General features: G+C 48.2%; 52 protein-coding genes and 1 riboswitch (2 of these 53 cut by a window edge). Of the genes, 16 read left to right on the forward strand and 36 right to left on the reverse strand.

Translation table 11 applies throughout. The features are described 5' to 3' along the window. Positions 1-1,323, reverse strand: the 5' portion of a protein-coding gene (gene argH, locus RIC29_01715; protein ID MEQ8733613.1) for an argininosuccinate lyase. The gene continues 72 nt to the left of window position 1, outside the view; only the first 1,323 of its 1,395 coding nucleotides appear in the window; its start codon is at positions 1,321-1,323; its stop codon lies beyond the left edge, outside the window. Positions 1,324-1,366: 43 nt separating this feature from the next. Here argH and RIC29_01720 point away from each other — a divergent pair, with 43 nt between their 5' ends. Then, positions 1,367-1,930, forward strand: coding sequence for a TlpA disulfide reductase family protein (locus RIC29_01720; GenBank protein ID MEQ8733614.1), 564 nt, complete (start codon positions 1,367-1,369; stop codon positions 1,928-1,930). Here the strand turns inward: RIC29_01720 and RIC29_01725 are convergent. The 6 genes from RIC29_01725 to RIC29_01750 form a co-directional block, all read right to left on the reverse strand. Then, positions 1,927-2,607, reverse strand: coding sequence for a phosphatase PAP2 family protein (locus RIC29_01725; GenBank protein MEQ8733615.1), 681 nt, complete (start codon positions 2,605-2,607; stop codon positions 1,927-1,929). The two genes, RIC29_01720 and RIC29_01725, sit on opposite strands and share 4 nt — an antisense overlap. Continuing rightward, positions 2,607-4,235, reverse strand: a complete 1,629-nt coding sequence (locus RIC29_01730) for a glycosyltransferase family 39 protein (GenBank protein ID MEQ8733616.1) — start codon at positions 4,233-4,235, stop codon at positions 2,607-2,609. Before RIC29_01730 ends, RIC29_01725 begins: the two co-directional genes overlap by 1 nt. A gap of 109 nt (positions 4,236-4,344) precedes the next feature. Continuing rightward, complete coding sequence (locus RIC29_01735; GenBank protein ID MEQ8733617.1) at positions 4,345-5,286, reverse strand: 3-hydroxybutyryl-CoA dehydrogenase; 942 nt, start codon at positions 5,284-5,286, stop codon at positions 4,345-4,347. 26 nt (positions 5,287-5,312) lie between these two features. Next, on the reverse strand, positions 5,313-6,242 hold the full coding sequence (locus RIC29_01740) for an FAD-binding protein (protein ID MEQ8733618.1): 930 nt from the start codon (positions 6,240-6,242) through the stop codon (positions 5,313-5,315). After that, complete coding sequence (locus RIC29_01745; protein ID MEQ8733619.1) at positions 6,239-6,991, reverse strand: electron transfer flavoprotein subunit beta/FixA family protein; 753 nt, start codon at positions 6,989-6,991, stop codon at positions 6,239-6,241. The genes RIC29_01740 and RIC29_01745 overlap by 4 nt, the downstream gene beginning before the upstream one ends. Positions 6,992-7,217: 226 nt before the next feature. Further along, the gene (locus RIC29_01750; GenBank protein MEQ8733620.1) at positions 7,218-7,799 is read right to left on the reverse strand and encodes a cob(I)yrinic acid a,c-diamide adenosyltransferase; all 582 of its coding nucleotides are present in this window, start codon (positions 7,797-7,799) and stop codon (positions 7,218-7,220) included. Between the two features lie 123 nt (positions 7,800-7,922). On the opposite strand from RIC29_01750, the gene lptG reads away from it, so the two are divergent. The 8 genes from lptG to RIC29_01790 all read left to right on the forward strand — a co-directional run bounded on the left by lptG (position 7,923) and on the right by RIC29_01790 (position 15,081). Further along, the gene (gene lptG / locus RIC29_01755; GenBank protein ID MEQ8733621.1) at positions 7,923-9,029 is read left to right on the forward strand and encodes an LPS export ABC transporter permease LptG; all 1,107 of its coding nucleotides are present in this window, start codon (positions 7,923-7,925) and stop codon (positions 9,027-9,029) included. 5 nt (positions 9,030-9,034) lie between these two features. Next, entirely contained in the window at positions 9,035-10,549 is a 1,515-nt protein-coding gene (locus tag RIC29_01760) for a glycosyltransferase family 39 protein (protein MEQ8733622.1), read from the forward strand. Next, positions 10,546-11,244: a phosphatase PAP2 family protein gene (locus RIC29_01765; protein ID MEQ8733623.1), complete on the forward strand. Its 699-nt coding sequence runs from the start codon at positions 10,546-10,548 to the stop codon at positions 11,242-11,244. The genes RIC29_01760 and RIC29_01765 overlap by 4 nt, the downstream gene beginning before the upstream one ends. 106 nt (positions 11,245-11,350) lie before the next feature. Further along, positions 11,351-11,683 carry a hypothetical protein gene (locus RIC29_01770; protein ID MEQ8733624.1) on the forward strand — a complete coding sequence of 111 codons (333 nt, stop codon included), beginning with the start codon at positions 11,351-11,353 and terminating at the stop codon, positions 11,681-11,683. Between the two features lie 102 nt (positions 11,684-11,785). Beyond that, positions 11,786-12,583, forward strand: a complete 798-nt coding sequence (locus RIC29_01775) for an alpha/beta fold hydrolase (protein ID MEQ8733625.1) — start codon at positions 11,786-11,788, stop codon at positions 12,581-12,583. 37 nt (positions 12,584-12,620) lie between these two features. Further along, positions 12,621-13,409 carry an alpha/beta hydrolase gene (locus tag RIC29_01780; GenBank protein MEQ8733626.1) on the forward strand — a complete coding sequence of 263 codons (789 nt, stop codon included), beginning with the start codon at positions 12,621-12,623 and terminating at the stop codon, positions 13,407-13,409. Positions 13,410-13,483: 74 nt separating this feature from the next. After that, positions 13,484-14,560, forward strand: a complete 1,077-nt coding sequence (locus RIC29_01785) for a type III polyketide synthase (GenBank protein ID MEQ8733627.1) — start codon at positions 13,484-13,486, stop codon at positions 14,558-14,560. A gap of 11 nt (positions 14,561-14,571) precedes the next feature. Beyond that, the gene (locus tag RIC29_01790; GenBank protein ID MEQ8733628.1) at positions 14,572-15,081 is read left to right on the forward strand and encodes an isoprenylcysteine carboxylmethyltransferase family protein; all 510 of its coding nucleotides are present in this window, start codon (positions 14,572-14,574) and stop codon (positions 15,079-15,081) included. 16 nt (positions 15,082-15,097) lie between these two features. On the opposite strand, the gene RIC29_01795 is transcribed toward RIC29_01790, so the two are convergent. Beyond that, positions 15,098-15,688, reverse strand: coding sequence for a RecX family transcriptional regulator (locus tag RIC29_01795; GenBank protein ID MEQ8733629.1), 591 nt, complete (start codon positions 15,686-15,688; stop codon positions 15,098-15,100). A gap of 143 nt (positions 15,689-15,831) precedes the next feature. Between RIC29_01795 and RIC29_01800 the strand changes: the two genes are divergently transcribed. The 4 genes from RIC29_01800 to RIC29_01815 all read left to right on the forward strand — a co-directional run bounded on the left by RIC29_01800 (position 15,832) and on the right by RIC29_01815 (position 19,832). Next, positions 15,832-16,572 carry an ABC transporter permease gene (locus RIC29_01800; protein ID MEQ8733630.1) on the forward strand — a complete coding sequence of 247 codons (741 nt, stop codon included), beginning with the start codon at positions 15,832-15,834 and terminating at the stop codon, positions 16,570-16,572. Positions 16,573-16,779: 207 nt separating this feature from the next. Next, positions 16,780-17,955 carry an aspartate aminotransferase family protein gene (locus RIC29_01805; protein ID MEQ8733631.1) on the forward strand — a complete coding sequence of 392 codons (1,176 nt, stop codon included), beginning with the start codon at positions 16,780-16,782 and terminating at the stop codon, positions 17,953-17,955. A gap of 13 nt (positions 17,956-17,968) precedes the next feature. Next, on the forward strand, positions 17,969-18,868 hold the full coding sequence (gene argF, locus RIC29_01810) for an ornithine carbamoyltransferase (GenBank protein ID MEQ8733632.1): 900 nt from the start codon (positions 17,969-17,971) through the stop codon (positions 18,866-18,868). 10 nt (positions 18,869-18,878) lie between these two features. Further along, positions 18,879-19,832 (forward strand): Hsp33 family molecular chaperone HslO, encoded by a 954-nt coding sequence (locus RIC29_01815; GenBank protein MEQ8733633.1) that lies wholly within the window; start codon positions 18,879-18,881, stop codon positions 19,830-19,832. 87 nt (positions 19,833-19,919) lie between these two features. On the opposite strand, the gene RIC29_01820 is transcribed toward RIC29_01815, so the two are convergent. The 4 genes from RIC29_01820 to metZ form a co-directional block, all read right to left on the reverse strand. Continuing rightward, the gene (locus RIC29_01820; GenBank protein MEQ8733634.1) at positions 19,920-21,380 is read right to left on the reverse strand and encodes a TrkH family potassium uptake protein; all 1,461 of its coding nucleotides are present in this window, start codon (positions 21,378-21,380) and stop codon (positions 19,920-19,922) included. A 139-nt stretch (positions 21,381-21,519) separates the two neighbouring features. Beyond that, on the reverse strand, positions 21,520-22,155 hold the full coding sequence (folE, locus tag RIC29_01825) for a GTP cyclohydrolase I FolE (protein MEQ8733635.1): 636 nt from the start codon (positions 22,153-22,155) through the stop codon (positions 21,520-21,522). 99 nt (positions 22,156-22,254) lie between these two features. Then, entirely contained in the window at positions 22,255-22,647 is a 393-nt protein-coding gene (apaG, locus tag RIC29_01830; GenBank protein ID MEQ8733636.1) for a Co2+/Mg2+ efflux protein ApaG, read from the reverse strand. A gap of 57 nt (positions 22,648-22,704) precedes the next feature. Then, entirely contained in the window at positions 22,705-23,898 is a 1,194-nt protein-coding gene (metZ, locus tag RIC29_01835) for an O-succinylhomoserine sulfhydrylase (GenBank protein MEQ8733637.1), read from the reverse strand. A 45-nt stretch (positions 23,899-23,943) separates the two neighbouring features. Further along, positions 23,944-24,021: riboswitch (SAM riboswitch) on the reverse strand. Positions 24,022-24,211: 190 nt separating this feature from the next. Between metZ and RIC29_01840 the strand changes: the two genes are divergently transcribed. Continuing rightward, the gene (locus RIC29_01840) at positions 24,212-24,868 is read left to right on the forward strand and encodes a tetratricopeptide repeat protein (protein ID MEQ8733638.1); all 657 of its coding nucleotides are present in this window, start codon (positions 24,212-24,214) and stop codon (positions 24,866-24,868) included. Between the two features lie 357 nt (positions 24,869-25,225). Here the strand turns inward: RIC29_01840 and RIC29_01845 are convergent, their stop codons facing one another. From RIC29_01845 to RIC29_01950, 22 genes are all read right to left on the reverse strand, one after another. Beyond that, complete coding sequence (locus RIC29_01845) at positions 25,226-25,789, reverse strand: tetratricopeptide repeat protein (protein ID MEQ8733639.1); 564 nt, start codon at positions 25,787-25,789, stop codon at positions 25,226-25,228. 227 nt (positions 25,790-26,016) lie between these two features. Further along, positions 26,017-28,059, reverse strand: coding sequence for a secretin N-terminal domain-containing protein (locus RIC29_01850; GenBank protein ID MEQ8733640.1), 2,043 nt, complete (start codon positions 28,057-28,059; stop codon positions 26,017-26,019). Continuing rightward, the gene (locus RIC29_01855; GenBank protein MEQ8733641.1) at positions 28,059-28,574 is read right to left on the reverse strand and encodes a hypothetical protein; all 516 of its coding nucleotides are present in this window, start codon (positions 28,572-28,574) and stop codon (positions 28,059-28,061) included. The genes RIC29_01850 and RIC29_01855 overlap by 1 nt, the downstream gene beginning before the upstream one ends. Beyond that, on the reverse strand, positions 28,571-29,200 hold the full coding sequence (locus tag RIC29_01860; protein ID MEQ8733642.1) for a hypothetical protein: 630 nt from the start codon (positions 29,198-29,200) through the stop codon (positions 28,571-28,573). The genes RIC29_01855 and RIC29_01860 overlap by 4 nt, the downstream gene beginning before the upstream one ends. Continuing rightward, positions 29,193-30,143, reverse strand: a complete 951-nt coding sequence (locus RIC29_01865) for a hypothetical protein (protein MEQ8733643.1) — start codon at positions 30,141-30,143, stop codon at positions 29,193-29,195. Before RIC29_01865 ends, RIC29_01860 begins: the two co-directional genes overlap by 8 nt. 58 nt (positions 30,144-30,201) lie before the next feature. Further along, positions 30,202-31,275: a type II secretion system protein GspK gene (locus RIC29_01870; GenBank protein MEQ8733644.1), complete on the reverse strand. Its 1,074-nt coding sequence runs from the start codon at positions 31,273-31,275 to the stop codon at positions 30,202-30,204. 142 nt (positions 31,276-31,417) lie between these two features. Beyond that, positions 31,418-33,352, reverse strand: coding sequence for a tetratricopeptide repeat protein (locus RIC29_01875; GenBank protein ID MEQ8733645.1), 1,935 nt, complete (start codon positions 33,350-33,352; stop codon positions 31,418-31,420). After that, positions 33,349-33,981, reverse strand: coding sequence for a type II secretion system protein (locus tag RIC29_01880; GenBank protein MEQ8733646.1), 633 nt, complete (start codon positions 33,979-33,981; stop codon positions 33,349-33,351). Before RIC29_01880 ends, RIC29_01875 begins: the two co-directional genes overlap by 4 nt. Then, on the reverse strand, positions 33,978-34,430 hold the full coding sequence (locus tag RIC29_01885) for a type II secretion system protein (GenBank protein MEQ8733647.1): 453 nt from the start codon (positions 34,428-34,430) through the stop codon (positions 33,978-33,980). The genes RIC29_01880 and RIC29_01885 overlap by 4 nt, the downstream gene beginning before the upstream one ends. Continuing rightward, the gene (locus RIC29_01890; GenBank protein MEQ8733648.1) at positions 34,427-34,903 is read right to left on the reverse strand and encodes a type II secretion system protein; all 477 of its coding nucleotides are present in this window, start codon (positions 34,901-34,903) and stop codon (positions 34,427-34,429) included. Before RIC29_01890 ends, RIC29_01885 begins: the two co-directional genes overlap by 4 nt. Before the next feature lie 4 nt (positions 34,904-34,907). Further along, positions 34,908-35,375, reverse strand: coding sequence for a type II secretion system major pseudopilin GspG (gene gspG / locus RIC29_01895; GenBank protein MEQ8733649.1), 468 nt, complete (start codon positions 35,373-35,375; stop codon positions 34,908-34,910). Positions 35,376-35,387: 12 nt separating this feature from the next. Further along, positions 35,388-36,506, reverse strand: a complete 1,119-nt coding sequence (locus tag RIC29_01900) for a type II secretion system F family protein (GenBank protein MEQ8733650.1) — start codon at positions 36,504-36,506, stop codon at positions 35,388-35,390. A 289-nt stretch (positions 36,507-36,795) separates the two neighbouring features. After that, positions 36,796-38,235: a hypothetical protein gene (locus tag RIC29_01905; GenBank protein MEQ8733651.1), complete on the reverse strand. Its 1,440-nt coding sequence runs from the start codon at positions 38,233-38,235 to the stop codon at positions 36,796-36,798. Positions 38,236-38,398: 163 nt separating this feature from the next. Further along, positions 38,399-40,138 carry a tetratricopeptide repeat protein gene (locus RIC29_01910; GenBank protein ID MEQ8733652.1) on the reverse strand — a complete coding sequence of 580 codons (1,740 nt, stop codon included), beginning with the start codon at positions 40,136-40,138 and terminating at the stop codon, positions 38,399-38,401. Then, entirely contained in the window at positions 40,135-42,189 is a 2,055-nt protein-coding gene (locus tag RIC29_01915; protein MEQ8733653.1) for a tetratricopeptide repeat protein, read from the reverse strand. Before RIC29_01915 ends, RIC29_01910 begins: the two co-directional genes overlap by 4 nt. Continuing rightward, complete coding sequence (locus RIC29_01920; protein ID MEQ8733654.1) at positions 42,186-43,853, reverse strand: tetratricopeptide repeat protein; 1,668 nt, start codon at positions 43,851-43,853, stop codon at positions 42,186-42,188. Before RIC29_01920 ends, RIC29_01915 begins: the two co-directional genes overlap by 4 nt. Before the next feature lie 71 nt (positions 43,854-43,924). Beyond that, positions 43,925-44,599 (reverse strand): hypothetical protein, encoded by a 675-nt coding sequence (locus tag RIC29_01925; protein MEQ8733655.1) that lies wholly within the window; start codon positions 44,597-44,599, stop codon positions 43,925-43,927. 80 nt (positions 44,600-44,679) lie between these two features. Beyond that, the gene (locus RIC29_01930; protein MEQ8733656.1) at positions 44,680-46,227 is read right to left on the reverse strand and encodes a tetratricopeptide repeat protein; all 1,548 of its coding nucleotides are present in this window, start codon (positions 46,225-46,227) and stop codon (positions 44,680-44,682) included. Between the two features lie 59 nt (positions 46,228-46,286). Then, positions 46,287-47,909, reverse strand: coding sequence for a tetratricopeptide repeat protein (locus RIC29_01935; GenBank protein MEQ8733657.1), 1,623 nt, complete (start codon positions 47,907-47,909; stop codon positions 46,287-46,289). A gap of 76 nt (positions 47,910-47,985) precedes the next feature. Then, a complete protein-coding gene (locus tag RIC29_01940) occupies positions 47,986-50,004 on the reverse strand; it encodes a tetratricopeptide repeat protein (GenBank protein MEQ8733658.1) in 2,019 nt (672 codons plus the stop codon). 55 nt (positions 50,005-50,059) lie between these two features. Further along, complete coding sequence (locus RIC29_01945; protein ID MEQ8733659.1) at positions 50,060-51,793, reverse strand: ATPase, T2SS/T4P/T4SS family; 1,734 nt, start codon at positions 51,791-51,793, stop codon at positions 50,060-50,062. Positions 51,794-51,805: 12 nt separating this feature from the next. Then, positions 51,806-52,132 carry a hypothetical protein gene (locus RIC29_01950; protein MEQ8733660.1) on the reverse strand — a complete coding sequence of 109 codons (327 nt, stop codon included), beginning with the start codon at positions 52,130-52,132 and terminating at the stop codon, positions 51,806-51,808. A gap of 259 nt (positions 52,133-52,391) precedes the next feature. Between RIC29_01950 and RIC29_01955 the strand changes: the two genes are divergently transcribed. Beyond that, positions 52,392-53,402 carry an SGNH/GDSL hydrolase family protein gene (locus RIC29_01955; protein MEQ8733661.1) on the forward strand — a complete coding sequence of 337 codons (1,011 nt, stop codon included), beginning with the start codon at positions 52,392-52,394 and terminating at the stop codon, positions 53,400-53,402. Continuing rightward, positions 53,399-54,403, forward strand: coding sequence for an SGNH/GDSL hydrolase family protein (locus tag RIC29_01960; GenBank protein ID MEQ8733662.1), 1,005 nt, complete (start codon positions 53,399-53,401; stop codon positions 54,401-54,403). The genes RIC29_01955 and RIC29_01960 overlap by 4 nt, the downstream gene beginning before the upstream one ends. Here RIC29_01960 and RIC29_01965 read toward each other — a convergent pair. Then, positions 54,396-56,141 (reverse strand): tetratricopeptide repeat protein, encoded by a 1,746-nt coding sequence (locus tag RIC29_01965; GenBank protein MEQ8733663.1) that lies wholly within the window; start codon positions 56,139-56,141, stop codon positions 54,396-54,398. The genes RIC29_01960 and RIC29_01965 overlap by 8 nt on opposite strands. Continuing rightward, on the reverse strand, positions 56,138-57,671 hold the 3' portion of the coding sequence (locus tag RIC29_01970; protein ID MEQ8733664.1) for a hypothetical protein. The gene runs 68 nt beyond the window's last position; only the last 1,534 of its 1,602 coding nucleotides appear in the window; the start codon falls outside the window, past its right edge; its stop codon occupies positions 56,138-56,140. Before RIC29_01970 ends, RIC29_01965 begins: the two co-directional genes overlap by 4 nt.

The following is a 57,671-nucleotide window of genomic DNA, read 5'->3' on the forward strand; positions in this document are numbered from 1 at the left end:
ACCGCCATAACTTGTTCGGCTGTTGACCGATGATTCTACGGATAAAATCCCAAGCGCATCTGCTGTCAGCCGTTCATCAACGGCAGCCAAATCCTCTGCCGTGAGGTCTTCCAGGTCACATTGTTTCGTCTCAGCGACTTTTACGACTTCGCCAGCAATGTGATGTGAGTCTCTGAAGGCAACGTCTTTCTCTCTGACCAACCAATCGGCAAGGTCTGTCGCGGTTGTATATCCGGCTCCTGCGGCCAGCCGCATGGCGTCTTCGTTGACGCGTATATCACCGATCATGCCTGTGGTGGCAGCGACACAAAGTTCCAAAGTATCGAACGTGTCGAAAACGGGTTCTTTATCTTCCTGCATATCTTTCGAATAGGTCAGCGGCAGCCCTTTGACGACCATCAGCAGGCCGTTCATGGCGCCAACCACTCGCCCGACTTTGCCGCGCACCAACTCCGCCGCATCCGGATTACGTTTTTGCGGCATCATTGAGCTGCCAGTCGAGAAAGCATCCGTAAAGGACACAAATCTAAACTGAGCACTGGCCCAGATGACCAATTCTTCAGCCAGTCGTGAAAGGTGTACAGACAGGATCGACGCTGTTGAAAGAAATTCGAGGGCGAAGTCTCTGTCTGATACAGCGTCCAGAGAGTTGGCCATGGGGCGTGCGAAATCGAGATCTTTGGCGGTGCGCTCTCTATCAAGCGGAAAAGAGGTTCCCGCCAGCGCGCCAGCACCAAGCGGACACTCGTTTAGCCGCCTTCTGGCGTCCTGGAAGCGGCCTCTGTCGCGCCCGATCATTTCAACATACGCCAGCAAATGATGACCAAAGGTGACGGGCTGAGCGGCCTGCAGATGCGTAAAGCCAGGCATGATCGTTTCGGCATGGGCTTCTGCTTTATCAATCAGAGCCGTCTGGAGACCTTTGAGTTGATCATCTAAAGTATCGATGGCTGACCGAACCCAAAGCCTGAAATCGGTCGCAACTTGGTCGTTCCTAGAGCGCGCTGTATGTAGGCGCCCGGCTGGCTCACCTATCAGCTGGCTCAGTCGGGCTTCGATATTCATGTGAATGTCTTCTAAGGAGCGCTTGAACGTGAAGCTTCCGTCGCTTATGTCTTTTTCAATCTTCAGAAGTCCGTCCATAATGGCGTTGCCATCTTCTTTGGACAGGATGCCTTGGGCAACAAGCATCGCGCAGTGCGCGCGGGAGCCCCTGATGTCCTGCTTGGCAAGGCGCTGATCGAAGTCGATCGACGCATTAATTGCTTCCATTATGTCAGACGGACCGCCGGAGAACCGACCGCCCCAAATCTGGCTGGTCATGAGTCACCTCTTGCCATACGTGGCAGTTTAGAAGGACGAGTAAATGCCGAAGGTCTCTAAAGTTTCGGTGCACAGCATCGCCGCACTTGCGCTAATGGCGGTGCTTACCATCGTGTCTGCGCCTATGTCCAGAGCCGCGGAGTCGGGAATTGACAAGTTAAAATGGCATGAGGAGCCGCTAGCCGCCCCTGAGACCGCTTTTCAAGACGGCAATGGCACAGATATTCGTCTCTCAGACTTCGTTGGGAAGGTCTTGGTGGTGAATTTGTGGGCGACATGGTGTGCGCCGTGTATTCGCGAAATGCCGACTCTTGATACTCTGGAAGCTGACTTAGGTGGTGATGGGTTTCATGTGATTGCCTTATCCCAGGACCGTGAGGGGGCCCGAGTTGCTCAGCCGTTTATTGAAAAAAACGGTTGGTCAAACCTGGATCTTTATGTGTCTGACGGCAGCACGTTTGCTCGTGAAGCTCAGGTCCGGGGGTTACCAACGACCCTTATTATTGGATCCGACGGTCGCGAAGTTGCCAGATTAGAGGGAACGGCTGAATGGGATGCTCCTGAGTTCAGAGCTCTTTTTGTTCAAATGATGAGCCCAAAAGACTAGTGCTGATTTAACTGGATCGACTGACCATTTCGTTCAAACCAGCGTCGCAGCAACACGGCGACCGCCACGCTAATGAATCCACTCATGATCACATCGCTTACGAAATGCACAGCGGTCAAAAAACGGCTCATGCTGACGGTAAGGGCGACTGCTATATAAGCAGGCGTGTAGCGCGGAGTCAGAAAAGACAATGCGACCATGGCAGACCAGATGGATTGCGCATGGCCCGATGGAAAGCTGGCCATTTTCAGAGCAACCCCAAATGGCTCAAACCCGAAGATGTTGTCATTGAACAAGTAGCGTGGCCGATACCGACCCGTAATGAGCTTCAGGGCATTAATCACGACTGCGGCAGTTGCCATTGAAATGATCATAAAGCCCCACGATCTGGCATGTCTCTTGAGTGTTAAAACGGTTTCGGCGTTCTTAGCGCTGCGGGCTAAGACGAGACAGGCCGCTATACCAATGAAGGCGATGCTAAACCAGATTGCACTGTTGGCGGCTTCAGTGATGTCACCCATAAGAGTATGGATGCTTCTGTCTAATTGTTCTTCAAAGTACCACGCTAAGGGCTTGTCCCAAAAGAGGATGAAAGGCAGCGACACTGCCGTGACCCACAAAAACCAGAATCCCAAGCGTTTCAGGTCAGGGGATAAAAGTTTAAGTGCTGAACTCATTACGGTACTGCTAAGTCGGTGCTGCGAATAATTAAAAGCGTTTCTGATCTGCCTTTTGAATAGTTGTAGCCAGCTATGCTGTCTAGGGGAACAAGCTCTCTTTGATTTGCGAATAAAGCTTCGGTCATCAGGTCGCGTTGAGAGCTCGAAATGACGGCTAGGGCGTCTTGCCTATTTGTAAGTTGATCAGCCGCACTGTCGACGTTCGTGATAATTGTGTTGGTGCCAAGCAAAAATACAGCCGAAGGCTCTTGAAAGTGAGTCAGCACGACAGGATCGCGGCTGCCGTGGCGGTGCTGTGCAATCACCTTTGCAATGCGCGGACTTAAAGCAAGGTCAGTTAAGTTAGGCAGAATGCCACCAAACAGCAGACCGCTGGTGACAATTGCGGTAACAGGCACAAGAAGAAGCTTTTCGGTTTTATGACTCCACAAGGCATATAGAATACTCAGCAGACAGGCTGCAAAGACCACTGTAATGGCGATTGAGCCCGAATAAGTCGCCGACGCCCATAGGCAGCCGCCAACGAGGAGGACCGTCACAATCGCCCAGAGTGCAGATCCCCAGCGCGCTGTCTTGGTCGTGCTGTTGGACATTGCCCCAGCGACGGCCAGGGCAAGTGCGGGCACGATGGGCAGGATGTAATGCGGGAGTTTGGTCGGCACCAGTTCAAACATCAGCCAGGTCGCTCCGGCCCAGGCGAGAGCGAAACGGATAGCCGGCGTATGGCGCTGTCGCCACGCTAAAACCAGTCCTGGAAGAATAATCAAGGATGCGGGCCAAAGCGTTATGGGCGACAAAAGTAAATGCATACCTGGGAATGCGCCGTGTCCCTCTGAGCCGCCAATGAGCTTCGGGAAGAAGTCTTCGGATAGAGACGTTAGGATAACGTTCCCATCTCCACTCATTGACGCAGCAATTGTCCAAGGCAGAATGAATGTCGCCGCGAATAAAAAACCAAATAGTGGGTGTGTGTTGCGGAGCCATCTGAAATTTTTATCAGCTGCGGACAACGCAAGGGCTGTGGCTAGCACAATCGCTACGATCACTGGGCCTTTAATCAGCAGTCCTGCGCCGATGCCGCCCCATAGCAAAAAGAATGCACTTATTCTTGGTCTGCATTCGATTGTCGCCTGATAATACTGCGCTAGCCCCATATGCGCGAGGACAACTGTGAGCAGAAGGGTGGCGTCTGTCTTGGCGAGATGCGCTTCAACGATCATGAGTAAAGTGCAAGCGGTTAGGCTGGCTGCGATCAGCCCGGCCCGCATTCCATTAGGACCCTTAAAGAGTTTGCATCCGAGCAAGAATACACAGATCACGGCGAGCCAAGACGAGATGGCAGACGGGACTCTATACATCCACGCTGTATTCTGTTGCGTCTCTGCAAAAATCTTCACCGATGCATATTGTAGCCAGTGAATGCCCACTGGTTTTTTAGTGCGAGGCTCCTCCTGGAAACGGATGTTGATCAGATCGCCAGTTTCCAACATCTGCTTTGTTGCCTGCATAAAGCGGGCTTCGTCTCTGTCTGTCGGAGGCACAGTGGAAATGCCGGGCAGAAACAAGGCCAAGCACAGCGCTGTCAGCAGAATATAAGGCCGTATGCCTAACGTTAAGTCCTGCACAGGTTGCCTGATCCCCTAGCTAAAATATCGGTCTAAAAACAAGAACGGCCTCCGTTGGAGCGGAGACCGTTCATAGTAAGCATGTACGCTTAGATATGCTGCATTTGAATTAGCGGGTTGGCACAGGCTCGTCGCCGGAATAATCGTAGAAGCCTTTGCCCGATTTACGGCCCAGCCAGCCTGCTTCAACGTATTTGACCAGAAGCGGGCAGGGGCGGTATTTAGAGTCAGCCAGCCCCTCATATAGGACAGACATAATCGACAGGCAGGTGTCGAGGCCAATAAAGTCAGCCAGTTCCAACGGGCCCATCGGATGGTTGGCCCCGAGCTTCATGGCTGTGTCGATGGCTGATACGGAACCAACACCCTCATACAAGGTGTAAATTCCTTCGTTAATCATAGGGATAAGAATGCGGTTAACGATAAAGGCCGGGAAGTCTTCAGATGAAACAGTCTGCTTGCCCAGTCTCTCTGCTACTCCGCGCACTGTTGAGAAGGTGTCTTCTGCTGTTGCAATGCCGCGAATAAGTTCGACCAGTTTCATCACTGGAACCGGGTTCATGAAGTGAAGGCCCATAAACCGTTCTGGACGATCAGTACCTGCGCCCAGTCTTGTGATTGAAATTGAAGACGTGTTCGAGCAGAGGATTGCATCACTTTTCAAAATCGGACAGATGTCTTTGAAGATTTTGTGTTTAACGTCTTCTCGCTCTGTTGCGGCTTCGATAACCAAATCAGCATCGGCCATGAATTCCAATGCTGAACCCGTTGTGATTTTGGCCAGCGCATCTTTTTTGGCTTCTTCAGTGACGCGACCTTTTGCTACTTGACGGGAGATATTATTATCTATGCCTGACAGCGCGTTCTTAAGTTGGTCTTCGCTGATATCAAAGACTTTAACATTGTACCCAGCCAGTGCGCTGACGTGTGCAATGCCGCTTCCCATTTGGCCAGCACCGATAATGCCAATGGTTTTGATTTCGTAATCAGATTTGGACACTCTGCTTTCATCCTTTCTGGCCTGCGAAGCACGGCCGCTATCATCGTTCATCTTGTTTTCCTTCAGAGGAGCTTAAATTAGAGAGCGTCAGAGAGTTGGGGAACCACATCGAACAAATCGCCTACCAGTCCATAGTCGGCGATCTGGAAAATGGGCGCTTCCTCGTCTTTGTTGATTGCGACAATAACTTTACTGTCTTTCATCCCGGCAAGGTGCTGGATCGCGCCAGAAATGCCGATGGCAATGTAGAGGTCAGGTGCGACAATTTTTCCGGTCTGACCAACCTGATAATCGTTGGGGACATATCCGGCATCTACAGCAGCCCGTGAGGCACCTACAGCAGCGCCAAGTTTGTCTGCAAGTGTTTCGATAATTGCGAAGTTCTCTGAACTACCGACGCCGCGGCCGCCGGAAATAACTATTCCTGCTGAGGTCAACTCAGGCCGCTCTGATTTCGATAATTCCTGACCTACAAATGTCGAAATTTTTGGGTCTTCTGCCGCTGAAACGCTTTCAATAGCTGCGGAGCCGCCTTCTGCCGCCGCTTTGTCGAAGGTTGAGCCGCGCACAGTAATCAGGACAGTTTTGTCTTTACTTTGTACGGTGGCCATTGCGTTGCCAGCGTAGATTGGGCGAATAAAGGTATCTGCTGAAACGACGGCTGAGATATCTGAGACCTGTGCAACGTCCAGCAGCGCAGAAACGCGTGGCATAAAATTTTTACCAAACGTTGTGGCCGGCGCCAGAATATGACTGTAATCGCCAGCCACACTTTTTACTAAGGCTGCCACAGGTTCGCCAAGTTGATGCTCGTATTGGGCATCATCAGCCACCTTGATTGCGCTTACGCCTGCAATCTTGGCCGCTTGCTCTGCAACCGCAGCGCAGTTTGATCCTGCAATCAGAATATGAATATCGCCACCGATCTGATTTGCGGCTGTTATTGTGGTCAGCGTTGAAGGTTTGAGGTCTTTGTTATCGTGTTCAGCTATGACAAGGCTGGTCATGAGATCACCTTCGCTTCGTTGCGGAGTTTGTCGACAAGCTCTGCGACATCGGCAACTTTAACGCCGCCAGATCGTTTTGCAGGCTCTTCCACTTTTAACGATATGATGCGTGGGGTTGTATCCACGCCCAGGTCTTCTGGCGTGATTGTATCGATAGGCTTTTTCTTGGCCTTCATGATGTTCGGAAGTGATGCATAGCGGGGTTCATTGAGGCGCAAGTCGGTCGTCACGACACACGGCATTGTGAGAGCGACGGTTTCCAATCCACCATCAACCTCTCGGGTGACTGTGGCCGTGCCGTCAGACAGTTCCACTTTTGACGCAAAAGTTCCTTGTGGCCATCCCAATAACGCAGCCAGCATTTGGCCAGTCTGATTGGCGTCATCGTCGATCGCCTGTTTCCCCACCACGACAAGATCAGGGCTTTCTTTCTCGACCAAAGCCTTGAGCAGTTTTGCGACCGCGAGCGGCTGCAATTCATCATCGGTGTGAACCAAAATCCCCCGATCTGCCCCCATGGCAAGCGCCGTGCGAATGGTTTCCTGACACTGTTGAACGCCCATACTAACGGCAACAATTTCTTCAACCGTTCCGGCTTCCTTGAGGCGAACGGCTTCTTCGACAGCAATCTCGTCAAAAGGGTTCATAGACATTTTGACGTTGGCGAGTTCAACGCCTGAATTATCCGCTTTAACGCGAACTTTGACGTTGTAATCGACCACTCGTTTGACGGCGACCAGGACCTTCATATTTTCGGTTCCGTTTATAATGGCGAAAAATTAAGCACCTTAGCGGCTAGTGTGGCTTTTTTAGCCACACTAGCCGCCCAAAAAGGGATAAAGACCTAATCCTTTGGCTGGGGTTAGTCAACGCCCAATTGTTGCATTGCAGCATGCTTTTAAAGGCTTAAAACCTAACAATTATAGAATTTTAAGCCTGCTTTATCGCGATATCGGCACCCTTGCAGGACTCAGTTCAACGTTCACCGCCCGGTCGCCAGAGAATGTCTCCACCTTCCGCCAGATTGACGACCCGTGCCATGACGAAAAGGAGGTCAGATAAGCGGTTTATGTACTTCATGGCAGCGGTATTTACGTGTTCTTCTGCCGCTAGAGCCGTCATCATGCGTTCTGTACGTCGCACGACCGTACGGGCGTGATGAAGGTGAGCCGCTGAGACTGTTCCGCTTGGCAATACAAAGGAGGTCAAAGGCGACAGAGATTCGTTGAGGTCATCAATATCAGTTTCTAAAGCCTCAATCTGGGCTTGAGTGATGCGTAAACATGTGCCGGGTTCTTCACCATCTTGTTCCGGAACACATAAGTCTGCGCCTAGATCGAACAGATCGTTTTGAATACGCAACAAGGTCGCAGCAATTTTAGGGTTTGAGCTACTTTTGTTGAGTTCGCTTAAAGCTATGCCTATCACCGCATTCGCTTCGTCAACGTCCCCATAGGCGGAGACACGCAACGCATGTTTTGGAAGGCGTGACCCATCCCCAATGCCTGTTTCACCCTCATCGCCGGTTCGCGTATAAATTTTATTGAGTTTGACCATCAGATTGACCCGATTTGGTTTGCCAAGGCCCGTGCGCGAGGTATGGGTTTTCTCACCCGTTCACGGGACATGAGATTTAACGTATGGTGAAGATATGTTCCTTTCGAAGATAGGCCAACACTCTTGAATAGGCTCTACCCCACTTTATCACTCTATATTGGCTGGCAGTTCATTGTCGCATTTGCGAGTGTGCTGCTGGTGGTGATGGGCTTGATCATGTTGTTTGACCTTATTGAGTTGGTGAGACGGTCTGTGACCGCTGAAGACTTGGGGTTGGGCATGCTGGTCGGGTTGGCGGCCCTGAAACTCCCGCATACGCTTCAGGATGTTCTGCCATTTGCTGTGATGATTGGTATGATGTTCGCCCTGTTTAGATTGGCGCGCAATTCCGAGTTGGTTGTCATGCGATCTGCCGGTGTTTCGGTTTGGCAGTTTTTAGCGCCTACTTTGTTTCTTGTTGCGGCAATGGGTGTTTTCAACCTCATGGTCGTTAATCCGTTTTCTGCAAGTTTGTATCAAACCTATGAGCAGCTTAAGGATGAGTTATTTTTTAAACGTTCCAACACTCTTAATATTGGTGTGGGAGGGTTATGGCTGAGAGAAAGTTCAGATGATAAGCAAGCGGTGGTGCATGCCCGCAGTGTTCGCCAAGACGGGAGCGTTCTATTCATCACCGAGGTGAGCCTTTTTGAACTGGACAAGACGGATCGCTTCGTGCGCCGGTTTGAGGCAAAAAAAGGTCAGCTGCTTGAGGGTTTTTTCAGGTTAGACGAAGTCTGGGAGAGTGCCCCGGGCGTTAGTTCTGTCTTTCATACAGAACTCTTCCTCCCCACGACCATTTCTATTGATCAAGTTCAGGAGAGTTTCGCGGCGCCGGAAACAATGTCTTTTTGGGAGTTGCCCCAGTTTATCAAGTTTTCTGAAGATGCCGGATTTGCTACCCGTCCGCATCGTTTGTATTGGCATTCTCTTTTAGCATCCCCCTTTATGTTCTGCGCCATGATTCTGGTTGCTTCAGCCTTCTACTTAACCACAAACAATCGTCTTGGGGGGTGGACGCGTCGCGGGCTTGCAGGCTTGGGCGCAGGGTTCATGTTGTATTTTTTTTCTAGACTTACCTATGCGCTGGGATTGTCAGCCATTTTACCGCTTCCATTGGCGGCATGGGCACCCACAGCTGTTGCCGCTCTCCTTGGTACAACCTATTTGTTTCACCGCGAAGACGGCTAACGCCTATGACACCACAGCCAACAGCGGATGAAAATCATCCGACTTGGGCAACAATCGCGTTTGCGGTTGTTCTTGCCGTCACGTTGTTTCGCGTGCTTGTCATTTTTTCCTCTTCCATCCCTCTCTTTTTTGACGAGGCCCAATATTGGACTTGGGCTCAGGACCTTGCGTTTGGGTATTTTTCTAAACCCCCAGTGATTGCCTGGGCAATTGCGGGGACGACTGCTGTGTGTGGAGACGGAGAGGGTTGCATAAGAATGGCGGCCCCTGTGGTGCATGGCGCAACGGCTATGGTTGTGTTTGCGATTGGTCAGGCGTTGTACTCCGGTCGGTCGGGGTTTTGGGCAGCGGTGACCTACGTAACGCTTCCTGGTGTTAGCCTGTCGGCTGTCATCATCTCGACAGACGTCTTTCTGTTGTTTTTGTGGTCTTTGGCCTTCTTGGCTTTTATCAAAGCTGAAGTGTCTAATTCTTGGAAATGGTGGCTGTTGCTCGGAGTGGCGCTCGGCTTCGGACTTCTTAGCAAGTACGCCATGGTCTTCTTTTTTCTGAGTTTTGTTGTCCTTGCCATTATCCGCAAGCCCTATTCGCAAAAGGAGGTGGGCGTGTTCTGGAGGCGGCCTGTTTTTTGGACGGCAGCTGCAATCGGACTTCTCATTTACGCCCCGAATCTATGGTGGAATTGGTCTAATGGATTTCCCAGTTATCTGCACACGGGAGAGAACATCAACATTGGGGAAGATCTTGTTAATCCTCTTAAAGCCTTAGAGTTTCTGGCTAGCCAGCTTGGTGTGTTTGGGCCAATACTATTCGTGGCTTTTATCGTGCTGGTTTTGCGTTTGGTTATGAAGACGCGGTCTGGTCATGAAATCTCCGACTCCCAAAGGCTTCTGTTGGCGTTTTCTCTGCCCGTTATAACTTTAATCGTTGTCGAGGCATTTTTAACCCGCGCACATGCCAACTGGGCAGCGACTGCGTATATTGCAGCTACCGTGTTTGTGGTGGGTGAACTACTACACGTGCGAAAATTAAATCTGCTCAAGGGGTCTTTAGCACTGCACGTGCTGGCCGCGGCGGCATTCTATAACTTTGATTTAATTGTACGGGCTTTGGATATCTCTATTACACCTGATCTTGATCCAGCACGGCGCATGCGGGGGTGGGATCATGCAGGGGATTGGGTTGAGGGATTGCGCCGTGACCACCCAGAAGTAACTCTGTTGTTTGATGACCGAAAGGTTATGTCTGAACTCCTTTACTACGTTCAACCTCATCCGTTCGATTCTGTGATGTGGAATCCGAAAAATCAAAAGAACAATCATTACGAAATGACGACACGTATTGATGATTCTGTCGGCCAGAATTTTCTTTACATTATTCGACATGATCAGCCTGATTATGCAGCGACGTCATTTTCTGAGTCGCAGTTGATCGCGACGTTTAGATCCCGGGCTTATTCTGGTGATGTGTTGCGGTTAAACGCTTATCTCCTAAGTGATTTCCAAGGCTATGACAGATGACTGTTCCCGGCTTCAGTAAGGTTTGGGCGCATCCGTGGAAAACAGCTGTTGCCATGGCAGCTTTGCTGATTTTGTTTCCTATGATCGATATCTGGGCGAGCAGTTTGTTTTTTGATACTGCGACTTCCTTATGGGTTAAGCGAACCAATCTCATGCAGTTTGCGCGCAGTGGTGTTCCCCCCCTTATTATAGGCGCGCTATTGTTCAGTATTGCCTTGTGGACCGCTGGGCGGGCTTTAAAGCAATATATCTGGAGCCTAACAGGTCGAAAAATACTCTATCTTATTTTGACGCTGGCCTTGGGGCCGGGACTTATCGTTGAAAGTGTACTCAAAGTGTATGTCGGGCGGGCCCGTCCACGCGATATCATGGCTTTTGGTGGTCAAGATGTGTTTACACCAGCGCTATGGTTGTCTGATGCTTGCACGCGGAACTGTTCTTTCGTGTCTGGGCATGCGGCACTCGCTTTTTGGACAACGGCATTCGCCTTTCTAGTTCCTAAAGAAAGTCGGGCCGTTGTGTTTGTATCAGGTTTGGCTCTTGGGGCGCTGATGGGGATAACACGTATGGCTGAAGGAGCTCATTTTCTAAGTGATGTTGTATTTAGCGGCATAATTGTTGTTGGACTCAATATATGGCTCGCACATCGATTACTGCTTAAATCTGAAGAGGTAGAGGTGAAAAGTGGCGCTTAAGGGGCTGGTCACAAAACTCTCTGGTAAGCTCGCTGAGACTTTGACCCTAAAGTCAGCGAGAGAAACATGGTTGCCGAGTGGAGGCTCCTTTCCAAGACTCCTGCATATGGATCACGACGCAATTCAAGCCATGCCAGAGGGCGGGGGCCTGCTAGCATTTTGGCATGGAGGTGTTCGGCCACAGTGGGTTTTTGTCGGACACACAAAAGACCTGCGAAATACGCTGCTTCAAGCGCAATCACACCCTGATCTTATTTTATATGACCGTAATGAAGGTCTTTGGGTGTCCTGGGCGGTCTGCGACGCCGAAGATCGGCCAGCCGCCGTTATCTATCTCAACAATGAGCTTGAGCCTGCGTTGGGACCGCAGGCTATTGCAGGGGCAGGGGCAATCCCTGAAGATCAGGCACCTAAACCATTTCCATTACCTGTGGATTGAGTCTCTTGATTTCTAGCTGCGTAAAAATTTGCACATCCGCAAAACGAACACCATACCATTATTTTTATTTGGACAACTCAATCTGGCGCGTATGCTGACTTCATGAAGAAATATTACATTGATGGGCCTATGGGCCAAGTTCATGTGCGGGAATTTGGTGATCACCAGGCTCAGCCAATTGTGTTGCTGCATCAGACAGCGTGGTCATCTTTGCAGTTCAAGAATGCGATGCCGTATCTCGTGGAGCATGGTTTGAGGTGTATTGCCGTCGATACGCCGGGATTTGGCATGTCCGATGGACCGGATACACCACCAACAGTGCAGGATTACGCAGAGTCTTTGGCTGTGACGCTCGACGCTCTCAACATCGAGCAAACAATTATGTTGGGCCATCACACTGGCGCATCTATCGCGACAGCTTATGCGATCAATCATCCAGACAAGCTGGTGAAGCTGCTGTTGCATGGTGTACCAATCTATTCTGAAGAAGCCCGCGCTGAACGTCTCGCAAAGCCGCACTTTGATCAGACACCACGTGACGATGGAAGTCATTTGACAGACCGCTGGGCGTTGGCAAATTCAGTCTCAGGTGGTTCAGCAACGCCGGAGGCTATTCATTGGTCGCTGGTGCAGTTCTTTTGGGCTGGGCCTAAAGAGTGGTTCGGGCATCATGCCGCTTTTAAATATGACATGGAAAAAGATTATAAGTCTCTTGAGGTGCCGACTGTGGTTCTCTCCAATTCAGGCGATGTTCTCCATAAGAAAATGCCGTATTTGAGAGAGTTAAGACCCGATTTTAGGTACACCGAGATTGAAGGCGGTACATTTCATATCATTTTCGAAGAGGCCGAGCGTTGGTCGCGCTGGGTGGCTGAGCATGCGTTAGAGGGTAACGTATGACTGTTTATAAGTGCTGGTCTGCCAAGGAATTGTCTCTGTGAGGCCGCGTCGTGCCTACACCAATGGTCCGACTGGGCAGATTCACTATCAGGTGATAGGGGAAGGTGTTCCGCTTCTTTTGTCTCATCAATCACCGAGTTCTTCCAATATGTTTAACAAGGCGTATCCGTTTCTGGCAGCGCATGGCATTTGCGCTATTGGCATTGATACGCCAGGGTTCGGATGCTCTGATGTTCCTGCAAAGCGGCCTTCCGTTCAAGACTATGCAACTGCGTTTGCACCCGTTCTTGAGGCTCTTGGATTACAGTCAGCGCATGTATTGGGACATCACACGGGTGCAGCGAATGTGTGTGAGTTCGCCTATCAAAATCCGAAAAAGGTTAAGTCTGTTATTCTTAACGGCCCACCGGTCTTCAGCCAAGAGGAGCGAGAGTCACGTGTAAATGCCCCTGGTCCGATGACGATAGAAGCAGACGGGAGTCATCTGAAAAAGAGATGGAACGCACGCATGGCCGCGACCGAAGGATGGAGCGACCTCGAGGCTATGCATCGTAATGTTTTGCAGACGCTGTGGGCGGGGGAAACGTTCTGGTATGGTCATAAAGCGGCGTACGAGTATGACATCACAGAAGCTTTTATGGGGCTCAAAACGCCGACTCTGATTCTCACCAATACAGGGGATGACATTTATCACCTAAGTTGCCGTGCGAGAGACCTGAGGCCAGATATGGCTTTTATGGAGTTAGAGGGCGGCACCCATGATATTGTGGATGAACAGCCTGAGGCCTGGTCTAAAGCTGTGGCTGATTTCATCAAAGTTGCGTGAACAGCGGTTCTAAAAGACTCTTTTCACCCGAAAATGCATTCATAGCGCGTTGGCTCTGCTAGCCTGCAATGATTATGAGCACTTCATTTGCAACTCAGATCTATGCCGTCGGCACGGCCTACCCCCCTTACGTTATGCGTCAGGCAGAAGTACAAGCACAGGCCGCTAGGATTTTTGGTGAAGAGCCAGACTATTTTCGCAGAATGGCATCTGCCTATGGCAATGCTGGCGTTGAAACACGTCACTCTTGCGTTCCATTAGATTGGTATTTGGAATCTCATGGGTGGCCTGAGCGCACACAGCTCTACGAAGAAAATGCCACAACCTTATTGCAGGACGCAGGGCAGTCTTGCCTTAATCAGGCCGGTGTGGAGTCAAGTAATGTTGCGGCGACTGTGGTTGTGTCGAGCACCGGCGTTGTAACGCCAAGTTTAGATGTATTGATTCAGGAACCCTTGGGGTTGTTACCCAATACACAACGGCTTCCTATTTTTGGTTTAGGGTGCGCTGGCGGGGTGATCGGTCTCTCCAGGGCCGCTGCAGTGTCTCAAAGCCTTCCAGATCAATGGGTGCTTTTTCTTTGCGTGGAACTCTGTGGGCTGACGTTTCGCTCATCTGATCTTAGCAAAGCCAATTTTATCGGCACCGCAATCTTTGGCGACGGTGCCGCAGCGGTTTTGATTCGTACCGCGAGCTCGAGTCTAGACTCCGGAGTAGAACCAAAAGCTGAACTTCAAGGTTGGGCAGAGCACACATGGCCAAATACACGCGATGTTATGGGTTGGCGCGTTGAGGATGATGGTTTGGGAGTTGTGTTTTCACGCACCATTCCAAATCTTGTTAGTCAGAAGTTGCGGCCAGTTACGGATCATTTTCTGTCGAAATATGATCTCGATTTATCGGGCCTGGCAGGTGTGCTGTGTCATCCGGGCGGCGATAAAGTTTTGAGTGCCTTAGAGCACGCGTTTGATTTGGACCCGCAAGCACTCCAGCACGCTCGGGCTATTCTTAAAGCATACGGGAATATGTCTGCGGTTACGGTACTGGCGGTGCTCAAGCGCGCTTTAGACTCACAGGATAGGGGCCGACATATGATGACAGCTCTCGGCCCAGGCTTTACCGCCGCCTTTGCCCTGCTTAATTTGTACTGAGGCCGCACGCGATGGAGTGGGCAAGTTACTTAGTTTTAGCACTGGTTACAGCGCAACGCATCGGGGAGCTTTTTCTAGACCGATCTAATACGGCCGCATTGCTATTGCAGGGGGGCGAGGAGCATGGTGAGGAACACTATAAGTTTTTTCTCATACTCCATTCTGCCTGGTTGGTGAGTTTACTGATTTGGGTTGTTTTGACCGGCGCTGAACCAAACTGGGTTCTGTTAGGCTTATATATCGTGTTGCAGGCTGGCCGATTATGGGTGCTGCGGACGCTCGGGCGCTATTGGACTACACGCATTATTACTGTGTCTTCTTCCCCTCTTGTTATGTCTGGTCCCTATCGTTTCGTGCGTCATCCGAATTACGTGGTTGTTGTGTGTGAAATTGCCCTCCTGCCTCTCGTGTTCGACGGGTGGGAAATCGCCTTGGTATTCTCTGTTCTTAATGCTGCGCTGTTGCGTGTTCGTATACGTGCCGAAGATTCTGTTTTAGCAAGCCGCAAAAATAAAGCCTGATAAAGCTGCAGCGTTCCTATTCCATTTTGTCTTCATCAGTCGCATCAACAATTTTACGTGCCACGTCATAACGAAAACCGGCTCTTCCAAGTGCAGCGAGTTCTTTCTGTTTTTGCTCAGATGAGGGGGTCGTTGTCCGGTAAGGACCAAATCTTCGTCGTAGGGCATAAGCACGGGCCGCTTCCATATCCGGGTCTACGATGCTCTCAGATGCGATATCCAAAGCCCGTTTTATTGTCTCGTTGTCGAGACCTTTTGAGGAAAGATAAGCCTGTATTTTTCTCGGAGATTGCCCACGGCGTATTAAAGTCAACGTCTTGGCATTGGCGTATTCTTGATCGTCGATTGCGCCCGATCTTACTAAGGCATCGACGACTTCATTAATCCAGGTTTTCGCTTCCTCGAGGTTGGTATCATGATGGCGCGCGGCCTTCAGGGCTCGCCGATACAAAACGCGGCGTAAATTCTCAGCGTTGGTAGCGAACCGCTCCAGATGATAGAGGGCGATATTGCGCAACCGATCTTTAGTGATGTGACGCGGGACCTTACGTTCCGGTTTTCCGCTCTTTTCTTTGCTGTTGCCAGATTGATCCGCGTTTTTCGGCATGCACGGCCCCTTGATATCTTTAGTTGTGGAGCCTAAACCAACCGGTATCAAGAGGCACGAGGTGAGACGTGGCAGATATAACGAAAAACAGGCAATTCTCGATTCCCCTTCCGCGCGATGTAGGTGCGGTAAACTGGCGTGGCATGTGGGAACTCTACATGAAGGAGGTGCGGCGCTTTACCAAAGTCGCGACTCAAACAATTGCCGCCCCTATGGTCACTACTCTTTTATTTCTGATTATTTTTACGTTTGCTTTTGATCGCCCGCCAGTAGCCGGTGTGCCTTTTAACGATTTTCTGGTCCCAGGCCTAGTTATGATGGCCATTGTTCAAAATGCGTTTGCCAATACGTCATCATCCATTTTGGTTGCCAAAGTACAGGGCAATATCGTTGATGTCTTGATGCCACCGCTCAGTGCTATTGAGTTGACGGTCGCTTGGACACTTGGCGCTGTGACCCGCGGCCTTGTAGTTGGATTATCAGCGCTTTTTGCGATGGCCTTTTTTGCTGAGGTTCATGTTCACAGTCCATTTTTGATTGTCTACCATGCGTTGATGGGGGCCACGTTTATGGCGTGCGCAGGTATCATCGGTGCAGTCTGGGCCGATAAATTTGATCATATGGCTGCGGTGACCAACTTCATCATTACGCCGCTGACTTTTCTGTCTGGTACCTTTTATACCATTGACCGGTTGCCTGAGGGGCTTCGCTTCATCTGCCAATACAATCCGTTTTTTTATGCCATTGATGGCTTCCGGTACGGCTTCTTGGGGCAGGACTCAACCCAAGTCGGGCTTGGTATTGCAGTTACGGGGCTCACGGCTTTTGCCACCTTGACTGGGACTTATATGATCTTAAAGAGCGGCTACAAGCTGAAAGCCTAAATTTGCGGTTATCGGTATTTATGGCTCAAAGATTGACAACATAGGGTCTGCGACGATAAAACCGCAGAAATAGGGCGGTCTGAGGGTCGCCCTTCTGTTTTTCACGGGTTTGAAACGTGATCAATGGGCCATCGTTAAATGTTTGTGCCCCGCGGACCGATCAGTGCGCGGGGTGCTGTGTTTTAAACTTTATGTAAGGACCGTGTCATGTCGCCGCCGGCCGTAATGTCCACTTATGCAAGAACCGATCTCATGTTTGAGAGGGGAGAGGGCTCCTGGCTCATTGCATCTGACGGTCGACGCTTTCTCGATTTTAACAGTGGTATCGCGGTCAATGCACTAGGTCATGCACACCCACATTTGGTTGCAGCCTTGCAGGAACAGGCCGGAAAATTTTGGCACTGCTCAAATCTCTACCGGATTGATGGCCAAGAAAAGTTGGCTGCTCGTTTGGTCGGCCTGTCTTTTGCCGACACGGCGTTCTTCTGCAACTCTGGGGCTGAGGCTCTCGAGTGTGCGATCAAGATAGCCCGGCGACATCATCAGGCCGGCGGTGAACCGAACAGATATCGTGTGATTACAGCGAACAATGCTTTTCATGGCCGGACCCTAGCCACGATTGCTGCTGGCGGGCAAGCAAAGCATCTTGATGGTTTCGGACCGGTGATAGATGCATTTGACCACATTCCTTTTGGTAATTTGAACGAAGCCCGGGCTGCCGTGACTGCTGAAACGGCAGCGGTTTTGGTTGAGCCTATACAAGGAGAAGGCGGCTTGGCGGTTGCTACAGATGAATATCTGGCTGGGTTGCGCGCAATGGCCGATGAGTTTGGGTTGCTGCTGATCTATGATGAAGTGCAATGCGGCATGGGCCGCACAGGTGATTTGTTCGCCTACCAAAAATCGGGGATTGCACCAGACATTATGACGCTGGCCAAGGCACTTGGTGGTGGTTTCCCCGTTGGAGCCTGTTTAGCCACGGCTGATGCGGCAAAATATATGGCACCAGGAACCCATGGATCTACTTTTGGCGGAAATCCATTGGCTATGGCCGCAGCAAATGCGGTTCTGGATGTAATGACTGAGCCTGGCTTTTTGAGCCATGTATCAGAAGCGTCGCAGAAGTTGTTGTCCGGCCTGAACAATCTCATCACTGATTATCCAAGTGTTTTTGAAGAGGTTCGAGGGCGCGGCTTAATGCTGGGTCTAAAGTGCTGCGTTCCTAATAGTGATGTTGTGAACAGGCTTCTTGAGGAACACATGTTGACCGTTGTTGCGGGAGATAATGTTGTGCGCTTATTGCCTCCGTTAACCGTTTCTTTTGAGGAGATAGACTTGGCGTTGGCTAAGTTAACTTCTGCTGCTCAAGATTTGGCGACATAATATGGGCCAAGAAATGAAGCATTTTCTCGACTTAGATGTGATCGATAAGGAAACCCTTCGTCAGATTCTAAATCTTGGTACGTCTTTGAGACAAGATTTAATGAAGGGTAAGCAAACCAAGTCTCTCGCCGGTAAGACTCTTGCCATGATGTTTGAGAAACCATCCACCCGCACGCGTGTATCTTTTGAAGTGGGTATGCGGCAGCTTGGCGGAGAAGTCGTTGTGCTCCCGCAATCCGAAACCCAATTTGGTCACGGAGAGTCAATTGCCGACACAGCCCGCGTTTTATCGAGATTCGTAGATGCAATTATGTTGCGGACCGACGATCCGGCTAAGTTGGCTGAGTTGGCGCACCACGCAACCGTTCCTGTTATTAATGGCTTAACTGACTTGACCCATCCTTGCCAGCTCATGGCTGATGTGATGACCATTGAGCAACACCGAGGCCCCATCGCGGATCAAGTTGTGGCATGGACGGGGGATGGCAATAATGTTTCTAACAGTTTCATCCAGGCAGCAGCGCAGTTCGGCTTTAAGCTTCGGCTCGCTTGTCCAGACAGTCTAATGCCTGAGCGGACTATACTGAAATGGGCTTTAGAAGCTGGTGCGGATGTGCAAGTTACGGATGATCCAACAGAAGCTGTAGACCAGGCTGATTGTGTTGTGACCGATACCTGGGTGTCTATGCACGATGAGGCGGATGGTCGTGTTGAGGCTTTAACACCGTATCGTGTGACGCCTGATCTGATGAATCTCGCTAAATCGGATGCTATATTTATGCACTGTTTACCGGCCCATCGAGGAGACGAAGTCCTTGATGACGTGATTGACGGACGCTGGTCTGTTGTGTGGGATGAAGCCGAGAATCGGATGCACGCCCAAAAAGGTATCCTGATGTGGTGCCTTGGGTGAGGGCTTTTCTATGACTGCGGGCCTCTCCACAAGCCGACCAGGAGTTAGCCAGCCATTTCTGCTCTATGACGGTGCAGTTCGAGGCAGGCTGGTAAGGCTCAATGGCGTAGCTGAAACAATTCTAAAAGCTCACGACTATCCAGATGCGGTGCTAAAAATCTTGGGTGAAGCGATGGCTGCATCCGCAGCTCTCGCTGATGGATTGAAGTTTAATGGTTCCTTTACGCTCCAAGTCCAAGGGAACGGACCAATTCATACCTTGGTCACAGACATTACCAGCGAAAGAGCCATGCGAGGGTGTGCAAAATTTCATGCCGATCAAATGCCTACTGAAAACGTGCAAGAGGGTGAACAACCTTCGCTTCTGCATCTTATGGGAACAGGGCACATCGCTTTTACGGTAGACCAGGGCCCGGATACTGATCGTTATCAAGGCATTATAGAACTCGCTGGGAGTTCTATAGGAGACTGTGTGCATCAATATTTTCAACAGTCGGAGCAGCTTGAAACCGCCATTAAGATTGTTGCAGGCCGCTCTAACCCGGGCGATCAATCGTCCGCTTGGCAAGTATCTGCCATACTCGTTCAGCGTATGCCATCAGAAGGCGGTAAAGCTCCCACAGAAGCTGAAGAAGATGCATGGAGAACCGCTGTTATTCTGCTGAGTAGTGTCTCAGAACAAGAATTGCTCAGTTCAACTTTGTCAGAAGAAGACGTTTTAGCCCGCTTATTTGGCACGGTCGGGGGCCGTATACTAGATCCGCGTCCCCTTACGGTTGGCTGTCGTTGCACCCGTGATAGATCGGCAAAAATCCTGGCGTCATTTCCTATGGATGAGATTATGTCTATGTCGGAAAATGGAAAGATATCGATGACGTGCGAGTTCTGTGAGATCGATTTCGATTTTTCCGAGCAAGAACTGCGTGCTGTAGCAGAAAATGCTGCTGCGGATTCTGAAACTTAATTACTTAGCCAACCTCATTACCGTTTTTTCTGTTAAATTTGTTCTGAACGATTTGGACCCAGATTAGGTGCGAATAGGGTGGCTAAATTAACCGCGCCAAAACCGTGGTAAAACAAGAACCAAGACCGTGTAGAGTTCTAAACGTCCAAGCAACATGCCGAGTGCGAGCAACCATTTTGCTGCATCAGGTAAGGTGGCATACGTACCCGCTGGACCAATAATAGGTCCTAGTCCGGGGCCTACATTTGAGACCGCGCTGGCCGCGCCAGATATTGCTGTAATGAAATCAAGACCAAGGGCCGCGAGAGCCACACCAAGGACGCAGACGGTCAGGGCATACAAATAGAAGAACCCCATAACCGATGCCGCAACGGATTCGTCAATTGATCTGCCGTTATAGTAGGGCGTAAACACACCGTGTGGTTCCAAAAGCTGTCGTAATTGGACACGCGCCACTTCGAAAAGCACTTGAAAACGGAATACCTTGATGCCGCAGGTCGTCGAGCCAGCACAACCCCCAATAAACATAAGCATAAATAGGACAACCAAGACAAAGCCCCCCCAAAGGCTGAAGTCAGCTGTGGCGAAGCCTGTGCCAGTAATAACGGAAACAGTGTTAAATGCTGCAAACCGCAACGCAAGAACGGGCTCGTAGGTGTCTGTGATGACAAGATAAACCGTTACAAGCCCAACAAAAGTGATAACTGTGCTGATAAACCACCTGACTTGGCTGTCGTTCCACAATGCACTGCTGCGACCACGGATCACCTGAACATACAGTAGAAAGGGAATGCCGCCGACAACCATTCCTATAATCGCTAATGCATCAATTAATCCACTATCAAAGTAGCCCATAGAGGCGTCATGATTAGAATATCCGCCTGTCGCGATGGTCGTCATGGCATGTACTGTTGCGTCTAATGTGCCCATGCCTGCAAGCCAGTAAAACAGCGCCCACAAAGCAGTTAGAAAAACAAAGACGATAACCAGAGCTGCAGCAACTTGCGTGGCACGAGGTAATACTTTTTCTTGCGCCTCGAACCCCTCTACTTTGAACATTTGCATGCCGCCGACCTTCAACATAGGCAGTATGGTCAGCGCCATAATAATAATCCCAAGGCCGCCCAACCATTGAAGAATGCCGCGCCATAACAAAAGACCCGGAGGTGCAGCGTCTAAATTGGTAATTACAGTTGCGCCAGTCGTGGTGATACCCGACATAGCTTCAAAAAAGGCATCGGTGAAGTTCAACCGATAATCAGAAATCATAAATGGTAGAGAGGCAAAAGCAGGTAAGACAATCCAAGACAATGTCGTTAATAAAAACGCTTGTCGCAAGGTAAGAGTAACCTCGCCTGTTCGCGTTGTCATAACAGTCGCTGTGCCGACAAAAAGAGTGAAGGCACCGGCTGTTGCGAAAGCTGTCCAGTCTGGGTTGCCAATGCTGAGATCAACGATCGCAGGAATTCCCATTCCCAACGCGAGAATAATGAGAAGCAGCCCGATGACAAGAAATACAGGCCGAAAGTCTATAACGATGTACGTCATGGCAGCTCAGCCCCGATTATCTGCCGTATTGAAATACAGCAAGCTGACGTTTATCAGCAATTCAGAGCATAGAGGAGGTGAAACGAACTCAAAAGCCCTCAGCGCTAAACAGCGCGTCAAATATTGAAGTGTACAGCGCTTACTTCCCTATAAAAGCAAGGAACTCTCTTCGGGTCGATGCATCGTCGCGGAATGCTCCGAGCATAGTGCTTGTCACCATTGTTACATCAGGTTTGTGAACGCCTCGAGTACTCATACATTCATGGTTACCTTCGATGACAACGGCGACACCTTTAGGAGTAAGGACGTCGTTGATTGTGTTTGCAATTTGTGCCGTCATCTTTTCTTGGATTTGCAAGCGTTTTGCATACGCATCAACGACACGCGCAAGTTTTGAAATACCGACGACTTTATTGTCTGGCAAATACGCGACGTGAGCTTTTCCAATGATAGGAACCATGTGGTGCTCGCAATGAGATTCGTAATCGATACCAGTGAGGACGACCATTTCATCGTAGCCCTCTGTCTCTTCAAAAGTTGTTCGCAAAATTGCCTCTGGATCTTGCCAGTATCCCGCAAAAAACTCTTCATAGGACCGTGCCACCCTATCAGGTGTTGCAAGAAGCCCTTCTCGTGTTGGATCGTCGCCAGCCCAACGGATCAGAGTTCGAACAGCGGCCTCGGCCTCCCCACGTGTCGGGCGGTCCGCCGTGACTTTGTTTTCGCCATGGTCTTTAGGTATTTTGTCGATTGTTCCTAAGTGGATTTTTTTCATTTTTGCTCCCTTCGGACCGCCGAAGCCCACAAATCTGCTGTTAAGAACTTTTCTTTTACGCTCTTGTTACGAAGTCGCCAACTTGTCGGATCAGTAATCCTAGTTGACGGACGCAGAATCGTATGGGCTATCAAGGGAAAATGCTGGAATCTCTACGTTAAAGCGCTCCCCAGCAGAGCTTTCCATTTCGTAAGTTCCAACCATAATGCCTGATGGTGTAGGGAGTGGTGTACCGCTTGTGTACTCGTAAGATTCGCCTGGGTTGAGAATAGGCTGCTCTCCTACAACTCCAGCACCTTTTACTTCCTGCAATCGCCCCAACTGGTCAGTTATACGCCAGTGTCTATTCATTAGTTGGACCGTCTCATCCCCTACATTTTCTATATTGACCCTATAAGCCCATACGTAACGTTCTTCCTCCGGTTCTGACTGTTCATCCAGATAAAAAGGTTGAACTTTGATTCTTATTTCACGTGTTGTTTTTTCGTACATCTCAAATCAATCAAAGTTTAATGCTAATTTAAAACTGCCCACGACCATATCCAACAGTCAAGCCGACAAGGCTTGGTTAATATCTGCGATAATATCTTGAACGGACTCTAATCCCACTGAAAAACGTAGAAAACCGGGTGTTATGCCGACGGTTTCTTTTTCATCATCGGTCAGACGTTGATGGGTTGTTGTCGCTGGATGACAGATGAGACTTTTAGCATCCCCAAGGTTGTTTGAGATATCGATCACTTTAAGCTTGTTCAAAAACTTAAATGCGCTTTCTTTTCCGCCTGCTAATTCGAAAGCAACGACCGTTCCGCCACGTTTCATTTGCTGCATAGCAAGGTGATGTTGCGGATGTGATGACAATCCTGGATAAAGCACCTTAGTAAATTCCGATTTACGTGAGAGATACGTTGCTATTTCTAGTGCTGAGTCGCAATGGCGATCTAGACGCAGCGAGAGCGTTTCTAATCCCTTCAACAACACCCAAGCGTTAAACGGACTCAGTGAGGGGCCCGTGTGGCGGATGAATGGCGTCAGTGTATCTTCTATAAAAGATTTCGTTCCCAGAACTGCGCCGCCGAGGCACCGGCCTTGTCCGTCAATATGCTTGGTTGCTGAGTAAATAATGACATCAGCACCTAACTCTAAGGGTTTTTGTAGCTCGGCTGTAGCAAATACATTGTCAACAAACACAGTTGCACCAGCTGTGTGAGCGAGCTCGCAAACCTGCGCCAAGTCGATAATTTCAAGTCCAGGGTTGGATGGAGACTCAAGAAAAACCGCATGTGCGGGTGTAGCGAGTGCTGTTCTCCATTGATCAATATCCCGACCATCAACGATCTCTGTGATGACACCCATGCGTGGCAATAATTCAGTGCAGATATACTGACACGAGCCGAATAGGGCCCGCGACGCGACCAAGCGGTCACCCGCACTTAAGTGGCTGGCAAGTGCTGCAAAGACAGCAGCCATCCCACTACTTGTTGCGCGGCAATCTTCGGCACCTTCGAGCAATGCGAGGCGTTGCTCGAACATCGTTACCGTTGGGTTTCTGAACCGAGAGTAAACATAGCGCTCAATCTCTTGGTTAAAAGCAGACTCAGCTTCCTCGGCGGTCTTGTATACATAGCCAGAATTCAAGAAAATGGCTTCACTGGTTTCATCAAATTGGCTGCGGACTGTTGCCCCGCGCACGGCCTGAGTTTGCGGCTGCCAATTGCGTTGGCTCTCATAATCGATGGTCATTGTGTGCCCTTTTAGACAATAAAAAACCCCCGACCGGTTGAGGCGGGGGCAGAGCCCTCGACCTTTTTAGCGATTTATTTAACGTGGCCGCAATCCGGTCTTCAAATCACCACACCTCAGATTTTAACCGTATTTCCCAGGTAATCAAGTCTCCAGGCTTGTCGATGCAGACTAGGCTGGAAAATAAGCAATAACTTTTTCATTTGAACCATTCGTGCCGGTTGACTAGAACACTAGGTAATCTTGAATTTTCAGTCTCTTAGCTCGTTATATTTTAAATGGGATGGGCTGGTATACATAAAGGTAAAGTAAAATGAGCCAAGAAAAATTAGAGGCGGCCCTAAGCTTGCATCAGGCAGAACAGTTTGATCAAGCAGAAGAAGCTTATTTGAATATTCTTGTCGACGAGCCCAAAAATGCAGAAGTTCTGAAACTTTTAGGGGTTCTTGCTTGTCAGCGCAGTCAATTTGAAGATGGCATAAGTTATTTGGAAGCTTCAATTGACGCGGATCCATCGGTTTCTGAATACCATCACGTGCTGGGTCATAGTTATCTTGTTGCAGGACGGATAGATGATGCAATTACGTCTTTTATTAAGGCTGGAGAAATTGACCCTGGGCGTGAAGATGTCTTCGCAGCTTTAGGTGATACTTATCAGAACATACAGAAATTTCCTGAGGCTCTGAAGGCGTATCATCAAGCGGCTGAAATAGCACCAGATCAAATTAAGTATCATGTGAATGCTGGGTTAAGCGCTATTTTTAGCAACCAGTTCGAGATCGCGGGCAGGTACCTAAATTATGCACTTGAACGCACAAAAGACTTCCCCCAGGTTTATTATGGTTTGGCCCTCGTGGAGGCCGAGAAGAAGCAGATTGCCAATGCGCACGAGTTTATTTCAAAAGCGGTCAAACTCGACCCAGATAACCCTGAGTATCAAAGATTGCAACAACAGTACGCGGCTCAATAACACAATCTGTACGGCGTTATTTTTAATGCTTCAGAGTAAAACTTGTGCGTTCTGGGGGAATCTATTAGCGTTTCACTTACATTACATTCCTCGTCGACGTCTAGGCTGAACCTGCGTTCCTGTTAGCAAGGTTATCACATGTGCAAGCGTCGCTAAGAACAACAACGCCAATATGACCATGAGTAACCCATAATTTAGGATTCGTGGGTTTAACGGATCTGGTGGTTGTTTCGCCCTATAATAGCAGAGGCCAAGCAGTCCGATTTCTAGAACCAAAACACCTATAGTGATTGCAAGCTCAATTTGTGTGGTCATATTTATAAGTCTTTGAATTGCCCGATTTCTTCACCCTGACCTTTAGTTAAAAATGGGATCTTTCTGGCCATCTGGGCATGGTTGATAATAGTCGTCGCCCATCTCTGCGAATTTAGTCGGACGTGTACCTGGATCACCTTCCTGCCATTCTATGAGACCTAAATCAATTAGGCGCCGAAGATTGAAGTTCGCGAGCACACTATTTCCTTCTAAATAAGCTTTTCGATACCATTTTGCCGCTTTGGAGAAATCACGATCTAGTCCACCTTTACAGCTGTCATAAGCCTCAGCCAAGCTAAACTGAGCATCAGGATGACCTTGCAGCGCTGCTTTTCTGAACCACGGTATAGCAGATTCCCAATCAACGGATTGAACGCCTTGTCCCCTAGATAACATAAAAGCATACCAATACTGCCCCAGGTCATAACCTCCTTTGGCAGACTTTTCCATCCAATGTATCGCATCCTCATGAGAGAGGGGGGCACCAGCTTCTAGAAGATAGGCAGACCCAAGGAAGTACTGTGCTCTTGGGTCTCCGCGAGACGCAACATCTTCTAGAATCTCAATGCCTTTAGATTGATTACGTTCTAGTCTGTCTCCACTCATGTAGCGAATTGCTAAGTCAATTAGAGCCTCGTCAGACCCGGCTTTACCTAAGTCTTCCAACTGCTCAGCAGTAAGAGTGCTATGGTAAGAGTCATTCGGGTACCAATAGTCCCGAGTTTGTTCCGACGTTCGGTATGTTGTGCATGCGGCAAGTGCGAGAACGCATGATATTCGTAATAGAGCTCTTACCGGCTTTAGAATTGCTTGGGTATCCATAGTTATATGCATCATTCTTGTTCAGGATATTGTGGATAGGAATTTTCAAGCTCTCCGAGCTGTGATCTGAATGCATCACGTACCAATCGTGACGTATCTCGATTATCGATTATATAAGGGGTAAGTAAGACGATTAGCTCTGTCCTATTTAGGCCCTGCGACTGATTCTTAAACAGATTGCCCAACAAAGGAATATCTTTCAGATATGGAATTCCATTATTTCCTTTGCTGAAATTTTCTGAAATCAGTCCTGCCAGTAAAACTGTTTCGCCATCGTCGATTGATAAAGTGGTTGAAAAGCCCCGTGTAAGTATCAAGGGGCTTTGTATGCCAGAAGTATCGTTTGCTTGTGCATCACTTACTTCTTGTTGAATTGTTAGTTCAACACGCTGGCTAGAATTTACGACAGGGGAAATTGTCAGCACCACACCGGTGTTACGATATTGTACTTGTTGCAGTATGTTGCTGGTCCCATTTGTAGATCCGTCTGGTGCAGTTTGCTGTGTTGTAATGATTGGCACCTGAGTTCCAACTTGCATTGTCGCAGTTTTACCGCTGGCGGCAACCAGTCTCGGGCTGGATAAAATAGAGACCCTGCTTTCATCTGCAGCAGCATTAAGTGAAGCCGTGAAACTTCCATTATCGCGAATTAGATTAACGGCGAGGCCCTCGCTAGACTCAATTGTAAAAGAGTTTGATGCAGATGCAGTATCATCAAAATTTAATACGGCACCTAATGACTGACCTTGATCCAAAGTTACCTCTGCAACAGTTGCCTCTATGAGTACTTCATAGGGCGCTTTGTCCATTTGATCCGCTAAAGACCTAAACTGAGAATATTGTTCTGCAGTGCCTTGGAAAATAATTGCATTTCTTGATGTGTCGACCACGACAGAATTTTTGGCCGCTTGCACAGTTGTTTGCTCGCCGTCTGTTACCGTGCCTTCCCCGCTAGTCCCTAGAACCTGGCTTATCAGAGCAGCAACTTCTTCAGCATTCGTGTTCCTGATCTGATGATAAAACACACCACTAGTGTTGATTGTCTGTCCAGGCTGATCTAATTCAGCCGCCCAGTTGGTGACATGCCGCAAGTTTTGCTCACTCGTGGCGAAGACAATGATAGTGTTAAGTGCTTGCACAGGTATTAGCTTGATGGACGCTACAGAGTTAGAACCTCTTTCAATTGAGTAACCCTCTGCTTGAAGAACTTCTAAGAGTTGCGTGGTGAGCCGGTCAACACTCCAATAAGCTGGCGATATCTTTAAACTCCTGCTGCCCGCTAGTGTTGGCTGATCTAATATTTCTATCAAATCTAGTGCAGCCGCAATGTCCTCTCCGGTGCCTAGTAAAATCAAAGCATTTGAAAATGGAACAATGAGAATATCCAGCCTTCCTCTAAGGGTAAGGCTGAGCCAGTTCTGCATCGTTTGAACGCGGATGTTATCAACGGTTGCATAGTAAAATACAGGCCTCATGTCGCCAGGGACATTTGAAAACGCACGAGATCTAATGATACGGGGGATTTCTGTTTGGGCCTGCGCATTTTCAATGACGCGATAGACACCATTTTGATAAGCAATACTGATGCCGTAATTTGCTAAAACTTGCGTAACAAGTTGATAGAAAGAGTCCGGTGTTGCTGGTTCTGCAGTACGCAGTGTGACGAGCTGTTCTCTGGACAGAACTGCGCTATCTATCTCAAATGTTAAATTAAGTAGTTCACCGAAGACAGTGTTTATAAATGCGGGAAGGGCTACGCCTTCGAAGTTAATACTTATGTTTTGTCCGGTTAAGGATGGTGGCTGATCGCTAACAACGGGTGCGCCTGCATTCCTGCCAATTGGCGTCATTAAACCGGGTTCGGCTAATAATTTCTCGCGACCAGCGGTAGGGCCCGAGAGTTGGGCAGGCGCAACATCTGAGTCCGCTGAATCTTTCTGTTTAATTAAAGGCGTCGTAATTGGAGTCCGCGGAACCGTTGTGCAGCCAGTGATTAAAAATATAGATAGTATAACTGCGAACGGTTTAACCGAATTTCTAGATGGTAAATTCATCAGTCCAACTCCAAACTTTCGGCGTCACTAAAAAGTGCGATACGCATGCTCTGGCTTTGTTTTTCAAATTTTATCTCATTTTCCGCGATCATAGTTAACACTTCACCTCCTGGCAGAGTGTCTCCCGTTTCATAGAGATTTAGCTTACCGGTCACTAAGTTGAGGGTCACGGCGTTCCATTTTTTACCTCTGCTCACGATGCCCAATAGCTGCCAGCGGTCCCCGTCAAGTGAAGTTTCAACCGCTTCTTCCACTAAAGGAGCTATGCTGAGTGGCTCGCCGCCGAATAGCGGAGCAGCTAGCATCGTGTCGATATCAGGCTGAATATTTAGAGTTGCTCGCGCAGGAAGTTGCCAAGAGCTGTTAAGGTCTGAGTTGCTTCCTGAACTTACAAGCCCCAGAATTGCAGCCACTACTCCGAGGGCAACAGAGCATGAGACAACAAGGATTGATGTCATGTGGCCTTTTAAGGCTTTCACAAACGACATGATCTGATGCTTTATGTCAACGTTCATCCTGCGCCATCTCTTATTTTAAGCACGGTCATGAGGTCCATCTCAACTCTTGCATTTCTTCCCGGTCGAATAATCAATTGCTCAACTATCACCCAGGGTTGACTGGTTGCGGTGTCGTTCAAAAAACGGATTAGACCTACTTCTTCCAGCGGTGCTAACACTTTTGCTCGTATGTGCTGCAGTGACGATAAAGTTTCAGAATTTGCGCCAATATTTCCAACAGGACCTCTGGAAAGCTGTACTTGGCGCACTTCCATCCCATGTTTTTCTAGATTCGTGCGTATCCATCTTTCAAAGCCAGCTTCTGCTAGGCCAGGTGTGTCACCAGGCCAATATCTTTGTTCTAGTTGGCTGACGAATTCCTCAGCTTCAGCTGCTCGCTCTGGCCACCTTGTTTCGCTAACCTGAGCCTTAAGTTGAGCCAGCTTCGCCTGTGATGACTGAGTTTCGACTTTGGTTTTGCTCGATAAGCTCTCTAAATAAATTACTGGTCCAATATAAAGAAGGCAGCCGAAAACTAAGACAAGCCATTTAAGTCGCTCATTAGCCCTTAACTCGGCCTTAAAGTCGAGCATGAGCTCTTTAACTTTAGGAGAGATAGTCTTTAACGTGTTGTATTTATCCATTCTGGCTCCCCTGTCTTGAAGAGGCGATTTTCATTCTCACTATAAGCGTTTGACCTCTCGTGCTTGCGCTGACGTTGGAAAATAAATCGTCATTCTCAAAAGCTTTTATAAAAACCCTTGGATCGAGTTCCGAACTAAGATCGAGGCCAAATTCTAGGTCACCAGAATCGTACTCCCAACTGAGCAAAGTTACACCGTGCTCATAGAGCAGGCTATGAGCACGGGCGAGTATTTCAATTTGATGGGGGTACTTGTGCAGTGATGAGATGTCTTCCGCAGTTTCAAGAGCAATTAATGCATTGAGCCGGTTTGCTCTAATGGACTGACTAGTGTCCTCTATTGCCGCAATTTCTTTATTAATAAGCCAATTCTGAGTCATGTATGTTGTTATCTGTGCAAGAAAGAAGGTGATAGGCAATATTAATAAAACCGTCGCGAAAGTGCGTGCCGGTCGATAGTTAACTACATAACTAATCAAATCACCGCTATTTGGCTTCTCATGCCAAGTTTTATCAAGCCATACCGGCTCTATTACATCTGGCAAACCGTTGCCTGCCTGTTGTCCTGCTATGCGGGAGAACAAATACCAGTCGTTCACTGTAGGCGTGTTCTGCCACCATCGTGAGGCCATGAGTATACCGTTTTTCCAGAATTGGCCTTCTATACCATTTACACACGTCACAAGACGTAGACCGTCGGTTATATTCTGCCGAATAAAGGCTTCTGGTATTACTTTGCATTTGATTGGATCGTAGCCGAGTTCTCTAATCTGGCTGTGTACTTGCTTTTTGTCCCATGCAAATACACAAGCAACATTTCCGGACCATGCGACTGCATAACCAGTATCATCAAACGGCGACCAAGCCTCCACTTTCAGACTGAGAGCAGAATCTTTTTGTCGTTCACTTAATTGCCCAGGAATTGAGAGGGTGACATGCTTCAAGTGCTTTCGCGCGGGTACCCAGATAACGTTTCTATCGGACTCTTCAGCACTTTCTAAATCAATCTGCCCCTCGCGCAATATCTTCGGGCTTGGGGAAAGTATATTTTGGATTGATGTCTGCCACTCGCTCTTGGATGACTTTAGGAATTTTATAAACATAGTCTATTTGCCAGGGCTGGTCTGGCTCCCTTCGAAGTAATGTAAGAGAGAAGCGTATTGTTTCATTTGTTTCTCTGTCTATAAGGTCAATTATAAAGCACAGTCCTGGCACAAAACTGTAAAAGAAAGGTTGTGCTACCAGGATTAATCCAGCCGCATTTCCGATGTCTTGAATATTCCGGAAAGGATACGTTTCGCGGGCAGTCATTAATAGACTAGCCGTATCAGCGCTGACCCCTTCTATGTAAGTTTGTAGCGCTATTTGTGGGGCCGTATTCGGATTGAATCCATTAGACCTACAGGTCGTCAAAATTGGCGTTGTATAATGGTTTTCCCAAATTTCTGATGCTGCTGACCAACCAATTATTCTTTGAGCTTCTAATGGGGTTAGGAGTTGAAAATTGGCTGGGCGAGTAAGCCCTAAATTATTGTAGTCATTGATTTCGGCACCAGAGAGTCTCGTTAGATCATCCTCATCGCGATAGTCAAGTAGCGTATCAATCAAGCTATCGTGAAGCGTTTCGTTGATGTTCAATGATGTAAAGAAACGTTTAAGGGTGGTGTTGTTCGCAACATTCAGATTAACCAATCCTCTGCCGTCTTGGATTTTAATCGCATATCTAGGATTGCTTGAGACTGTTGAGATTCTACCGTCAAGAATGATCGTCTCACCGTCACCAAATTCAGTGTTTAATGTGTCACTGAATGGATCCAGACTAGATCCTGGTTCTGGTAGTTTGTCTACAATCACGCCACGGAATGTCATGGGTTGCCTAGCGAAGGCAAATATTATTTCATTGCGAATATTAGCAAAAGCAAGTTCTGAGTCTGCTTTGTTTTGGACGGCTATTGCATTGTTAACTGCAGTTGAAACCCACTCAGACAATACTGCTGCCGCTAAACCCATAACGGCAATGATCCATAAGGATAATGGCAGTATGAAACCACGCGACAGTTTGATAGAAATTTTCATACAATGGATGTTTTAAGAAAACTCTCTAAAGCTGGTTTGCAGAAGTGACACATAGAGTTTCGTATCGGTGAGCAACAAACTATCTAAAAAATAGACTTAGAGCCACACCGGCTACCTATAGAGAAAAGCGTCTTCAGGCGAGTTAATTACCTGTAAGATTTTCGCCGCTTGAAGTCAGTATTGCTAATTCCTTTTGAACCGATTTTAGCGCTCTGTCCCAACTGCTGTTTGATTCCTGTCGCGATATCCGCATAGACGGATACCAGAGATTGTCATCTGTTTCGCAAAACCAATACCAAAGCCAACCTGGGCCAATTTTTGGCACTAAATTCCAGGTTGGAACCCCCAAGGCACCAGCCATATGGGCGGTCGCATTACTTGTGGTGATTACGGCGTCTAGCGCGCGAACTTGGTTGGCAAAATCATCAAGACTCAGCAGTGGGTCAATATCTGAGTCTATTATTAATCTGCTTGATATGTGCTCTGGCAGTTTCCTGATCTCTTCTGCGACATCACCATATTGTAAAATCACAAAAGCGCAGTCTTTAGTTTCTAAAATTGCCTTGAAGTTTTTCAGAGGAATAGACTTAAAATTACCATTGAGTTGACTCGCGCTTTTCCAGGAAAGGCCGATCAATTTTTTCTGCTGGTTTAGGGCGAGGTATTTATTTCGAAGCGCAGCGCTTTTGCTTTGATCGGCTCTGAGATAAAAATCATGTCTGGGAAAATCTGCTACCTTCTTTCGATAGAAAGAGGCCAGCGTAAATGCAGGAGTCTGTAGCGTAACACCCTCCAAAAGGCGGGGTGATTCTGAAAGCTCATTATTGCTTATGCATTTGGCATTCGGGAACGAGCGCGTTGTTATTGGCTTAAGTCTTTCACTGGTTGCAATAACAAGGGGAACGCCATCCGCGTAGGCATCTGACACGCACCCCAGTTGCAGTATTTCGTCACCTACTCCTTGGTCAGTCCAAACCAATAAAGAACCAGGTCCTGATGGTGGGGTTGTCAGTGGCGCTAAACTTGCACCCACAGGACTGAATTTGACGCCTGTCTGTCCATACCTCAGGGAGTAGAAATTCCAAGCCTGATTAAAATCACCTATTTGGAAATAGGCACCAGCCATATGATAAGCCGCTGTATCGAAGTTTGGTTCTGCTGTAAGTGCACGGGAGTAGTATTGTATGGACTGGTCAAACTTCTGTTCTATGAAGTAGGTGAAGCCGATCATGTCCAGAATGACAGCGTGATTCGGTTGAAGTTTTATAGCCGTCAGCAAATGTTCTCGGGCAAAACCAGGCTCTTCATACTTGTATAAGTCTGCTAAGTTGAGATGTGCTTCAGCAAGGTCAGGGGCAAGTTCAACAGCTCTCTTACACGATGCCTTGGCGGAATCGCTGTGTCCAAGGCGGCTTTCAACTAAACCAAGATTGCTCCAAAGCATAGCTGATTTGGGAAGCATTTTCAGTGCTGATGTTAGGAAAGACCTGGAATCTTCATATCTTTCCTCATCTATTGCGATCAGACCTTTGATCATGAGTATCCCTGGGTCAGCCGTTTGCTGTGCTAAAAAATAACTATAGTCAGTGTTGAGTGCGTTCAGTCGTCTCTGCTTCCTGAGAAGCAAGGCTAAATGTACGAAGGCATCATAAGACTTGGGATCGAGTTCTAGGGCCTTGCGGTAGTTTTCTTCTGCTAAGTCGGGCTTCTCTAATCGATTATAAACATGACCTAAATTTGCATAAATTTCTGGTCGTGAACCGTCTAATTTTTCTGCTTTCCTTAGTATTCTTCTGGCTGCGTCTGGGTTGCCGTTTTCCAGATGAATCAAACCTGATGTGTTAAGGATTATTGAGTTGTTTGAGGCGAGTGACATGGCGCGTCTAATGGTTTTGTATGCATTTTCTGTCTCTTTAAGTGCCCGATAAGAAAGCGCTAACAGATGATATGCATCCGCATTATTGGGGTGCGTTATAAGTATTTTACTACACTTATTGAGGCACTCGCGGGCATTCCCCTGGTGTAATTGCTGTGCAGCCTCTTTGAGTTTGAAGCCAATATCTGGGTCGGCAATCATCTACTGATGGTGCCGAATGGCCCGGTGCGCACGGGACTAAGGCGATTATGAGGTCCCATTACTCGGATAACGGAACTGAAGAGTGGTAAGCCGGATTCGATTTTGATGGAACTCGGCGTTTGCTTAAATTTTTCATCTGGATTCAAGACGCCCGGGCGAGGTGGCCAACTCGTTCTCCAGTCGCCGGACCGGCCTCGGTAGGAAAACTCACCAGTATCACCTTCCCATTTAGCCAGACGGACTGGGTTATATCCTTCCTCCAAGTAAACGAGTTCTGTCACGTTATCTCTAGATACATACTGAAGAGCCATTTCAAATGACGTTGGAGCACCCATGGTGCCTCTGAGGGGTGTTAAAGTTAAACCTTTGATGCGACGCTCTTGGCCAGAAAAGCTATTTTCACTTTCGTCAAGGCTGGGCACAACGCCTACGAGTGGACTTTTAATAACACTGTTTTGTAAGCTGACTGTCTCTATCCTTACTAATTCATCTGCAACTCGTAATCGAGTATTGAGAACGATTCCTAGCCCCTGCATCAGAATGGCTGTTATTAAACTGGTAATTGTCAGCACGACGATGACTTCAAGTAATGTAAATCCTTTATCAGACTGATGAGAGGTAAGAATCATTCTGGGTCTGCAAAAGGGAGGCTGGTTAAGAAGCGCTCATAACCAACTTTACGAACATTGAATTTAAACCAATCTTCTTCAGCGGTTAGAACGTTTACCTCAACGTCGTAAAAACCAACTTTATAGCCAGCTAAGCCTGTTCTTGTTTGTATTGTGTCGTTTGGAGTGACGAGCACGGTACTGTTCCATTCGAAGCTATAGCTCCCCATGTCCATTGCACCCGAAGGGTCGGATAAGGGATTGATAGGATCTATCAGCGCTAGGATAGATTCCATTGCGATAGACCGTGAACTGGCATCAGCGGCGCGTGAGAGTTGGGTGAGAGATTCACTGATAAGCAGCATAATAGGAAGGATAGTCATCCCAATAATTACGACTGCGACAATCGCTTCAATTAACGTGAACCCCCGTCTCAGCTGAAGTTGCAACGTGTGAATGTGTTCTGTCATTTTTCGTCTGTTGTGATCTGACAATACGGTGGGGTCAGATTAAGCTCTAGTATTACGGATCCCGTCGAAATGGTGACTTGCCCACCTGAGCAAAACCCTGATGCCCGATAAAGTATCGGGGTCGGAACCTCAATATCCCAACCTAATGGTACATCGATTTTTGCAGGAAATAACATGGTGCCTATAAATGGGCCGAGTCCATCCAGGTTATTTATGTCAATGCGTTCGTCTGGGCCTTCTGTGAGAGGATCAATCTTAGTTTGATCAGTAGCCATCAAAACATAGTCTTGATTGGTGCTATAGGCTTGAAATGGAAGGGTGTTTATGGACCTGAATAAGCTATCACGCTCGTTTGCGAATAAGACGCGATCAAAGAGGCGTGGTAGGTTTGGTAGAACCACAGCTGCAGCTAGACCGATAATGAAAACGACCACGAGCATCTCGAGCAGAGAGAAGCCTGCGATTGATTTCATGGTATTAGGGTGTTGTTGAGGCCAAGAAGCCCACATCCGCGTCCATTCCTTCCCCCCCTTCTTTTCCGTCTGCCCCAAAACTGTAGAGCGTTATAGAAGTCGAGGTGTTTGGCTTATATTGGTAAGGACTTCCCCAAGGGTCCAGAGGTACGCCTTCTGATAGGTATGGACCTTGCCATTTACGTCTTGTTCTATCATCCGCTGGTGCTGTCATCAGAATAGACAACCCTTCCTCAGTTGTTGGGTACCTTCCGACATCAAGTCTTAAAGTATCAAGAGCGCCTTTTAACATTCTTATCTGTGTATCAGCCGCTGTAACCCTTGAGCTATCTACACGTCCGAGTAATTGAGGACCGACTAAACTAGCCACCAACCCAATGATAACGAGCACAACAAGCATCTCTAGCAAAGTGAAACCGCGATAGTTTGCGCTATGTTCACGGGGCTTAGTTGATCGATTAGTAATTTGCATGGTTAAAGTTCTCTATAGTGAGACCTGATTTACACTTGTGATAGCTAGCATAATGGCCGTAACGATTCCACCGATCACAACTCCAATGAGTATTATGGCTGCGGGCTCGAGAATAAGCAGAAAGCGTTTCATCCTTTGACGGCCTGAATCTTCATAAAGCTTGGCGAGTGAAGTCAGCATACTTGGCAGTTCGCCAGATTCTTCTCCGACCTGCACCAGGCTTAATGCTGTGTCTGAAAAAGTTTCTTGATCGCGCATTGCGATCGACAATGACTTTCCGGCGCGTACTTGCTTGCTGACTTGTTCCATGCGGGTACTAATAGTCTTTATCCCGAGCGTCCCTCGCGCAAATTCAAGAGCTTTGATGAGATCGACTCCATGACGAAGCATCGTTCCAAGCATTGAGGCCCATTTTGCCAGTTCAGCTTCTTTAAGCCAACTCCCGAGCAACGGCAAGGTCACCAGATTCTGACGCATCCAATCTCGTGCGACCGGTTGCTTATATCCCCAACCCAGAAATATCAGCGCGATAGCTAATGCTGTGAAAACGATCACCTTGTTCTCGCTGAGCAACATACCCGTGGATAGAACCACTTGGGAGAGGAGCGGGAGAGGCTCTTTAGATGCGGAAAGCATTGCTGAGAATCGGGGAACGACGATTAGAAATATAAATAAAACGGCACCAAGTCCTGCCGAGACGAGTATCGCAGGGTAGGTTAGTGCGTTTTTGATATCCTGTTTTATTTGATACTCGTATTCCATTTGTGTTGCCGTATCAGAAAGCGCAGGTCCAAGTTCGCCGATAGACTCTCCTGCTGCGCTGAGTTGAAAGGCATAACCGGGTAGGCTGGGTAAGGCACGTGCAAGGGCGCTAGAAAATGATGCGCCTGATCTGAGCGCCTTTGACATACTCTCGAAGGCTTCGATTAACTGAGAATGCAAACCCTGGGACTTGAGAGTGTCAACAGCCGTTATGAGTGGGACACCTGAATTGAGGAGAAGCGCTAACTGTTTGACAGTCAGGATGTAATCTTGCGGCGAGGGCGCACGTTTTCCCGAGAATAGGCTGGTCTTGTTTTTTCTTGGTTTTTGGCGTTCTAAAGAAACCGGGGTTAATCCCCTTGAGGCCAATAGTCTCAGGGCCTCTTTTTTGGTATCGGATTTAATATGGCCAACCAGAGCCTTCCCAGTGCCGTCTACAGCCTCATATTCGTACGCTGACATTGAGTATCTCTTGCTGAAAATACAGGCATCATTAGTAGCTGTAACAGTCTACGAAGATAAGTTAATCCAATGTCATGTTGGAGAACGTGTGATTCAATTTTCACACAATAGCCAAAGAACACTAAAGAAAAAGGGGAGAGTGCGACGCACTCTCCCCTTTACTCAGCTCAAATAGAGCTGAATTATTTTATCAAGCTTACGGGTTAGCAGCTCTCGCGCCTGACAGCTCTGTGAAGTAGTTATCAACAGAGTTGAACATCACATGCTGCACGTAACCGTCGATCGCGCCTGAGAACTCAAGGCGGTACTGAATGTTAGATGCTGGTGCACCAACAACAGCTTCGATCTGCTGCATGCTAATTTGCAGCGATGATTTGGCTTCGATGCTTTCCGTTGTGTAAGTACCGATCGTCGCACCAGTATTATCGTTCTTCACGACAATGGTTGCGGTACCCGGTACGGCACCGTTGTTCGTGATCCGTACAAAGGATTGGAACAATGTTCCGCCATCACCAAACGTGGACTGAACCGTATTGAGTTCTGTGGTGAATCCACTGCGGCTCAGTGCTGCAGTTGCACCTGACGCACCTGGTGAGGCGGCTTCAGTCGCCGAACCTGATGTGAACGCAATTGCAACTGTACCTGCAGCCCATTCAGAAATGGCTGTTGAGCCATTGAACTGAACTTCAACATCAAACGACCCCGTTAAACGGGCCTCGGTTGTAATGTTAAACGAGGCAACAGACCCTGCCGTTGTTGTTGGTGTGAACGATGCCATCGTTGCGGTTGCAACGCCAATCTCACTGATTTGCAGTTTTGTCGTGGCTGCATCAGTCAACACACCATGAGTGACAGTCAATTCGACAGTGCTAGATAGGGTGCTAACAGTAGTAGCAAAGACGGTAGGTGAGCCTAATGCCGCATTCGTAACACTGGGGTTTAAAGTGGAGTTCACTGTCGCCAGGCTACCCGTTGTTGCTGCGCCGGTCAGCTTGCTAAACGCCGTCGGCGTTGCTGTATTGCTGATGTTGAGTGTGCCACCAGCCGTGACAGAGCCTGAGAGAGCATTGACACTCGTCACGAGGTTCGTACTTGTGATGGTTTCAAATGTTGTACGAGACGTTGTCCCAAGGGCAATACCGCTGATCGAAATGTTCGCCCCAGCAGTCGCGAGACCATTGGCTTCGTCGTACGTAATGCCAGATAAGATTAAGACATCAACGCGAGGTGTGGTCGAAGAAGCAAGGCAGGTATCAACAATAATACGGTCTGTCAGCAACTGAACGCTACAGCCGGTGAAGCTAACAGCAGTTAATGAACCGCCGGTCGATTCTGCAAAAACACCGAGTGATTGTGTGAAAGCATTAAAGTCAGCCCCGGTAAGGTCCAGGTTAACATCGAATGTTGATGTCAATCCGCCTGGTGCCGCGAAATCAATAGCAAATTGCTGATCACCAACTGTGATGGTAGCCGGTGTTGCGCCGCCAAAAATTTGAGCAGCAACCTTAGGAGTATTGAAAGTGCCTGGGATAGCACCAACAGCTGCATCAGCTTTGATGGTCGCTGCGTAAGAAGCCGTAGATAGGGCCGTTGTTGCCAACAGAGCGCTACCAATTTGAAGTGTTTGTCTTTTCATAACTAAAGGATCCCCTTAAGTTTCCAGATATCTGATTTAAAAGGTTACGCGCATGCATACGCGTGCGCCCGTCAGCGCGCTGCTATAACACTGGTTCAGGGGGGGAAAGTCAAGCGATAAGGTTGGGAGAAAATGGGGGTGATGTATATTTGCCACACACGCCTTAATCTAGCGTTTTAGAAACGCCCTTAGCGTGCTGATTATTTGAAAGATCACGGCTTATTTTCCTTATGGGTGAAGTCCACAAGCCGTTGATAGGTTTACGATAAATCTTCACTGATTCGTACCATCTGGTGCGTTCGCCCGCTGCCGACCAGTACCAAAGCCGGGCGCGCCCCGCGGGCACGACAACCCAGGTGTTCAGGCCAGCTCCGCCCGCCAGGTGAGCCGCAGTGTTGCTGCAGGTCAAAACCAAGTCCACAGCCGCCAGCAAAGCTAGGGTGTCGTCAAGGTCTCCATCCAGGTCAATAGAGTCTAAAGTAATGATAAATTTGGCCAAATTCCTCGGCAAATGATGAACATCATTTGCTGCTTCTCCATATTGAGCATTGAGAAAAGTAAGGTCTGGCAATGTGAGTAGATTTTTCCACTGGTCCAAGGGGATGGTTTTGTCAGACCCGATTGTCGCGTTGGAACTGGCCCAAGAAAGACCAACGAATTGCATTTCTTTTCCGTATTTAGCCTCTAAGTCTTGTCGGATGAGCTGGCTTTTATCAGAATCGGCAACCAGATAAGGAGTTGGGTGAGGAAAGGATGCAGCGGTTGGCCGGAAAATAGCCCCCAAATCAGCCAAAGACAGATGAAAATCGAATTGTCTTAACGTGTCTGTGCTCATTTCATCTGGTCTGCCTGCTTCAATGGACAGATTTTCTATGCCTGAAAATGATCTTTTGAATAAAGTTAAGAGTTTCGAAGAGCATAGAAGTTTGCAGTTTTCAGCAGACTTGGCGAGTTCAGCTAGCAGCCCCGCATAAAGGATTTCTTCGCCGAGCCCCTGTTCTCCCCAAATCAAGACCCTCCTGCCCTGGACGTTTTCACCGCTCCAACGCGGAATGCATAGGTCCATATTTCTATAATATGGAGCGTCTGAGTCCGCCCGCAGGCGATAATCTTTCCAGCCCTTCTCAAAATCGCCCAGGCTTAGCAGCGCCAGTGAGCGATTTACTTTCGCGTTTACGTTTTTTGGATCAAAACTCAAGGCTTTGTCATACGCGTTGACGGCTTGCGACTGGCGATCAAGTGCAGCTAAATAATTGCCATAGTTCGTATACGCCGCAGACCAATTTGGCCGCAATTTGATTGCTGTTTCGATGTGATGAACGGCCGCTTCAAGGTTTTTGGTGCCAGCGCTTAATCCAGCAGCAACAAAATGAGTGTCCGGATCATCAGGTTGTAGTCTTAGAGCCTTACCAATGGCTTGGTGCGCTTCTTCCAGCCGGTTTAATGCGCCAAAACATTTAGCCAGATTATAGTGGGCTTTTGCAAATTGCGGCGCGATTTCTATTAGCTTTTTAAAGTGCGGCAGTGCCGCTTCCATGTGGCCTTCATCGTAGAGGACGCAACCCAAGTTTAGAATAGCGTCTCCATAGCCTGGATCGATTTTCAGTGCAGACTCGTAGGCCAACGTGGCCTGTTCTGGATGTTTGATATCCCTGCATAAATTGCCTTTGTTGAAATGGGCGGCAACCATATTCGGGGCAATAGAAATTGCGCGATCAAAATACTCCAAGGCTTCCTGGTAGGCTTTATTCTGATGGGCAATAACACCCAGCAGATTAAGGGCATCTGGTTGAAGGGGGTCTTGAAGCAGCACGGCGTGGTATAGCCGTGTTGCTTCGTTGATGTTTCCAGCTTGGTGATGGCGAAGTGCAGCTTCAAGCTTTTGAGCTAAAGCATTTTTCATGGTTTTGGGTGTGTTGCTGAAGGTGTGCCTGCGATCCAGGCTTTAAGACTCTTTACCACTTTCTCAATGACGCTATGCCACCAATGACTTGTCTGAGATCCGACGTTTTGCTGTCTAAACAACCGAACAGAATCGTACCAAGGACTATTCGTGCGCTCCAAGAACCAGAACCATAAGGGGCCTAATCCTTGTCGCGGTAGCATGACCCATGTTGGCACCCCCAACGCCCCGGCAACGTGCGCCGTCGTGTTTGAGATTGTAATCACCAGATCCATCGCTGCAACTTGGGCAAAAAACGAGTCCATATCGATCAACTGATCAACCGTATCGTCATTGTAAATTTGAATATTTGTTAAACTTGAAAATTCATTGAGTTGATCTGTGACGTTTCCATATTGCAGGCTTACAAAGAAAATTTTATCGGTTTCTAAGATCGGTTTTAGAGCCTCAATGGGTATCGCTTTGAAGTCTCCAATCTGTGAGTTCAGGCTGTGCCAAGCAACGCCGACAATTTTTTTTCCCTCGGCATGCTTAAGGTATTTTTCCCTCAATACCGCGACCAATTTTCTGTTTGCTTTGAGGTATCCCTCGGTTCTTTTTGGAAAGTCGTCAAAACTTCTCCGGTAAATTTTTCCAATATGCAGGGCCGGAAATTGGAAATCAGAATTTAAAACTGCCTCTGAAAGGCGTTTCACGTCTTCACCTGAGATCACGTCAACGCTCGGAAATGAACGTTTGAAAACGGGCACCATCCGGCTTGAGCATTTAACAATCACTCGTCCGGCCTGTGGTATCAATTCGCTGATCAAAGCAGACTGAAGGATATGTTCTCCTAGGCCTGCTGTGAAGAAGATAAGAATTGTTTTTTCAGTAAGGTCTTCTCCCTGCCAAAACTTCAGGTCGTTTTCTCGTTGCTCTATGGAGGTTGTGTCCATCAATTGCGCTGCGAGTTCTGACCACCCTTTTTCAAACTGACCAAAAAGCAGGTGTATATGCGCAATGGCTATTGCCGATTTTATATAATTTGGGTCAAGTTTTATTGCTTTTTCGTAAAAAGGCAGGGAAAGCGCATGAAGGCCGAGGTCTTGCAGCATAACGCCAATGTTGTTCAGTGCGGCTGTGGACGTCTTTACGGTCATCGAATATTCTAGAAGCTTCAGGGCGGGCCAGGGACCGGAGTCCTCGTGAGCTATGGCTGCTAAGCTGTTGAAGGAATCCGGTGATATCCTGTCTTGTTTTGTCGCCTCGAGTAAGTGCGTGGCCGCCGCGTCGTGATCGCCTGCGGCTTGATATACGAAGCCCAAGACAACCGAATAAGCCGGGTTGTCCGGGTCCAGGTTTTTTGCTTTCTCGCAATGTTCAATTGAGTCTTTGAACTGTCCATCTCTCGCAAGTGCAATTCCCAGAAAGCTGTGCGCTTGAGGCCAATCTGGTTTGTAATCTAAAGCTTTTTTCGCATAGTTAATTGCTTGATCAAATTGCCATATATCTGAGTAGGCATTAGCAAGCTGGAAGTTTATAGTTGGGTCTTGCGGTTGCAAATGTAATGCCTTCGAGAGTGCCTCTACGGCCCCCGCGGGGTTCCCAATGCGCGCGTAGCACAAGCTCATATTAATGTGCGCTTTAATGTCTCCTGGATAATTCCCAATATACTTTGATAGAAACTCTATAGCTTTGCGCGGCTGATTGTTTTTTTGAAGCATTAAGGAAATATTGAGAAGAGCATCTTTGTGCTGGGGATCGTGCGCTAGAGCATTACTATATGATAGGTATGCATCGTGGACTTTTCCTGCGTCGCGTAATGCATTGGCTTTATTGTAATGAACATTTGGTAGTGTCGGCGCGGAGTCTATGGCTTTGTCAAAAAGCGACAAGGCTTTGTCTATATCGCCCTCATGATGGGCAATTACACCGAGTAGATTCAGAGCATCAGCTTGTGCGGGATCTAGATTAAGCACTTCCAAGTATAATTTTTTCGCATCAGCTAACTGCTCTGCTTGATGATGTCGAACGGCAGTCTCGAGAAGTTTTGATATCGATGGTTTCATCATAAGGGCTGATCAGTTGCCGACCGGCTTGATCGCCATTCGTTAAAGGCCGCTGCGACTTCTGGTAACAAGTCCTGCCACCATTCAGTATTGTCGGGCTGTATTGTTTTCTGTCTGAACAGACGTGCCGAAGAATACCAAGGGCTATTAATTTTATTTAAAAACCAGAACCAGATTAGCCCGCGTGCCTTTGGTAACATAGACCACACGGGTATACCCATTGAGCCTGCAATGTGAACATTTGAGTTAGAAGTAGATATTACTAAATCCATAGCTGCAATCTGAGAGAACACAGGATCTAAATCTCCGAAGGGATCAATGTCTGGGTCTTGGTATATTTCGACACCTAAACTGTTCTTCACCTCGGCCAACTCTTGAGTGCAGTCTCCATATTGGAGGTTCACAAAGAAAATATCATCTGCTTCGAGTATAGGCTTCCAACTCACCAAGGGTAGCGTTTTAGACTCACCAAACTCCGAATTTTTACTTCTCCAGGAAAGGCCGACGATGCGCTTTCCGTTAGCCATCTTTTCGTATCTCTGTCGGTAAGTTTGAGTAAGCGCCTTCTCATCTTTTAGGAAAGCCCTCTGATGAGGAATTTCATCTAAAGATAATCGAAAACGACTCATCATACTGAGGGCGGGGTATTGGAAATCAAAAGGAGGATGGGACGCCTTTACAGTGCTCGCATGGTCTTTCCAAGCAAGGACCGCGATATCTGGAAAGCTTCTTTTCATAATCGGCACAAGTCTAGTCGAGCACTCGAATGTGCATGCTGCGCCTGCTTTTATTACATCCGGAATTATGCTGCTGCTCAGAATTTCTTCGCCTAGTCCTTGCTCTGTCCAGAGAAGCAGTTTCTTTTTTCTAATGGACTCGTTTGCTAAGTATTTAGGGGGCTCTGCACGTCTGTGAGACTTGGCGTTATGGAAGTGATCAAATCTTTTGTCAAAATCTCGCCACCCCCTAACCAGGTCGCCAGACAAGAGTAAAAAATTACTGAGTTCATATCTATACTTATGATTCTCTGGTTCAACTTCAATGGCTTTATCGATAAGCACCATTGCGATTTCGACGAAGCCGCTGTCAAAAAGTAAGGCAGCTGAATTGCTATATGCAGCGCCGAGATTGGGGTTGAGCCTTGCGGCCATTTCGAACGCATGCAAGGCCGCAGTATCGTCTTTGAGTTGCCGTTCTACGACCCCTAGGTTGACCCAGATGTCTGGGTCTTTATCGCTAAGGCTGAGGGCTTTTGTGTAGCGTTCTTGAGCTTCGTCGTATCTTTCTGCGTCTTGCAGGGCCCGGCCTGCGTTGTAGTGTGCATCGACATCATGGGTGCCAAACCGGAGCGCTTTTTTATAGGCTTTTATTGCGTTGTCATATTTTTTCAGGTTCCTAAGTGCTGCCCCCAAATTAATGAACATCGCAGCGGAGGCAGGACCAATTTTAATCGCTTTGCTTATAAAGTCCTCTGCTTTTTCGTATTGCTCCACTTGCAGGGCGATTGTTCCCAGCCTGAATATGGCTTCAGCATGTCTCGGGTTTTGAGTGAGTATTGCTCGGTAAAGATCTTTTGCCTGACTTAGATTTCCAGCAGTATGTTGCTGAATAGCAGCCCTCAGAAAAGCCTTCTCGTCAATTTTCGGAAAGGGCTGTTTTACCGCCAATTTTTAGTTCCAAACCATTGTGGTTGCCATGGTATTTGGCCTTGATACTGAACTGCCAAGGTTTAGCAACACTAGCCAGCGTAAGACATGCGTTCTTTTTCTGCGAACCATAAATCTGAGTATCCACATGTTTTATAGTCCTCAAAATAAGGTCCGCCCTCAGTAAAATGAAGCAGAGAAACATCTTCAATGGGTAATGCAGGGTCGTAGTCAACCAGATGGTTCCAACGAGGCGAGATTTCTCCGATCAGAGAATCGTCTTCTAACCACTTAAATTGATGAAGTTCTAATCCGCTCGCACTGTTCACGTACTCAGGTGTCAGTGCGGTGCATAATTTGTTGTTAAAAAGTATAACACTAGACCAATTCTTTTTTTCATATTTGCTTTGCGGTTTATCTAGGAATTTCAATTTTTCGGAGGGTTTATGGTCATGCTTCACGACTTGCACAGCAAAAGACTCATCTCTTTGCGCCCATAGATTTGCGATATCATCTAGCATCAACATGTCACAGTCACAAAACATCGACCAACCTGCATACTCGGAGAGGTAGGGCGTTAAAAATCTGGAGAACGAGAAGTCTGTGGATTGTAAGGGATGTGGTTCTCTATGAAATACGTCATGCAGTTGAGATAGCATTAAGGGGCTAATGTTTACCGGCACTGATGAACGACTATGAATACTGTGAGAAAGCACATGGAATGCTATTGCTTCTCGAGCATCGTAACCGATAAAAACACGAATCATATTGCTGTTTCCATGCCTCAAAAATAGCCATTAAAGCGACCCTATAACCCTAACCCTCAGGCAATGACAACCCTGTAAGATTATGAGGTATGATTAATCCATTCCAGCGCCTTCACTATCGCAGTATCCCAGGCGCCTGGAGTTTCCTGCCGGCAGATATACGTAGAACGGTACCATGGGTTATCTGTTCGATCCTGATGCCAGTACCAATAACAGCCGTAGCCTTTAGGTACCAGAAGGGCTGTGTCAGATCCCAACGCTCCTGCCATGTGTGCAGTTGTGTTGCTTATGGTAACGACCTTATCTACAGCCATGATCTGTGATGCAAGAGAGTCCATATCCGTTGCTGTATGAATGTCTTCATCTACATAAATCCCGCTTTCGGTAAGGCTGGATAGAACGTTTAAGTCATCGTTATGTGGCGCGAACTGAAGGCTGACAAAAAACAACGATGTGTCTTGAAGCAGTGGTGTCCAGGCGTGGAGCAGTGGTGTTTTTAATCTTCTGTTGGTACCGCCACTGGCCCAAGATAAACCAATCACCATGCGCCCGTTTGCAAGGTCTCGATACTTTTGTTGGAGTGAATTGATTAACGATTTCTCTGCAATAAGAAATGGCCTCTGAGAACTTTGAAGTTTGTTTTGTCTTTCTAATATTCGAGCACCGGACCAAGACGGGCAAACGAAGTCTGCCCCCCCTTTCATTAAAGAGGGGGGGTCTTTACGAGGTATGACGTTTGTTTCTGGAAATGAGCGCTGAATGAGGCTGGTTAATCTTTCGTCACATTCAACAATACATTGTGATGCGTCACCACCAGACAGAAAATCTCGCCAAACGCCCAACGACAGTATTTCGTCACCAATTCCTTGTTCGAGCCAGACCAGCATTTTCTTTTCTGATAGCGCTTCCCCTTTCCATCTTTTGATATTGAAGGGGCGAGACGAGACACTTTGGGGTGATGGATAAAGGCGCCACTCGTATTCCTCAAAGCCTTCAGTAAACCTCTCGGCGCGCAGCAGTACTAAAGCTTTGTGTTGATGTAGTTCGGCGCTTTGTGGATGTTTCTGTATGAGTCGGTCAAGAACTTCAATGCTTTTGTCAGTTTGCCCAAGGTCTGAGTGTATGGACGCTTGGCGAATGGCTGCCTCTATATTGTTCGGCTCTATTTTGAGGGCTTCTTCTAGCGAGCTCAGCGCTTCGTCCTGTTTCGCAAGTTCTCGTTGACATGCAGCAAGATTAAGCCAGGCGATTGTGAGGCGCGGGTTCATGTGGACTGCTGACCTAAAGCTTCGCTCGGCCTCAGCAAACCGTTCCGCACCTAATTCTGCACGGCCAAGGTTAGACCAAAGGGTACCAGACGAGGGATTGAGTGTTGTGGCTTCAAGGAGAAACGGAATAGCGTCAACAAAACTCTCTTTGCCAACCAAGAGATGCCCTAGATTTGTGAGGCTAAAGGCTGACTGCGGATTATATTTGAGCGCCCGTTGGAAGGCGAGAATAGCTGAGTCAATTTTACCGGCATGTTGAAAGCACGCGCCTAAACCTTCCCATGAGTCTGAAGATCTTGGGTTTTTCTCAGTCAGCCTTTTGAATTTTTGGAACGCTGAAGCAGCATCACCCTGTTGCATAAAAGACCAGGCATCGGTGAGTTCTGAAATTGTGAGTGAGTCTGCTGGTTCGGTCTGACTCATTCGCTGGCCTTTCTGGGCATCGCGGTCGGCTGCATCGACGCGTTAGCTAAATCATCGCTCAACGTGGTCGCGTCACATTTTGCAAACTCTGAGTGTGGTTCGTCTTGGTGAGTCTTGAATTTAGCCAGGTCGAGCGCCATTCTTTGAATTGGTATGTGCCATTGTTTGCGTATTTTCTGGCGGTATAAGGTCGTGTTTTTGTACCATGGACTGTCCACGCGATTGACAAACCAGGGCCAGTATAAGCCTTCTCCCAGCGTGTGAGGTAGTAAGACCCATGTTGGCATACCAATAGACCCTGCGGCATGGGCGGTTGTGTTTGACGTTGTAATAACCAGGTCAAGGCTAGCGATATGCGCTAGGTGGTCATCTAAATCGACTAAAGGATCACCAAGATTTTCTACGTGTAGGTCAACGCCTGTTTTGTTTTTTAAGTCTGAAATTTCTTCAGTTACGTCACCGTACTGCAAGTTGACAAACTTAATTCCAGGAATTTCAAACACGGGTCGCAAATCCATTAAAGAAACGGACTTGTGAGTGTTATTCATGGTGTTAATGCTTTTCCATGCAATGCCAACTCTCAGAACGCGCTTGTCTTTTGTCTCTTCTGTCAGGACGCGTTCAGCGTATTTGCGCGCAAGAGTCTTGTCGATCACAATATGGGGTATTGGGGCGGGAAAATCATCCCAAGCCCGCCTTAGCCAGCCACAGGCGTCCGCCATGGAGCTTTGTAGGTCTGCGGTAGAGGACTCTATGTTGCTGCTTTCTTCCGCAACTACGTTAGCCTTTGGAAATGACCGCTGAAGAATCTGTACCAGCCTGCGTGGCGTTACAATGATACACTGGGCTGCAGCCGAAATAATCTCAGGTAGCGTCGTGGAAAAGAGAAATGTCTCGCCGGGGCCTTGCTCATTCCAGATGAGAATTGATTTTTGCGACAGGTCTTCTCCCTGCCAAACCGGTATGGGGTAAACCGACGCTTTGTTCGGATTGTCCGGATGTTGATTTCGCCAACTATAGGCGTCCCATGCTTCATCAAAAGCCCCCAAAGCAAAGCAGGCATGTGCGAGGTGTATCCGTAAGGTTGGGTTTTCAGGGAACAGGTCAATTGCGGTTTTAGCTATGTTTTTACAGTTCAAATAGTCTTCGTTTCGCTTGTAAAACCGGCAGGCGTTATCGTACAGCGGCTCAAATTTTGGATTAAATTTTATACCTTGGCGCAGGGCTTCAAGGGCGGGCTCAATCTGCTCCATATCAGCGTAGGCGACGGCTAGGTTATTCCAAGCCTTTTCATAGTGAGGATCTAATTCTATGGCTCTCGTGAATGCTTTGGCAGCTTTTTCATGGCTCCCGTTTTTCTGATGCAGAAGTCCTAGGTTGCCATACGGTTTGGCAAAATCAGGTCTCAGCGCAATCGACTTCTGAATAAATGTGATGCCTTTTTTGTGGTTTCCCATTTGACCTTCAACCACACCCAGAAGATGAAGGCACTCTGCGTGTTTTGGGTTGCTGCGCAGGATCGCGCGATAACCACTTCTTGCCGCTGTTAAGTTACCAGTTTGATGGCACTGAACAGCTTGCTCAAACGTTGGAATATTAGCGGTCGATCTCTTAGCCAATTTATACGCACCAGTAGTATGTTTTCTTGTTTCAGAGGTTGAGACGCAAATCGTAACAGTTAAATTGAGTTGTTTGTTACGCTTTACATAAATTTGGAATTCGTTGATCCAGATATTTAGAAACGTTGTCGAGGACTTTGTCCCACCCTTCGTCATATTTGTGTCTAAAAATGTGCATGGAGTCATACCATGGGCTTTTGTCTCCTTCGATAAACCAGTACCAGAGACGACCCGGACCTGTTGGTGTCATATTCAAGACCGGAACACCTAGTGCGCCGGCAATATGCGCAGTCGTATTTGAGATGGTGACAACCATATCCATAGCTGCAACTTGAGCAGCAAACTGATCCAGGTCACCCATGGGGTTGATTTCTTTATCTTCAAGAACGCTTAAACCTCGTTTTGATCGAAGGGCTTCTATGTCACCGCCCCTGTCACCATATTGTAAGCTCATAAAGGCTGATTGAGGTTTGTCTAAAATGCTCACCCATTTGTCTAAGTCCGTAGACTTGAAGTGTGAATGAAACGTCCATCCGCTCCACCATGAAATGCCTATGAGCGGTCGTCCATTCGATAGATTTAAATACTTCTCTCTCAACTCTTTTGTAAGATGTGGGTCGGCCTTTAGATAGGGATGGCCAGAAATACCTGAGGGAGATGAGTTGAGCAGAAAAGTCGCATCTAAAGTAGAGCACTGGAAGTCATACGGCCCTGTTGCATGAACACGAGGTGCTGTCTCCTCGACAGCGCAAACGTTTACATTTGGAAAAGATCTCGCAAACATTGATTCAAGCCGTGCGTCGCATTCCAAAGTACACCCTCTGGCAAACTCTGAAATTGCAGCCGCACTGCGGGAATGAATAACCTGGTCGCCAATGCCTTGTTCACCCCAGAGCAAAACTTTTTTTCCAGTTATGTCTTCGCCGGTCCAGTTGGGCCAGGGCCAAACCCGTTCAGGTGTCGGAGACTCTTTTTCAAACCTCAGTCTGTGATCTTGCCAGGCTTCCCGCAGTTTCCCCTGGTTTAATATGGAGAAACTTCTGTTAAATCGCATGTCAGCGGATTGCGGATTTAACTCAACAGCTTTGTCAAAGTGCGAGATTGAGCCATCGATATCATCCATAAACAACAGGAGGTTTCCAAGATTGTTGTGCGCATCCGGATAGGTTGGGCTAATTTTTATCGCCTTCTCGTAGAGCGCGCGAGCCCCAACCAAGTCTCCTCTCTGCTGACGGATCCGGCCAAGATTTGATATCGCCCCGGGCATCTCCGGTGCGATGTCCAAAGCCAGTCTTACAAGTCTTTCAGCATCTTTCCATTGCCCGACTTTGAATAAGTGGCTCCCAAATTTATTAAGATTACCATGGCTGTTCGGCTTCAATTCGATCAATTTTTCAAATGCTTGTTGAGCGAGGTCGTTTTTTTCAAGCATGCTCGCTGACAGGGCGTAAGCTAGCAGAATGGCGGTGTTGTCTGGCCATGACTCCGTCGCTCTCGCAGCATGCTCAAAGGCTTCCTGGAACTGTTTGGAGTCGATGAGGTGTTTAAGCAAATTCTCGTATAGAGAGGGGGTCTTAAGACCCCCTGACAAGCCTGTAAGGAGCAAGTTTGCGGCTTCTTCAGCCCTATGTTGTTTGGCAACGCATGAGGATAATAACTGAAGTGCATCTTCATTCAGACCGTTATGTTTAACGACAGGAGCGAGGGTCGCTTCCCCTAAAGCATACTCATGACCGGCCAGACACGCGCGGCCAAGGTTCAGTTTTGTTTTTTCGTCATCCGGATTTAGCGCAAGAGCCTTACGAAATGCAGTAATAGCTTCTTCATGCTGGCCAGTTTTTGAAAGTGCAGCGCCGAGGGCGCTTAGGGCTGGGGTATGTTCTTCTGATATAGAAAGACATTTTTTTAAGGGTGCTATAGCCTCGTTAGGTTGGTCACGCTGTACTAATACGGCACCCAATAAATAGTGCGGTTCTGCTTCTTCCGGAATCACTTCTGTCAGAAATTTATATCCATGCTCTGCCGTTTCAAGGTCGCCCGCTTTATGGGCTTGAACAGCATCATCAAAAAATTCTTTAGCGGTCTTGCTTGTCATTAAATGAAACTTGAATTCAGTAGTAGCGAAGTGCGTAAAAACAATGATCCGGTGCTCACTTACTCTCGTCCATACCCGCTTGACCGGCTACCCGAATAACCTCTTCGACAGATGTTTTTCCTAACGCAGCTTTAATGAGGCCGTCTTCGAGTAGGGTCCGGAAGTCGTGAGATTCTGCTGCATTATGTAGCTCATGAACAGGACGATTTTGCATAATGAGATCGGCAATGTCATCAGTTACTGCCGCCATTTCATACAGCCCCATCCTGCCGCGGTACCCTGTGTGCTGGCAGGCGTCACATCCTTTGGCTGAGACCCATTCTGGCGAGGCCGTCACGAGATTAGTAAATCGGTTCTGGATGGATTCATACTTTGCCAAAATGGGGCGTGGTGGCGTCGCTGCCGTTTTGCAGGCGGGGCAGACACGCCGTGCAAGACGCTGCGCCATCACAGCGCGCACTGAGGACGCAACAAGAAACGGTTCTACTCCCATATCGATCAGGCGTGTGAAGGCGCTGAGAGAGTCATTTGTGTGTAGGGTCGAAAACACCATATGGCCGGTAAGCGAGGCTTGTACGGCGATTTCAGCTGTTTCCAGGTCACGAATTTCCCCAATCATAATCGTGTCTGGATCTTGACGCAGGATCGACCTGAGCGCCCGGGCGAAAGTGTAATTGATTTCCGCTTTGGTTTGTACCTGGGTGACGCCATGTATGTTATATTCTACAGGGTCTTCAACGGTGATGATTTTCTTCTTGCCATCAATAATATGTTCAAGTGTTGCTTTGAGGGTTGTTGATTTTCCAGACCCGGTTGGCCCAGTGACAAGCACGATGCCATAGGGCTCTTTTACCAGCCTTGAAAACACCTCAAAGTGATCGTCTGCCATGCCAATTTTGCTAAGCGAGAAATCTTTCTGCTCTTTTAACAGAATACGCATCACAAGGCTTTCGCCCCATACGCCAGGCAAAGATGAAACACGTACATCAAGATCTTTACCGCTGATGCGCATGCCAATCCGGCCATCCTGCGGCAACCGACGTTCTGCGATATCAATTCCAGAAATTAGTTTAATCCGGGAGGCGACGGCATCAAATCGATTGCGTGGCATTGTTAACCGCGTTTGCAGGACGCCATCGATACGGTAGCGAATGTCAAATTCTTGTTCGCGTGGCTCGACATGAATATCAGAGGCACCTTCATTAACCGCTTGTGCGAGTGTATTCGATACCAGTTCAACAACTGGAGCCTCTTCAGCTAACTCGCGTAATAATGCGACGTCGTCTCCGACATCAATCGTATCGCCTACAAGTGATTGACGGACTAAGTCTAAGATGAAGTCCAAATCGCGACTGCTTGTAAGCCACCAGTTTACAGATTCGCCCTCAAACGTGTCGCAAACCATTTCCTGCAGGCTTGGCTCCAGCGGGTCGCGGCTTATGCAGTTCGGCCGCGAGTCAGAATCGTTGCGCCATAACAGAGAGCCAGAATCAACCCACCAAATTGGTTCAGCGGTTGTTTTTTCTAAACACGAAACATATACAGTCGGGTCTTGCGGAAGATCTTTGCGATCAATAATAGCAAAGCCGAGTTGTTCTGAGAGTGCCACCAGAACGTGCTGTTCTGACACAGCACCTATTCGGATCAAGATTGCCCCAAGTCTGCCGCCAAATTGTTCCTGAAAAGCGAGCGCTTTGGTGAGGTCAGTCTCCGATATATGTCCTGCTGTTTTCAGCATTTCTCCGATTGGAGCAGCGGGCAGCATAAAGTCTGTTAAGGCTTCACTCATTTTGTAAGCGGCCTAGTGATCCACATACACAGCATCGTTGGTCCAACTATGGCAAATCATGAGAGGCTGTTGTCCGGCCCATCCTATGATGTTTTTGGGTTTAGATACTGCTTTCTGTTCATCGAAAGAAACTGTTGGGCGATCCTCTGTCGGGGAGGGCTCGGGAAGCAACCCCTTTTGTTGGCGCAGGTGGAGTTCCGCCCGGGCTATCGTCTCTAGATCCTGTAATGCGGCATAAGGGTCAGGTCCCTTTCCTGAGGCAATGTCAGGAAAATCCACGAGCGTTGCGATAAAGCCGCCAACGTCGGTTTTGTTAACTCGGACAGGATATTCAAGCATATGAAAGTCTTATCGATCGTTTCTAAGGCGTGGGAGGCTGACTATAGTGAATTCACCTAAAAATCATCATCTTAATCTAAAGGGCTTCGGCCAGCCTGCCAATGTGCTGCCACAAACTAACTGGTCCCATGACAAATAAGTAAGACCAGAAAACAGGACATTTTTTGACCACTATGGCTCTCGTGATGCATAAATCCATGACTTTGTTTAGTAATGCATCCAAGCAGCGTCATTTTTCCTATCTTGAAAGTGTTGTATCTTGCGGAACACGCTATTGATCATTCTGTCTCTCGCCATTTCCTTACTGATGGTGGAAATAGGGTCGCGCGTCGCCGGTTTTGAACCGCGCAGACTTGCCGTTAATGACTTTTTCGTTGATGGCCAAGAGACCACATGGTCCACGCCAGACTCAGAACTTGGGTGGGTCAACAAGCCCGGCATCTCAGTCTCAATGGAGTACGGAAATGCACGCATGACTTTCTGGGATAAGGCGCGACGCGCATCCAGAGAGACTGCAACTGTTCCGCCGCACAAAGCCTCGGTTATGATTGTTGGAGGGAGCAATGCGCAGGCATATGGCGTGATTGATCAAGAGTCCTTCGCATACAAACTAGCCACGCGGTTTCCAAATTTGTGGGTCGAGAATTTTGGGAATGGTGGCTATAGTACAGTGCAAGCTTTGCTGCTTAGCGAGCGCGTGTTGTCTGATATCTACGCTGCAAACAAGCCAGATTTGATTGTGCTGACGTTTGCTGATTCTCATGTGAACCGTAATGTATCTGATCAGTCCTGGGTATATAGTATTTCAGACTCTCAGGGCAGGTATGTCGCACCACCGCACTTTCGTTTAGTCGATGATGCTTTGGTTTTCACACCCTTTAAAACAATAGAGCCCTGGGCACTTGAGACCTCCTCAGCCGTGCTGACTCTGCTTCACAACATTTGGCTGCAATCTGTGGTCTACAATACGGCGGATCAAAGTATAGAAGTGACGCGCATGGTTTTTGAGAAATTTAAAGCATTGGCCAATGTCAGCAGTGCTGAGCTCCTGGTTGCGGTACTAGAGGATCGCGCGCAGATGAGTGATTCTGTTTTCGATGGATTGTCCCTCAATGTTATCGATTGTTCTGGATACGAGCGGGAGGATCCGGACGATTATCTATTGGGGGGAAATGGTCACCCTAACGCACGCTATCACACACACTTTGCGGATTGTATTGGTGGCTGGATAGAAAAACAATCGGCCTTCAAAGCATCGGCGCACTGGTGAGTAAACTTAAGTCTATTTCACAATCTATTGCACTTGTCGTGGTATCGTTGACGGTGATGGCCTTGCTGTTTGAGGGGGCGTGCCGGCTCATTGTTGATACGGGCATGCATTATCACCTTGAAATGTGGAAGTACGCTGTTCAATTGAAGGAAGTTGCGGAGGACCCAGCGATTGGCCACCGTCACAAAGCTGGTAGGCAAGCGAAACTGATGGGTGTTGAGGTAGCGATCAATGAAGATGGTCATCGAGATAGTCCAGTGTCTCAGATGAACAATACTGCGGCCAAAATTTTAATGTTAGGCGACTCAATCACCTTTGGATGGGGCGTTCCACAGGACGAAACGGTTTCAGCGCGACTTGAGCCTATGCTGACCCAGCGCATTGGCAAGCCAGTTAATGTGTTGAACACTGGCGTCGGGAATTACAACACGGCGATGGAAGTCGCTTGGTTTGAACGGTACGGGCTTGCGCTTAAGCCTGACGTTGTTGTTCTGAATGTGTTTATAAATGATGCTGAGCCAACGCCGCACGTTAACAACGTGCCATGGTGGGATAGGTTTCTGTACAGTCGCGTTATCTTGTTTGGTGCCTTAGATACAGCACGACGAACGCTTTTCGGCGGGCAAGATTGGGAAACCTATTATGCCGAACTTTACAACGAAGATGCTGCGGGGTGGAGAACGATGCAGGCTTCAGTCCGTCGACTCGCCGCGTTATGCCAGGAGGCTGGCCTATCCCTCATTATTGTTGATTACCCGGAACTCAGACAACTCTCGCCTTATCCATTCGCTGAAATCTCCAAACGGTTTTCTGCTTTGGCAGATTTGCATAATGTAGAATACGTGGCTTTGTTACCGTCAGTGCAGGGTGAAAACCCAGCCTCCCTTTGGGTTACAGCGCCAGATCCCCATCCCAATAGTTATGCGAATAAACTGTTTGCTGATTACCTCGCAGACTCCATTGCTAAGCACTTGCGGAGCCTGCCCGGACATTCTAACTGATATCTACGACACGCGGTCGATCATGCGAAGGCGAGGCACAGGCATCGTCCCACATGTGCTTGAAAGCGCGTTCTAGCTTTTGGGTAAAGGCGATGTGTTGGCAAAGGGCGGACACAGATAAACGCTGCCTTAAGGTGCTGCGCAGTTCTCGTAACGACTCTGAGTCTGAGGCTTTAGCAATCGCAGTTGCAATGTAACTGCTGTCATCGTTCGCAACCCAGTCCGCGAGCCCGGTTGCGGTCAGGTGAGTGGTGCTGTGTCTTCCGGAGAAAGATCGTCCTGTTTTCGTGACCACAGGCACACCCATCCACAAGGCTTCGAGAGTGGTTAGCCCCCCTGAGTAGGGAAAAGGGTCTAGGGCGATATCAATCTCACCATAGGTTCGGAGCAGCCCTATATGGTCTGATGCCGGTCTCAGGCTTATTCGGCTGAGATCAATATTAGCGCTTTCAAAGCTGGCGTTGATTTGCGCGCAGAGTTCGGGTTGGTCCAGATCAGCCGTTTTCAGAATAAGCTGGCTCTTTGGAAGGGCTCGCAGCACGTGAGTCCAAGCCTGCAGCACACCCGCATTCAGTTTTACAAGATTATTAAAACACCCAAATGTAATGTATCCATTCTTGTCAAAGGGCAGAGGGGCAACATCGGGTGTTACGCTGGGCGGCGTATAACAAATGTAGTCATCTGAAAGCCGGATAATCCGTTCAGTGGTGTAGTTTTCGTATCCCTTTGGTGCGTGGATTTTATCTGCAATGAGCCAGTCCATCGTTGCCAAACCCGTTGTGCCGACATAGCCGGCCCAGGTGACTTGAACAGGGGCCGCCTTTTGAGCAAATACGGTCAATCTGTTGCGTGCAAAGTGGCCCGACAGATCAACCAATATGTCGATTTCATTTTGCCTGATGACACGACAAAGCTCATCATCGGAGAGCCTTCCGCTTTCGATCCAGTGATCAGCATTTTCTTTCAGAGCTGAAGTTATGTCATCCTGCGTACGTGTGTCTGAAAAGCAAAACGCATCGACGAGGTCGCGATTGTGACATTCGAGAACACCGCTTAAAAAAAAGCCTATTGGGTGCTGACGAAAATCCCCTGATACATAGCCAATGCGCAAGGGACGCTGAATGTCTGTGGGTATTTCAGGCCGCCCGACCGCCACTTGAGATTGATTGAAAAAGCATTTCTTGTGCTTCTCATAGAGCAGTTCATCAGAGACATCAGGTTGATATTGGTGTGCCACCGCAAGATTAGAGCGTAGATGCGGATTCTCTGGTTCAAAATCTATCGCAAGTTCATAAGTGTGTATTGCATCTGACAGTCTGTTTTGTTTTCGATAGGCAAGGGCGAGGCTCGCTAAAACGGGTGCGCTCGTGGGGGCTAATTTATGGGCAATTTCTAGTGTAGAAATGCTATCTGTGCCGCGTCGTTCTAGGGCGAGAATGTTCCCTAAGTTATACCACGCGCGTGCGTCAGACGGCGCGACTTTGGTGGCGCTTAAATAAGACCCAATGGCATCTTCCGATTTTCCAAGTCTGGCTTCTAGATTTCCTTTATTCAGCCACGCTTCAACTGAGTCGTGTAAAAGTGAAACAGCCGTTTCAGCAAGCTCAAGGGCATCGTGAAGCTTACCGCTTTGGCCGAGCAAGACAGATAAATCTTGCAGGGCGGCGCCATCGTTTGGGTTCGCCTTGAGGCGGTGCCTTAACTGAACAATAAGGTGTTCTATCGGGCCGCTTGTCATGCCTTGGCAAAGCGCTGCACAAATGCGTTTATATGCGCACGCTCCTCTGCCTCACCTGCCGACGATCTCGCATGCGGTTCAATATGCACGGGCGCGTGATCAAGAATGATATCACAGACCCGATCTAGAGATTGATCTTTGCCGGGCTGCAAAGCTTCAAGAGAGTTATAGGCCGCTTCGCCCGTGGCCCAAGTGGGTTGTCGAACAAGAGGAAAGTGAATCGACTGCCGGAAGAACCAGCAGTAAGCAAAGCGCCACGCTGCGACCGTTGCCTCCATGGTTGCCTCGAATGCTTTCCCAGAAGCTGCATCCCAAAGGAACTGTGACAGACTATCGCTATAGCTAACATCAGGTGTTTGCTGAGTCATAAAACGCGCATCGCGAAACCAGTAATTTCCAGCTCTAAATACAGGGCGACCTGTTGCCGCAATCTCAATGCCCAGGCTCGAATGCCATATCAGGCCACAGTGCGCGGTTTTAATCAGATCATAGCTGCTGATCTCGTCTTCGGGTTTTACAATAACAACATTGTTCGGGCAGTTTTCTTGAAGGGACTCAATAAAGTCCAACTCGGATACATTATCACCGACGGAGCGTTTGCCGCCTGAATTCGGATGTGTGCGCACAATTAAAGTCCAGTCAGGTTTGTGACTGAATTCAGCAATCGTTTCTTGCACCCAGTCCCGCTGGTGATCAAAAGAGCCAACCGCTTCTGGTTGACCAGAGGGCTCATCTGTTGAAGAGGTGAAAAGGACTGCGCGTTTAACGTTGTCCTGTATGCCCAGTTGACGCTTAATGCCTTCGGTTTCCTGAACCGGCGCAGCAAACAGGGACATTTCATAGTCTGAGCCAGCAAAGTGTTTATCCAGCAAATTTTCTAATGCAGAGCGTTCGTCCAAAGTTAGCGGCGTGTATTGCCAGGCCGCGCTGAGCGCGTAAAACGGTTTAGGGTCTAGGCAATGAGTATTTTCGACCAATCTTAAATGCCCTGGCGTAAAGCCACGCTCTTCGGTGATGGTTCTAACGCCGTGTTGCTTTGCCAGTTCTAAAGCAATGCGCGTGGGGGCCATACGACCATTAAACAGCAACTGAGCATCAGGTTTTTCATGAGTAAGCAGAGCATCAAAGGCCGAGGCGATGACAATGCCGCCAGCAACATATCTCCGATACGTTGTTTCAGTGTCGGCGTCTTCTAAATCCAAAGTTTCGCGACGATAATGAGAATGCACACTCGATTTGACCCAAGCGCCAATCGGCCAATCATTGTATTCAGCTGTCACAGGATCGCTTATGGCGTTAGAAAAAGCATACGCTTTTGCAATGACACCCGGCTCGAGCCAACGGCCCAACCATAAGTAAGCAAGGTTATTTTTTGCAGTCAGGTAAGATGATTCAGCTTGGCACCGGTTGCAGCTCTTGCCCGTACGTTTGGCCTTGTCACCTTTTGCGGGCTGATAAAGATCGCATTCAGGCATGAGCCCATCACATAGCACCATCGTGATCTGGGTGTCGCGCATGTGTAAGCCGTGC

This window comes from Rhodospirillaceae bacterium (assembly GCA_040219235.1).
In the GTDB taxonomy this organism is placed as follows: Bacteria; Pseudomonadota; Alphaproteobacteria; order Rhodospirillales; family Rhodospirillaceae; genus WLXB01.

Excerpts from the sequence above, each read along its gene's own strand:
- RIC29_01880 (MEQ8733646.1), bottom strand. The coding sequence starts at position 33,981 with ATGATTCTTACCTCTCATCAGTCTGATAAAGGATTTACATTACTTGAA.
- RIC29_01915 (MEQ8733653.1), bottom strand. The coding sequence starts at position 42,189 with ATGATGAAACCATCGATATCAAAACTTCTCGAGACTGCCGTTCGACAT.
- RIC29_01775 (MEQ8733625.1), top strand. The coding sequence starts at position 11,786 with ATGAAGAAATATTACATTGATGGGCCTATGGGCCAAGTTCATGTGCGG.
- RIC29_01805 (MEQ8733631.1), top strand. The coding sequence starts at position 16,780 with ATGTCGCCGCCGGCCGTAATGTCCACTTATGCAAGAACCGATCTCATG.
- RIC29_01795 (MEQ8733629.1), bottom strand. The coding sequence starts at position 15,688 with ATGCCGAAAAACGCGGATCAATCTGGCAACAGCAAAGAAAAGAGCGGA.
- RIC29_01860 (MEQ8733642.1), bottom strand. The coding sequence starts at position 29,200 with ATGGATAAATACAACACGTTAAAGACTATCTCTCCTAAAGTTAAAGAG.
- RIC29_01760 (MEQ8733622.1), top strand. The coding sequence starts at position 9,035 with ATGACACCACAGCCAACAGCGGATGAAAATCATCCGACTTGGGCAACA.
- RIC29_01785 (MEQ8733627.1), top strand. The coding sequence starts at position 13,484 with ATGAGCACTTCATTTGCAACTCAGATCTATGCCGTCGGCACGGCCTAC.
- RIC29_01965 (MEQ8733663.1), bottom strand. The coding sequence starts at position 56,141 with ATGACAAGCGGCCCGATAGAACACCTTATTGTTCAGTTAAGGCACCGC.
- RIC29_01885 (MEQ8733647.1), bottom strand. The coding sequence starts at position 34,430 with ATGACAGAACACATTCACACGTTGCAACTTCAGCTGAGACGGGGGTTC.
- RIC29_01925 (MEQ8733655.1), bottom strand. The coding sequence starts at position 44,599 with ATGATTCGTGTTTTTATCGGTTACGATGCTCGAGAAGCAATAGCATTC.
- RIC29_01840 (MEQ8733638.1), top strand. The coding sequence starts at position 24,212 with ATGAGCCAAGAAAAATTAGAGGCGGCCCTAAGCTTGCATCAGGCAGAA.
- RIC29_01910 (MEQ8733652.1), bottom strand. The coding sequence starts at position 40,138 with ATGAAAAATGCTTTAGCTCAAAAGCTTGAAGCTGCACTTCGCCATCAC.
- RIC29_01845 (MEQ8733639.1), bottom strand. The coding sequence starts at position 25,789 with ATGAGTGGAGACAGACTAGAACGTAATCAATCTAAAGGCATTGAGATT.
- RIC29_01930 (MEQ8733656.1), bottom strand. The coding sequence starts at position 46,227 with ATGCAACAGGGTGATGCTGCTTCAGCGTTCCAAAAATTCAAAAGGCTG.
- RIC29_01950 (MEQ8733660.1), bottom strand. The coding sequence starts at position 52,132 with ATGCTTGAATATCCTGTCCGAGTTAACAAAACCGACGTTGGCGGCTTT.
- RIC29_01745 (MEQ8733619.1), bottom strand. The coding sequence starts at position 6,991 with ATGAAGGTCCTGGTCGCCGTCAAACGAGTGGTCGATTACAACGTCAAA.
- RIC29_01800 (MEQ8733630.1), top strand. The coding sequence starts at position 15,832 with ATGTGGGAACTCTACATGAAGGAGGTGCGGCGCTTTACCAAAGTCGCG.
- RIC29_01720 (MEQ8733614.1), top strand. The coding sequence starts at position 1,367 with ATGCCGAAGGTCTCTAAAGTTTCGGTGCACAGCATCGCCGCACTTGCG.
- RIC29_01820 (MEQ8733634.1), bottom strand. The coding sequence starts at position 21,380 with ATGACGTACATCGTTATAGACTTTCGGCCTGTATTTCTTGTCATCGGG.
- RIC29_01905 (MEQ8733651.1), bottom strand. The coding sequence starts at position 38,235 with ATGAAAAGACAAACACTTCAAATTGGTAGCGCTCTGTTGGCAACAACG.
- RIC29_01855 (MEQ8733641.1), bottom strand. The coding sequence starts at position 28,574 with ATGAACGTTGACATAAAGCATCAGATCATGTCGTTTGTGAAAGCCTTA.
- RIC29_01945 (MEQ8733659.1), bottom strand. The coding sequence starts at position 51,793 with ATGAGTGAAGCCTTAACAGACTTTATGCTGCCCGCTGCTCCAATCGGA.
- RIC29_01815 (MEQ8733633.1), top strand. The coding sequence starts at position 18,879 with ATGACTGCGGGCCTCTCCACAAGCCGACCAGGAGTTAGCCAGCCATTT.
- argF (MEQ8733632.1), top strand. The coding sequence starts at position 17,969 with ATGAAGCATTTTCTCGACTTAGATGTGATCGATAAGGAAACCCTTCGT.
- RIC29_01875 (MEQ8733645.1), bottom strand. The coding sequence starts at position 33,352 with ATGATTGCCGACCCAGATATTGGCTTCAAACTCAAAGAGGCTGCACAG.
- RIC29_01790 (MEQ8733628.1), top strand. The coding sequence starts at position 14,572 with ATGGAGTGGGCAAGTTACTTAGTTTTAGCACTGGTTACAGCGCAACGC.
- RIC29_01890 (MEQ8733648.1), bottom strand. The coding sequence starts at position 34,903 with ATGAAATCAATCGCAGGCTTCTCTCTGCTCGAGATGCTCGTGGTCGTT.
- RIC29_01850 (MEQ8733640.1), bottom strand. The coding sequence starts at position 28,059 with ATGAATTTACCATCTAGAAATTCGGTTAAACCGTTCGCAGTTATACTA.
- RIC29_01735 (MEQ8733617.1), bottom strand. The coding sequence starts at position 5,286 with ATGAACGATGATAGCGGCCGTGCTTCGCAGGCCAGAAAGGATGAAAGC.
- RIC29_01750 (MEQ8733620.1), bottom strand. The coding sequence starts at position 7,799 with ATGGTCAAACTCAATAAAATTTATACGCGAACCGGCGATGAGGGTGAA.
- gspG (MEQ8733649.1), bottom strand. The coding sequence starts at position 35,375 with ATGCAAATTACTAATCGATCAACTAAGCCCCGTGAACATAGCGCAAAC.
- apaG (MEQ8733636.1), bottom strand. The coding sequence starts at position 22,647 with ATGTACGAAAAAACAACACGTGAAATAAGAATCAAAGTTCAACCTTTT.
- folE (MEQ8733635.1), bottom strand. The coding sequence starts at position 22,155 with ATGAAAAAAATCCACTTAGGAACAATCGACAAAATACCTAAAGACCAT.
- RIC29_01765 (MEQ8733623.1), top strand. The coding sequence starts at position 10,546 with ATGACTGTTCCCGGCTTCAGTAAGGTTTGGGCGCATCCGTGGAAAACA.
- RIC29_01770 (MEQ8733624.1), top strand. The coding sequence starts at position 11,351 with ATGGATCACGACGCAATTCAAGCCATGCCAGAGGGCGGGGGCCTGCTA.
- RIC29_01740 (MEQ8733618.1), bottom strand. The coding sequence starts at position 6,242 with ATGACCAGCCTTGTCATAGCTGAACACGATAACAAAGACCTCAAACCT.
- metZ (MEQ8733637.1), bottom strand. The coding sequence starts at position 23,898 with ATGACCATCGATTATGAGAGCCAACGCAATTGGCAGCCGCAAACTCAG.
- RIC29_01870 (MEQ8733644.1), bottom strand. The coding sequence starts at position 31,275 with ATGAAAATTTCTATCAAACTGTCGCGTGGTTTCATACTGCCATTATCC.
- RIC29_01940 (MEQ8733658.1), bottom strand. The coding sequence starts at position 50,004 with ATGACAAGCAAGACCGCTAAAGAATTTTTTGATGATGCTGTTCAAGCC.
- RIC29_01725 (MEQ8733615.1), bottom strand. The coding sequence starts at position 2,607 with ATGAGTTCAGCACTTAAACTTTTATCCCCTGACCTGAAACGCTTGGGA.